The organism is Sorangium sp. So ce131 (assembly GCF_051519095.1).
In the GTDB taxonomy this organism is placed as follows: Bacteria; Myxococcota_A; Polyangia; order Polyangiales; family Polyangiaceae; genus Sorangium.
On sequence record NZ_CP150455.1, the window covers coordinates 2,879,236 to 2,935,772 of the forward strand.

The 56,537-nt window shown below is 73.2% G+C and carries 47 protein-coding genes (2 of these 47 only partly in view); 30 read left to right on the top strand and 17 right to left on the bottom strand.

Translation table 11 applies throughout. The annotated features are described in order from the left end of the window. On the top strand, nt 1-52 hold the end of the coding sequence (hemH, locus tag WMF43_RS10655) for a ferrochelatase (RefSeq protein WP_437679458.1). 851 nt of this gene lie to the left of the window's left edge; 52 of the gene's 903 nt are visible here — the last part of the coding sequence; its start codon lies off the left edge, out of view; its stop codon occupies nt 50-52. 15 nt (nt 53-67) lie between these two features. Here hemH and WMF43_RS10660 read toward each other — a convergent pair whose 3' ends face one another. Next, nucleotides 68-883 carry an SDR family NAD(P)-dependent oxidoreductase gene (locus WMF43_RS10660; protein WP_437679460.1) on the bottom strand — a complete coding sequence of 272 codons (816 nt, stop codon included), beginning with the start codon at nt 881-883 and terminating at the stop codon, nt 68-70. Nucleotides 884-1,048: 165 nt separating this feature from the next. Here WMF43_RS10660 and WMF43_RS10665 point away from each other — a divergent pair, with 165 nt between their 5' ends. After that, nucleotides 1,049-3,862, top strand: a complete 2,814-nt coding sequence (locus tag WMF43_RS10665) for a tetratricopeptide repeat protein (protein ID WP_437679462.1) — start codon at nt 1,049-1,051, stop codon at nt 3,860-3,862. A 957-nt stretch (nt 3,863-4,819) separates the two neighbouring features. Here WMF43_RS10665 and WMF43_RS10670 read toward each other — a convergent pair. Beyond that, nucleotides 4,820-6,202, bottom strand: coding sequence for a sigma-54-dependent transcriptional regulator (locus tag WMF43_RS10670; protein WP_437679464.1), 1,383 nt, complete (start codon nt 6,200-6,202; stop codon nt 4,820-4,822). 361 nt (nt 6,203-6,563) lie between these two features. On the opposite strand from WMF43_RS10670, the gene WMF43_RS10675 reads away from it, so the two are divergent. The 4 genes from WMF43_RS10675 to WMF43_RS10690 all read left to right on the top strand — a co-directional run bounded on the left by WMF43_RS10675 (nt 6,564) and on the right by WMF43_RS10690 (nt 10,928). Then, nucleotides 6,564-7,694 (top strand): hypothetical protein, encoded by a 1,131-nt coding sequence (locus WMF43_RS10675; protein WP_437679466.1) that lies wholly within the window; start codon nt 6,564-6,566, stop codon nt 7,692-7,694. A gap of 88 nt (nt 7,695-7,782) precedes the next feature. After that, nucleotides 7,783-9,147 carry a metallopeptidase family protein gene (locus WMF43_RS10680; RefSeq protein WP_437679468.1) on the top strand — a complete coding sequence of 455 codons (1,365 nt, stop codon included), beginning with the start codon at nt 7,783-7,785 and terminating at the stop codon, nt 9,145-9,147. 146 nt (nt 9,148-9,293) lie between these two features. Further along, a complete protein-coding gene (locus tag WMF43_RS10685) occupies nt 9,294-9,827 on the top strand; it encodes a hypothetical protein (protein WP_437679470.1) in 534 nt (177 codons plus the stop codon). A 66-nt stretch (nt 9,828-9,893) separates the two neighbouring features. After that, on the top strand, nt 9,894-10,928 hold the full coding sequence (locus WMF43_RS10690; protein WP_437679472.1) for a peptidyl-prolyl cis-trans isomerase: 1,035 nt from the start codon (nt 9,894-9,896) through the stop codon (nt 10,926-10,928). A 52-nt stretch (nt 10,929-10,980) separates the two neighbouring features. Here the strand turns inward: WMF43_RS10690 and WMF43_RS10695 are convergent, their stop codons facing one another. Then, complete coding sequence (locus tag WMF43_RS10695) at nt 10,981-11,787, bottom strand: hypothetical protein (RefSeq protein ID WP_437679474.1); 807 nt, start codon at nt 11,785-11,787, stop codon at nt 10,981-10,983. A 305-nt stretch (nt 11,788-12,092) separates the two neighbouring features. Then, nucleotides 12,093-12,722, bottom strand: a complete 630-nt coding sequence (locus WMF43_RS10700; RefSeq protein WP_437679476.1) for a hypothetical protein — start codon at nt 12,720-12,722, stop codon at nt 12,093-12,095. Nucleotides 12,723-12,825: 103 nt separating this feature from the next. Between WMF43_RS10700 and WMF43_RS10705 the strand changes: the two genes are divergently transcribed. The 3 genes from WMF43_RS10705 to WMF43_RS10715 are packed head-to-tail and all read left to right on the top strand — an operon-like array spanning nt 12,826 to nt 14,389. Beyond that, nucleotides 12,826-13,119 carry a 4a-hydroxytetrahydrobiopterin dehydratase gene (locus WMF43_RS10705; protein WP_437679478.1) on the top strand — a complete coding sequence of 98 codons (294 nt, stop codon included), beginning with the start codon at nt 12,826-12,828 and terminating at the stop codon, nt 13,117-13,119. Nucleotides 13,120-13,145: 26 nt separating this feature from the next. Next, nucleotides 13,146-13,973 (top strand): ribonuclease III, encoded by an 828-nt coding sequence (gene rnc / locus WMF43_RS10710; protein WP_437679480.1) that lies wholly within the window; start codon nt 13,146-13,148, stop codon nt 13,971-13,973. Next, the gene (locus WMF43_RS10715; RefSeq protein WP_437679482.1) at nt 13,970-14,389 is read left to right on the top strand and encodes a hypothetical protein; all 420 of its coding nucleotides are present in this window, start codon (nt 13,970-13,972) and stop codon (nt 14,387-14,389) included. Before rnc ends, WMF43_RS10715 begins: the two co-directional genes overlap by 4 nt. A gap of 162 nt (nt 14,390-14,551) precedes the next feature. On the opposite strand, the gene WMF43_RS10720 is transcribed toward WMF43_RS10715, so the two are convergent. Then, the gene (locus tag WMF43_RS10720) at nt 14,552-15,607 is read right to left on the bottom strand and encodes a hypothetical protein (RefSeq protein ID WP_437679483.1); all 1,056 of its coding nucleotides are present in this window, start codon (nt 15,605-15,607) and stop codon (nt 14,552-14,554) included. 286 nt (nt 15,608-15,893) lie between these two features. On the opposite strand from WMF43_RS10720, the gene WMF43_RS10725 reads away from it, so the two are divergent. Together WMF43_RS10725 and WMF43_RS10730 are read left to right on the top strand one after the other, a co-directional pair. Further along, entirely contained in the window at nt 15,894-16,412 is a 519-nt protein-coding gene (locus tag WMF43_RS10725) for a tRNA (cytidine(34)-2'-O)-methyltransferase (RefSeq protein ID WP_437679485.1), read from the top strand. A 190-nt stretch (nt 16,413-16,602) separates the two neighbouring features. Then, nucleotides 16,603-17,148 carry a hypothetical protein gene (locus WMF43_RS10730; protein ID WP_437679487.1) on the top strand — a complete coding sequence of 182 codons (546 nt, stop codon included), beginning with the start codon at nt 16,603-16,605 and terminating at the stop codon, nt 17,146-17,148. A 123-nt stretch (nt 17,149-17,271) separates the two neighbouring features. Here the strand turns inward: WMF43_RS10730 and WMF43_RS10735 are convergent, their stop codons facing one another. The 3 genes from WMF43_RS10735 to WMF43_RS10745 form a co-directional block, all read right to left on the bottom strand. Continuing rightward, entirely contained in the window at nt 17,272-17,778 is a 507-nt protein-coding gene (locus WMF43_RS10735) for a CarD family transcriptional regulator (RefSeq protein WP_104978556.1), read from the bottom strand. A gap of 643 nt (nt 17,779-18,421) precedes the next feature. Further along, nucleotides 18,422-19,357 (bottom strand): Ppx/GppA phosphatase family protein, encoded by a 936-nt coding sequence (locus WMF43_RS10740; RefSeq protein ID WP_437679488.1) that lies wholly within the window; start codon nt 19,355-19,357, stop codon nt 18,422-18,424. A 20-nt stretch (nt 19,358-19,377) separates the two neighbouring features. Continuing rightward, nucleotides 19,378-20,202, bottom strand: coding sequence for an OmpA family protein (locus tag WMF43_RS10745; protein ID WP_437679489.1), 825 nt, complete (start codon nt 20,200-20,202; stop codon nt 19,378-19,380). A gap of 483 nt (nt 20,203-20,685) precedes the next feature. Between WMF43_RS10745 and WMF43_RS10750 the strand changes: the two genes are divergently transcribed. Beyond that, nucleotides 20,686-21,069, top strand: a complete 384-nt coding sequence (locus WMF43_RS10750; protein ID WP_437679490.1) for a histone H1 — start codon at nt 20,686-20,688, stop codon at nt 21,067-21,069. Nucleotides 21,070-21,368: 299 nt separating this feature from the next. On the opposite strand, the gene WMF43_RS10755 is transcribed toward WMF43_RS10750, so the two are convergent. After that, nucleotides 21,369-22,985, bottom strand: coding sequence for a hypothetical protein (locus WMF43_RS10755; RefSeq protein ID WP_437679491.1), 1,617 nt, complete (start codon nt 22,983-22,985; stop codon nt 21,369-21,371). A gap of 28 nt (nt 22,986-23,013) precedes the next feature. Next, nucleotides 23,014-23,670 carry an AgmX/PglI C-terminal domain-containing protein gene (locus WMF43_RS10760; protein ID WP_437679493.1) on the bottom strand — a complete coding sequence of 219 codons (657 nt, stop codon included), beginning with the start codon at nt 23,668-23,670 and terminating at the stop codon, nt 23,014-23,016. Nucleotides 23,671-23,766: 96 nt separating this feature from the next. On the opposite strand from WMF43_RS10760, the gene WMF43_RS10765 reads away from it, so the two are divergent. Then, complete coding sequence (locus tag WMF43_RS10765) at nt 23,767-24,234, top strand: hypothetical protein (RefSeq protein WP_437679495.1); 468 nt, start codon at nt 23,767-23,769, stop codon at nt 24,232-24,234. Nucleotides 24,235-24,306: 72 nt separating this feature from the next. On the opposite strand, the gene WMF43_RS10770 is transcribed toward WMF43_RS10765, so the two are convergent. Next, nucleotides 24,307-24,972: an HNH endonuclease gene (locus tag WMF43_RS10770; protein WP_437679497.1), complete on the bottom strand. Its 666-nt coding sequence runs from the start codon at nt 24,970-24,972 to the stop codon at nt 24,307-24,309. Between the two features lie 192 nt (nt 24,973-25,164). On the opposite strand from WMF43_RS10770, the gene WMF43_RS10775 reads away from it, so the two are divergent. From WMF43_RS10775 to coaD, 3 genes are all read left to right on the top strand, one after another. After that, the gene (locus WMF43_RS10775; RefSeq protein ID WP_437679498.1) at nt 25,165-26,061 is read left to right on the top strand and encodes a 3'-5' exonuclease; all 897 of its coding nucleotides are present in this window, start codon (nt 25,165-25,167) and stop codon (nt 26,059-26,061) included. Between the two features lie 70 nt (nt 26,062-26,131). Continuing rightward, entirely contained in the window at nt 26,132-27,568 is a 1,437-nt protein-coding gene (locus tag WMF43_RS10780; RefSeq protein ID WP_437679500.1) for a tetratricopeptide repeat protein, read from the top strand. Nucleotides 27,569-27,573: 5 nt separating this feature from the next. Then, a complete protein-coding gene (gene coaD / locus WMF43_RS10785) occupies nt 27,574-28,071 on the top strand; it encodes a pantetheine-phosphate adenylyltransferase (RefSeq protein ID WP_437679502.1) in 498 nt (165 codons plus the stop codon). A gap of 10 nt (nt 28,072-28,081) precedes the next feature. Here coaD and WMF43_RS10790 read toward each other — a convergent pair whose 3' ends face one another. Beyond that, nucleotides 28,082-29,116 carry a site-2 protease family protein gene (locus WMF43_RS10790; RefSeq protein WP_437679504.1) on the bottom strand — a complete coding sequence of 345 codons (1,035 nt, stop codon included), beginning with the start codon at nt 29,114-29,116 and terminating at the stop codon, nt 28,082-28,084. A 400-nt stretch (nt 29,117-29,516) separates the two neighbouring features. Between WMF43_RS10790 and WMF43_RS10795 the strand changes: the two genes are divergently transcribed. The 5 genes from WMF43_RS10795 (at nt 29,517) to WMF43_RS10815 (ending at nt 35,487) form a co-directional block, all read left to right on the top strand. Beyond that, nucleotides 29,517-30,470: a serine/threonine-protein kinase gene (locus WMF43_RS10795; protein ID WP_437679506.1), complete on the top strand. Its 954-nt coding sequence runs from the start codon at nt 29,517-29,519 to the stop codon at nt 30,468-30,470. 285 nt (nt 30,471-30,755) lie between these two features. Further along, nucleotides 30,756-32,123, top strand: coding sequence for a polynucleotide adenylyltransferase PcnB (gene pcnB, locus WMF43_RS10800; protein ID WP_437679508.1), 1,368 nt, complete (start codon nt 30,756-30,758; stop codon nt 32,121-32,123). Between the two features lie 74 nt (nt 32,124-32,197). Beyond that, on the top strand, nt 32,198-33,859 hold the full coding sequence (locus WMF43_RS10805; RefSeq protein WP_437679510.1) for a transglutaminase-like domain-containing protein: 1,662 nt from the start codon (nt 32,198-32,200) through the stop codon (nt 33,857-33,859). A gap of 20 nt (nt 33,860-33,879) precedes the next feature. Continuing rightward, nucleotides 33,880-34,293, top strand: a complete 414-nt coding sequence (locus tag WMF43_RS10810) for an NUDIX hydrolase (protein WP_437679512.1) — start codon at nt 33,880-33,882, stop codon at nt 34,291-34,293. Nucleotides 34,294-34,683: 390 nt separating this feature from the next. Then, nucleotides 34,684-35,487, top strand: a complete 804-nt coding sequence (locus WMF43_RS10815) for a TetR/AcrR family transcriptional regulator (RefSeq protein WP_437679514.1) — start codon at nt 34,684-34,686, stop codon at nt 35,485-35,487. Between the two features lie 157 nt (nt 35,488-35,644). Here WMF43_RS10815 and WMF43_RS10820 read toward each other — a convergent pair whose 3' ends face one another. Continuing rightward, nucleotides 35,645-37,354: an oxidoreductase gene (locus WMF43_RS10820; protein ID WP_437679515.1), complete on the bottom strand. Its 1,710-nt coding sequence runs from the start codon at nt 37,352-37,354 to the stop codon at nt 35,645-35,647. Nucleotides 37,355-37,839: 485 nt separating this feature from the next. Between WMF43_RS10820 and WMF43_RS10825 the strand changes: the two genes are divergently transcribed. The 3 genes from WMF43_RS10825 to WMF43_RS10835 all read left to right on the top strand — a co-directional run bounded on the left by WMF43_RS10825 (nt 37,840) and on the right by WMF43_RS10835 (nt 39,456). Next, nucleotides 37,840-38,235 (top strand): response regulator, encoded by a 396-nt coding sequence (locus WMF43_RS10825; protein WP_437679517.1) that lies wholly within the window; start codon nt 37,840-37,842, stop codon nt 38,233-38,235. A 503-nt stretch (nt 38,236-38,738) separates the two neighbouring features. Beyond that, nucleotides 38,739-39,095, top strand: coding sequence for a response regulator (locus WMF43_RS10830; RefSeq protein WP_437679518.1), 357 nt, complete (start codon nt 38,739-38,741; stop codon nt 39,093-39,095). Nucleotides 39,096-39,102: 7 nt separating this feature from the next. Further along, nucleotides 39,103-39,456 carry a gamma-glutamylcyclotransferase family protein gene (locus WMF43_RS10835; RefSeq protein ID WP_437679520.1) on the top strand — a complete coding sequence of 118 codons (354 nt, stop codon included), beginning with the start codon at nt 39,103-39,105 and terminating at the stop codon, nt 39,454-39,456. Between the two features lie 5 nt (nt 39,457-39,461). On the opposite strand, the gene WMF43_RS10840 is transcribed toward WMF43_RS10835, so the two are convergent. From WMF43_RS10840 to WMF43_RS10850, 3 genes are all read right to left on the bottom strand, one after another. Then, a complete protein-coding gene (locus WMF43_RS10840; RefSeq protein WP_437679522.1) occupies nt 39,462-42,158 on the bottom strand; it encodes a CheR family methyltransferase in 2,697 nt (898 codons plus the stop codon). A gap of 285 nt (nt 42,159-42,443) precedes the next feature. Next, entirely contained in the window at nt 42,444-43,094 is a 651-nt protein-coding gene (locus tag WMF43_RS10845) for a hypothetical protein (protein WP_437679523.1), read from the bottom strand. A gap of 873 nt (nt 43,095-43,967) precedes the next feature. Continuing rightward, nucleotides 43,968-44,702, bottom strand: a complete 735-nt coding sequence (locus WMF43_RS10850; protein ID WP_437679525.1) for a TetR/AcrR family transcriptional regulator — start codon at nt 44,700-44,702, stop codon at nt 43,968-43,970. A gap of 195 nt (nt 44,703-44,897) precedes the next feature. Here WMF43_RS10850 and WMF43_RS10855 point away from each other — a divergent pair, with 195 nt between their 5' ends. Together WMF43_RS10855 and WMF43_RS10860 are read left to right on the top strand one after the other, a co-directional pair. Then, the gene (locus tag WMF43_RS10855; RefSeq protein ID WP_437683985.1) at nt 44,898-45,566 is read left to right on the top strand and encodes a UdgX family uracil-DNA binding protein; all 669 of its coding nucleotides are present in this window, start codon (nt 44,898-44,900) and stop codon (nt 45,564-45,566) included. A gap of 66 nt (nt 45,567-45,632) precedes the next feature. After that, a complete protein-coding gene (locus WMF43_RS10860) occupies nt 45,633-47,609 on the top strand; it encodes a potassium transporter Kup (protein ID WP_437679527.1) in 1,977 nt (658 codons plus the stop codon). Between the two features lie 22 nt (nt 47,610-47,631). On the opposite strand, the gene WMF43_RS10865 is transcribed toward WMF43_RS10860, so the two are convergent. Beyond that, nucleotides 47,632-48,921, bottom strand: a complete 1,290-nt coding sequence (locus WMF43_RS10865) for a citrate synthase family protein (protein WP_437679528.1) — start codon at nt 48,919-48,921, stop codon at nt 47,632-47,634. Between the two features lie 254 nt (nt 48,922-49,175). Here WMF43_RS10865 and WMF43_RS10870 point away from each other — a divergent pair, with 254 nt between their 5' ends. The 4 genes from WMF43_RS10870 to dnaE form a co-directional block, all read left to right on the top strand. Further along, the gene (locus WMF43_RS10870; RefSeq protein WP_437679530.1) at nt 49,176-50,402 is read left to right on the top strand and encodes a citrate/2-methylcitrate synthase; all 1,227 of its coding nucleotides are present in this window, start codon (nt 49,176-49,178) and stop codon (nt 50,400-50,402) included. A gap of 301 nt (nt 50,403-50,703) precedes the next feature. After that, nucleotides 50,704-51,510 carry a recombinase A gene (locus WMF43_RS10875; protein ID WP_437679532.1) on the top strand — a complete coding sequence of 269 codons (807 nt, stop codon included), beginning with the start codon at nt 50,704-50,706 and terminating at the stop codon, nt 51,508-51,510. 11 nt (nt 51,511-51,521) lie between these two features. After that, nucleotides 51,522-53,438 (top strand): DinB/UmuC family translesion DNA polymerase, encoded by a 1,917-nt coding sequence (locus tag WMF43_RS10880; protein ID WP_437679533.1) that lies wholly within the window; start codon nt 51,522-51,524, stop codon nt 53,436-53,438. Then, on the top strand, nt 53,435-56,537 hold the 5' portion of the coding sequence (gene dnaE, locus WMF43_RS10885; RefSeq protein WP_437679535.1) for a DNA polymerase III subunit alpha. Its footprint extends 197 nt past the window's final position; only the first 3,103 of its 3,300 coding nucleotides appear in the window; it begins with the start codon at nt 53,435-53,437; its stop codon lies beyond the right edge, outside the window. Before WMF43_RS10880 ends, dnaE begins: the two co-directional genes overlap by 4 nt.

The following is a 56,537-nucleotide window of genomic DNA, read 5'->3' on the forward strand; positions in this document are numbered from 1 at the left end:
CGACGCGCTAGAAGCGATAGTCCGGCGCGAGCTCGACGCGGTCGCGCCGTAGCCCGCCCTCGCCGGGTCAGCCGTCCCGACGCTTGGCCTTGCGCGAGAGCCTCGGGGCGGCCGCGCTGATGAGGCCGGGCGCGAGCCTCGTGAGCGACACCAGGAGCTTCGCGTGGCCGGTGATGATCGCCTCGGCCCGGCGCGCGACGATGGCGTCCATGATCTGCCGCGCCGCCTTCGGCGTCGGCATGACGAGCCAGCTCGGCACCGGATCCGCGGCGCCTTCGCGCAGCGTGCCTGCGTTGTCGATCTGACGGATCTCGCTCGTCACGAATCCGGGGGCGACGTGCGTGACCGCGACGCCCTCGCCGTGGAGCTCGGTGCGCAGCGTCTCGGCCAGCGCGCGCACCGCGAACTTGCTCATGGAGTAGGCGCCCATCGCCGGGGCCGCGACGTAGCCGCTCGCGCTGCCGATGAGCGCGAGGCCGCCGCGCGCGCGCTTGACCTCCGGCAGCGCCGCCTGGACGGTGCGCAGCGCGCCGAAGACGTTGGTCTCGAACTGCCGGCGGATGTCGTCGAGCGAGAGCTCCTCGATGCGCCCCACCACGCCGAACCCGGCGTTCGCGATGGCGATGTCGAGGCGCCCGAACGCCCCGCGCGCCTCCTCGACGGCGCGCTCCACGTCGCCGTCGCGCGTGACGTCGCACCGGGCCGTGATCGCCTCGCCGCCGGCCTCGCGGATCTCCCGCGCGAGCGTCTCCAGCCGCTCGGTCCGCCGCGCCGCGAGGACGGGCCGGCCGCCGCGCCGGGCGACCTCTCGGGCGAGCGCCTCGCCGATGCCCGACGACGCGCCGGTGATGAGGACGACCTGCCCTGCGAGCCTGCTTGCCATGGCCCCCCGCATACCACGATCGCGCGGGGACAGGCCCTGGCGCGCCCTCGGGCGCTCGCTCATGCTCGGTCCTTCTCCTCTCGGCTAGGATGGTCCTGCCCGGGTCGACCGGGCGCCGGTCGTTCTTGCGCTCGTTCTTGCGCACGTCCTTGCGCACAGGGTGTCATGCGAAGCCACTCGATCCGCCGCACGCTCTCCGCTCTCCTCGTGGCCGCCGCGTGCGCGGCCCAGGCCCCTGCCTCCGCCGAGCCGCCCTCCTCGCTCGCGCGCGCGGAGGCGCTCGTCGCGCAGGGCGACTACGCGGGCGCCGAGAAGGCGCTCGCCGCGATCCAGGGCGGGACCGAGCGCGCGGCGGCGCTGCTCGCGAAGGCGCGGATCGAGCTGCTCACGGGCCGCTACGACGACGCCGCGAAGACCGCGAAGGCGGCGGCGGCGCTCGGCAAGGAGGCGCGGATCGCCGCCGCGCCGCTCCGGGCCGAGGCGCTCGCGCGCCGCGGGAAGATGGCCGAGGCGATCGCGGCGGCGCGCGAGGTCGAGCAGGAGGACGAGGCCCGGCGCGCGCGGCTCCTCCTCGGCGAGCTCCTGATCCAGTCCGGCAAGCGGGGCGAGGCGCGCGCGCCGTTGATGACGCTCATCGAGGACTACAACGACGACAAGATCACCGCGAGCGACGCGGAGGGGCTGTCCCTGGTCGGGCGGGCGGCGCACCTGCTCCGGAGCGCGCGCGACGCGAACGACGCGTTCAACGCGGCCGAGAAGGTGGGCGGCAAGCAGCGGGTCGAGACGCTGCTCTGGCGGGCCGAGCTGTTCCTCGACAAGTACGACCCCGGCCACGCGGGGCAGGTGGTGAGCGAGGCGCTGAAGCTCGCCCCGAAGGATCCGCGCGTCCGCGTCGCGATGGCGAGCGTCAAGCTCGACAGCGCGATGGATTTCGGCGCCGCTGACAGCGAGGTCGAGCAGGCGCTCTCCGTGAACCCGAGCCTCGCCGAGGCGTTCTTCGTGCGCGCCGGGCTCGCCCTCCGCGACATGGATATCGACGCCGCGGACGCCGCGGCCGATCGTGGGCTCAAGGTCAACCCGAACGATCTGGAGCTGCTCTCGATCAAGGCGGCGGCTCGCTTCCTCGCGGACGACGCGGCCGGCTTCGAGGCCCTCAAGGCGAAGGTGCTCGGCCTGAACCCGGAGTTCTCGCGCTTCTTCCAGATCGTCGGCGAGTTCGCGGAGTGGGAGCATCGCTACGACGACATCGTGAAGATGATGGGCGAGGCGACGAAGGTCGATCCCCACGACGCGAAGGCGCACGCCACGCTCGGGCTCAACCTCATCCGCGCCGGCGACGAGAAGAGCGGCCTCGCCTCGCTGCAGAAGGCCTGGGACAAGGACCGCTTCAACGTCCGGGTCTTCAACACGCTGAACCTCTTCGAGAAGGACATCGCCAGCCAGTACGTGACCGTGGAGGGGCAGACGTTCCGCGTCCGTTACCACAAGCAGGAGCGGCCGATCCTCGAGCGTTACGTGCCGCGCATGCTCGAGGAGGCGTGGGGCTCGATGGTGAAGCGCTACGGCTTCACGCCGAAGATGCCGGTCTCGATCGAGCTGTACGCCTCGACGGAGAACTTCAGCGTCCGGACGAGCGGCCTGCCCAACGTCGGCATCCAGGGCGTCTGCTTCGGCCAGACGCTCGCGGCGCTCAGCCCGGCGGCCGCGGAGTTCAACTGGGGCAACGTGCTGTGGCACGAGCTCGGTCATGTGTTCGCGATCCAGCTCTCGAAGAACCACGTCCCGCGCTGGTTCACCGAGGGGCTCAGCGAGTACGAGACGATCATCCGGCGGCCGGAGTGGCACCGCGAGGAGGACCCGGCGCTGTTCGCCGCGCTGAAGGGCGGGAGGATCCCGGCCGTCGACGGGTTCAACCGGGCCTTCACGCACGTCGACGACATCGCGGACGTGACGATGGCCTACTTCGCGGCGAGCCAGATCGTGGTGTTCATGGTCGAGGAGTTCGGCTTCCCGAAGGTGGTCTCGATGCTGCCCCGGTGGGCCGCGGGCAAGCGGACCCAGGACGTCGTGAAGGAGTCCCTCGGCATCGGCACCGAGGAGCTGGATCGGCGCTTCCGCGCGTGGCTGAAGCCGCGCCTCGACCGCTACGAGAAGCAGTACGTCCCCGATCTGCACGCGCCGCCGCTCGAGGAGGCGCGCAAGGCGGCGGCGCGCGCTCCGAAGGACGCGAAGCGGCTCGTCGAGCTCGCGCTCGCGCTGTTCGAGGACGGTCAACGCCAGGAGGGCGAGGCGGTGCTGGCCGAGGCGCTCCGCGCGGATCCGAAGCAGCCCGACGCGACCTACCTGAAGGTGCGGGCGGCGTTCGCCGAGAAGAACGCTGACGAGGCGGCGAGGCTGCTGAACAAGATGATCGCCGACGGCCACGACGGTTACGTCGTGCGGATGAAGCTGGCCGATCTGGCCGAGGTGAAGAAGGACGCGGCGCGGATGAAGGCGAACCTCGAGGCGGCGTCGCGCCTGGATCCCACGCAGGCCGAGCCGCTCCAGGGGCTGTACGACCTCGCGCACCGGCAGAAGGACGCGGCGGGCGAGCTCTCGGCGCTGCGCCGGCTGGCGCTGCTCGACCAGCACGATCGCCGGGTGTGGCGGCGGCTCTTGCGGCTGCTCGTGGAGCGCGGCGCGTGGGAGGAGGCGCGCAAGGTCGGCGAGAGCGCCATCTACGTGGACGTGGCGAACCCGGAGATCCACCGGCTGTACGCGCGCGCGCTGGCGCGCACGGGGCGGCACGTGTCGGCGATCTACGAGCTGAACAGCGCGCTCCTGAGCGGGCCTAAGGCGGCGGACGCGGCGGAGATCTACGGGGAGCTCGCGAAGGCGTACGCGAAGATGAAGCGGGACGATTACGCGAAGCAGGCGCTGGAGTACGAGAAGGCGATGCGGGGGGCGTCGCCGGGGGCGCCGCGGGTGATGCCGGATTGACGGGAGGGCATGCCGGGCGGCACGCGCCGGAGGGGGTCTGCGCGCGGCAGGGCGCGGGTGGGCGCTGGCCATCCGCCGAGGCGGGGGGCGAGGAGCTTGCGCATGCACCACCGCCCGGCATGTCTCCCTTCGGGCCATGCCACCTGGGAGGTTTCGTCGCGCGCCACACAAGGCGCGCCTGAGACGTGGAGCCCACCGGGACCTTATGGCACCTCGGTCGGTGCTCCAGCGCGCCCACCCGCGCCCTGCCGCGCGCAGACCCCCTCCGGCGCTCGCGTTATACGAGGCTGACCCAGGCCGCACTCGACGGACAGCCGGAGCTCACCGGGCGCCCGTCGAGGCATCCGCGGATGCTGATCCGGTCGACCGGGCGCCCGTCGAGGCATCCGCGGATGCTGATCCGGTCGACCGGGCGCCCGTCGAGGCATCCGCAGATGCTGCTCAGGTCCACCGACCTCCGGTCGGGGCATCCGCGGATGCTGATGCGGTCCACCGGCCGCCGGTCGAGACATCCGCAGATGCTGCTCAGGTCCACCGGTCGCCCTTCGAGGCATCCGCGGATGCTGCTCAGGTCCATCGGCCGCCGGTCAGAGCATCCTCGCTCGCCATCGGCTCGGCAGCCGCTTGCTCCCGCTGCTTCCGGTCCAGGCCATGCGCGCGGCCGCCATCTCCGCCCCCTCTTCCTACCCGTAGCGCCGGGGGGAGGGTCTGCGCGGCGGCCGCGGGGGGGCGCGATCAAGCACCGACCGAGGTGCCATAAGCTCCCAGCTGGCTCCACGTCCCAGGCGCGCCTTGTGTGGCGCGCACCATAACGTCCCAGCTGGCAAGGCCCGAAGGGAGACATGCCGGGCGGTGTCCCATGCGCAAGCTCCCTCGCCCCAGTCTTGGCGGATGGCGAGCGCCCCCCCGCGGCCGCCGCGCAGACCCTCCCCCCGGCGCGGGCCCCCGGGAAGGGGGCTATTCCTCGTCCGGCTCCCCCTTGTCCCCCCGCAACCCGAGCGCCTTGCACTTCTTGTAGAGGTGGCTCCGCTCGAGCCCGAGCCCCCGCGCCGTCGCCGCCATCTGCCCCCCGTGGTGGCCGAGCGCCTCCTCCAAGATGGTCCGCTCCGCCTCCTCCGCGAGCACCCGGAACGGCACCCCCGGCCGGAAGAGCCCGCCTTTCATCGCGGCCTGCTGCCCTCCGAGGCACACCTTCACGTCGCCCTCGTCGATCGTCTCGTCCGGCGTCAAAATCACCAGCCGCTCGATGATGTTGCGCAGCTCCCGGACGTTCCCCGGAAAGCTGTAGGCGACGAGCATCGCCATCCCGCCGCTCGTGAACTCCATGCCGGGACGGTCGTTCGCCTGCGTCGCGATCGCCAGGAAATGCCGCGCGAGCAGGGGCACATCGTCGCGCCGCGCCCGCAGCGGCGGCAACGACAGCGGCAGCACGTTCAGCCGATCGTAGAGATCCGGCCGGAACTGACCCTCGCGGCACGCCGCCTCGATGTCGCGGTTCGTCGCCGCCACCACGCGCACGTCGACCTTGATCGTCTCGTGCCCGCCCACGCGCTCGATCTCCCGCTCCTGCAGCACCCGCAGCAGCTTCGCCTGCATGGCGAGCGGCATGTCGCCGACCTCGTCGAGGAACAACGTCCCGCCGCTCGCGCGCTCGAACTTCCCGCGCCGCTGCTTCGTCGCGCCCGTGAACGCTCCCGCCTCGTGCCCGAACATCTCGCTCTCGATGAGCTCGCTCGGGACCGCGGCGCAGTTCATCTTCTCCAGCGGGCCGCGCGACCGCTTCGACGCGCCGTGGATCGCCCGCGCGACCAGCTCCTTCCCGGTGCCGCGCTCGCCCGTCACGAACACCGTCGCGGTCGCCTTCGCGGCGCGCGCGATCTGCTCGCGCAGCTCGATCATCGCCCGGCTCTCGCCGATGAGCTCGCCGACCTGGCCGGTCTGCGTCCGCAGCGCCTTCGCCTCGGCCTCCGCCCGGACGAGGCGCAGGGTGTTCTCGAGCACGAGCAACAGCCGGTCGGTCGAGAGCGGCTTCTCGAGGAAATCGATCGCGCCGAGCCGCGTCGCGCGGACCGCGGCGTCGACGGTCGCGTGGCCGCTCATCATCACGACCGGCAGATCGGAACCTGCGCCGCGCAGGCGCTGGAGCAGCGCGACGCCGTCGCCGTCCGGCAGCGAGACGTCGAAGAGCGCGATGTCGTAGCTCCGCTTCGCGAGCTTCTCCTCGGCCACCCCGACGCCCCCGGCGACGTCGACCGTGTAGCCCTCCAGCGAGAGGGCCTTCTGGAGGGTCGTCAAGATCGCTCGCTCGTCATCGAGCACCAGCACATGTCCGCGCGGCATACACGCCACGGTAGCGCGGAACGGCGCGGAGGATGGCCGCCGGATGCGCGCCGCCCGGCAGCGCCGGCGCGCCCCGGAGACGCACCTCGCGGCGCAGGCGTAGGCGCGCAATGCGACGGGCGCGCGACGAGCGTGCAAGGCGTGCGCAACGTGCGCAACGTGCGCAACGTGCGCAACGTGCGTAGAAGGAGCGCGTCGACGCGACGACACGCCCGGCGGGCGTCGACGCGATGGCGCCGCCGACGAGGGGGGGGGACGTGCTCGGACGTCGCCGTCCCGCGAACGCGCGGCGCTCATCCTCCGCCCAGCACACAGGAGAAAGGGGCGCCGGCTCGCGGGCGCTATGGTAGGTTGGCGCAGAATGTCTGCCGACGATCTCGCGACGGCGGAGGGGGATCTGGAGCGAACGCCGTTCGCTCACCTCTTCGTCTATGCCATCGATCAGCGGCTGACCGGCGCGCTCATCCTGGTCGATCCCACGGGCGGCGAGCACACGTTGAGGATCGTCCGGGGAATCCCGGTCAAGGTGCGCCCCAGCGACGGCTACGCCCGGCTCGGGGAGATCCTGCTCGAGGAGGGGGTGATCACCGCCGAGATCCTCGCGGAGGCCCTCGCGACCAGGGGCCTCCTCGGCGACGTGCTCATGCTGTCGGGGTGCCTCGACACCGCGACGATCGACTGGCTCGCCCAAGTCCAGTTCGTGCGGCGCATGGTGCGCCTGTTCGACCTGCCTCCCCAGACGAGGTACCGCTACTTCGACGGCCTCGACGTGCTGGCCGAATGGGGGGGCGATCCCGCGAAGGTCGATCCCCTCGCGCTGCTCTGGGCAGGGCTGCGCGACCACGGCGAACGCTCGACGCGGCTGGAGCGGACCCTGGAGCGGCTCGCAGGGGTGCCCCTCCGCCTGCACCTCGCGTTCGAGTCCGGCCGCTTCGGGTTCGGCGAGGCCGAGCTCGCCGTCATCGACGCCCTCCAGGGCGCGACGCCCACGCTCGCGGCGCTCCTCCGGTCCGGGATCGCGCCCGAACCGACCGTGCGCAAGCTCATCTACACCCTGGCCATCACCCGTTGCCTCGATTTTGGCAAGGGCCCGCCGGTCGGCGCGGAGAGCTCGTCGAGCGTGCCGCCCGCCAGCGCGGCGAGCCTGTCGCTCGGGCGCATGCAGCTCCGCGCGACCGTGCATCGCGTCGGCGCCGCCGCGCCGGATCCCGCCGGCGACGGCGAGCGCGCGCCGGTGCTCGGCCGATCCCGGCGCCGCGACCGCCCGTCCTCGGAGCCGCTGCCGTCGCCGACATCGATCACCGCGGGAGCATCCCCCCTCCTCGGGGGCTCCCTCGCGGCCGCGGTGGCGGCCGAGCTCGCCAGCGCTGCCGGGCTCGACAGCGATCGCGCGACGCGCGAGCCCTCCGACAGGGATCGCGAGGCCTGGGGCTCGCCGGGGCCGGCCGAGGGCGCCGCCCCCGGCGGCTCGCCGGCCGGCGAGGACCCCTGAGGAGAGCGGCCCGGATCGGCGCAGGGAGCCGGCCAGGACGCCGCGTCGCCCGGGAACACGCGCACGCTTCTTTCTAGGACGCCGAGCGATGCCGAACCCCGCGCAACGCCAGCTCCCCGCCCGGGTTCACCTGCCCTCGGGCCTCGTGGTGCGCCTGTCGGACGCCGCCGCGCGCGCTCATGCCGCGTCCCTCCTCGGCGCAGCCGCGGATCGCGGCGCCGGGCGCGCCTTGCCCGGCAGGTGCGCCCGCGACGTGCAGATCCTCGCCGGCCCGTCGGTGCTGGCCGACGCCCGCGGCGCGCCGCTGGATCCGCTCGGCCTCTCGCTCCCGGACGCCCACGTGCTGCGGGCCCTCCTCGCCTTCGCCGGCGTCGTTCCCGAGGAGCCGGGCGCGTACACGTGCGAGAACTGCGGCGCCCCCTTCGAGGTCGCCCCGTCCAGCCTGCTCGAGATCGGCCCGTTCACCGACGGGGAGCTCGATGACCCCGAGCTCGATCGCCCGTTCGACTTCGGCGTGCCGCACCCGATCCCGGCGCTGCGCGTGGGCCGCGCCGTGTGCCGCCGCGCCCGGCTCGCCGAGCGGACCGTCGAGGAGGCGATGCCGCTGCTGCGCCTGCCCGGCGACGGCGTGCTGCGCATCACGCCGGCCGTGGTCGTCGCGATGGGGATCGTCGCGCTCGGCAACGAGCGGCGCGCCCCGGTGATCGCCGACGCGCTCGCCGCGGCGCCGGACGAGGCGTGGGCCGCGATCGTCGACCTCTGCCACGAGGCGCGTTACCCGGCGCGGCTCTTCGCGGTCCACCGCTGCCGAGGGTGCGGCGCGCGCAACGATCTCGACGTGCCCCTCGAGCGAGAGCTCGCGCGCGCGGATCTCCGCGCTTCCGGAGAGGACGAGGGCGATCGCGCGGCGCCGGGCGCCGCGGGGAGCGGAGCGGCCGCCTTCCCGGATCTCGACGCGTTCGAGGCGCGCGTCCGCGCGGCGGCCGAGCGCATCTACGAGGAGCGCGGCGTGCGCAACATCGACCTCTTCATCGACGCAGGGGTGCCGGCCTGCGACGACGGCGGCGAGCCGCTGCTCGGCTGCTACACGCCCGGGACGCCCGCGGACGAGCTCGGGATCGCCAGGGCGCCGGAGATCCGGATCTTCTACCGGACGTTTCGGTCGGAGGCCCGGGAGGATCCCGGCTTCGATGTCGACGCGGAGATCGCCGAGACGATCGACCACGAGGTGATCCATCACCTGCACCACCTCGCCGGCAGCGATCCGGTCGACGACGAGGAGCACGCGCAGATCGAGCGCGAGCAGCTGCGCCGGGTAGGCCAGGCCGAGGCGGCGCGGCGCGCGCGCCGCGGGGCGCTCTCGGACCTCGCCGGCTTCCTCCGCGTGACGTGGCCGGCCTGGCTGATCGCTGCCGTCGGGACGGCCCTCGCGTGGTGTGAGGGCGGGCGTTGACCTCGGCGCCCCGGCGCGCTCCCCGCGCGAGCGCGCCCGCCTCTTTCTTCGATGCCCGGGGAGAGCTGTTTATACTGCTGGGACAGCCCGAAGATGTGCCGGGGGATCCCGGCTCCTCGAGCGCCGCTGTGCTCCTGCCGAGGATCGTGAAGACGAAGAGCTCGCCGGCCGCCACGGCCGGATCCACCAAGGCGCCACGTCCCGCCAAGCGGGACGGCGATGCGCAGAACCGCCGGGGAAGCCCGGACGCGGTAGAGAAGCGCCGGGCTGCGCGCCGGTTCAACGAGCTGCTCCTCGGCGGCGGCGGCCGCGCCAGCGACGGCCGCACGGAGCGCCGGCGCCGGCGGCTGCTCACGGAGCTGGCCGAGGGGGTCGCGCGGCGCGGCAAGCGGGCGCTCAAGCCGATCGACGTGCTGTCGCGCGTGGAGGAGCTCCTCGAGCTCGGCGAGCCGCTCGCGTCGATCCGCAAGGTGTACCCGCCGCCGCCGCCGGTCGAGGTGACCGCCGAGCTCGTCGAAGGTCTGAAGCACCTCCACCGCGCCTACGGCTTCTCCGCGGACGTCTACCGGTTCGTGGGGCTCGACGCGCACGCTCTCCGGAAGGCGGGCGTGCTCCGGGGCGGCGAGCGCGAGGGCCAGGGCGGCGCAGCCGCGGAGACGGCGCGCCGCGGCGCGGCTTGACCCTGCCCGCCGGCGCGCCGCGGCGCGGCTTGACCTTGCCCGCCGGCGCAGGGATAACCCGCTGCGATGCGCGCGAGAACGGTGAAGCTCCCCCTCGCCGCGGCCGCGCTCGCGGCCGTGTGCGCGGCGTCGACCGGCCTGTCCCTCCGCGCTGAGGCCCAGCCGGCAGCCGCGCCCGCGGCGGATCCGGTGGTCGCGCGCGTGGGCGACCGGGTGATCACGGCGCGGGAGGTCGAGCGCAGGATCGCGCAGATCCCGCCGTTCCAGCTCCAGAGCTTCGGGCGCACCGCCGACGAGATCCGGAAGAACTTCGTGAGCCAGGTCCTCGCGCGCGAGCTCCTCCTGGCGCAGGGGGCCGCAGCGCAGAAGCTGATCGAGCGCCCCGACGTGCAGGATCGCGTGCGCAGCGTCCTGCGCGCGGCGCTGCTGCAGCAGGTCCAGGCGGAGGCGGCGGCGAGCTCCCCCGTGACGGACGAGGAGGTGCGCGCCTACTACGAGGCCCACCGGGACAAGTTCAGCTCCCCGGCGATGGTGGCGCTGTGGCGCATCCTCGTCGGCACGCGCGAGGAGGCGGAGGGGATCCTCGCCGAGCTCAAGAAGGACCCGTCGCCGCAGCGCTTCAAGGATCTCGCGCGCGACAAATCGCTCGACAAGGCCACCAGCATGCGCGGCGGCGATCTCGGCTTCGTGGCGCCCGACGGCGCCACGAGCGAGCCGGGGCTGAAGGTCTCCCCGGCGCTCCTGGAAGCCGCCGCGCGGGTGAAGGACGCCGAGCTCGTGCCCGAGCCGGTGCCGGAGGGCGACCGCTTCGCCGTGGTGTGGCGGCGGCAGAGCAGGAGGCCGGTGAGCCGTACGCTGGAGCAGGAGGCGCCGTCGATCCGGCAGATCCTCGCGCACGGCAAGGCCGAGGCGCGCGTGAAGCAGCTCCTCGAGCGGCTGCGCGCGCAGGACCTCTCGGGTTACGCGCCCGAGCTCGTCGATCTCGTCGACGTCACCTCGACGGGCGACCTCCAGCCGCTGCGGCGCCCGGGCTCGCTCCCGAGCAGCCGCCGGCCGGGCGCCCCGCCGCCGTCGCCCGTTCCGCGCCACGACATGCGCTGAGGCGCGGCGGCGCAGCACGCGCGGCGGCGCATCATGCGCGGCGCGGCGGGCGTCAGCTGAGGGCGACGATGAGCGCGATGGCGGCGAAGCCGGAGGTGATGGTGAGCGCGAGCGCGGCGACGCTCCCGGCGCGGCGCGCGCGGTCCGCTGCTTCGGGGCGCAGCGCATAGACGCCCTGGAGCAGCGCGGTGGAGGCCTTGCCCGGCACGCGGAGCGACACCGACAGCAGCTGATCGACGCCCTTCCTGCCGCTCGCGAGGATCATGGCCAGCGCGCCGAGCGGGCCGGCCATGAGGTCCCAGCCGCACGCGTAGAGCCCGAAGCGGAGGGCTCGCCGCCGCTCGGGCCGCGCGCCCTGGCGGCGCGCGCCGAGATCGAGGGCGGCCCCGTGCACGGCGTGCGCGAGCACCATCCACACCGTGAGCGCAGGGACGCCGAGCGCGAGCCACTGGAGGGCGCTCGCGCGCGCGGCCGGGTTGCGCGCGAGCTCCAGCGTCAGGGTCGGCAGCGCCAGCGCGACGAGGGGCAGGAGCGCGGCGATCATCGAGAGGATCGCGAGCGTCTCCGCCAGCAGGGCGAACCGCATGGCCGCCGGGAGCGCGCCGTCCGGCATCGCCGCGAAGAAGGTCTCGGCCCCCAGCGTCGTGGCCTTCGAGGTCGCCCAGAGCCGCGACCACACCCCGCCGATCGGGCGCTCCCAGGGGACGATCGCGACGACCCCCGAGCCCTCGTCGCACGCCGCGGAGCACCCCGGGCAGTCCGGCTGACCGCAGCACGCGCACAGGACCGCCGCCGGGACGTCGAACGCCTCGTCGTCTCTCGCAAGCTCACGGCGTACGCTGGCAGATCGCTTGGCCATTGCGCACCTCCGAGCAGCGGACAAAGGCCACTCGGAACAAGGTTACGCCGCACGAGCGGGCCTGTCGACCCGAGATGCCGTCGAGGGCGTTCATCCTCACGACGGCGCGCGTCCGTCGCGAGGAGGTTACGGGAGGCGACGCGAAGGATGGGCCCGCCGCTCTTTCTCCGAGCTCCGAGTTCCGAGCTCCGAGCACGTCGCGCTCCGTCCTTCGACAGCCGCGTTCGACAAAGTCTTTGGAGCAGAAAAATTCACGGCGCCCGGCCGCGGGCCGCGGTGCGCAGGGACGCGCGCGGCGCAATCGATCAGTGGAGCACCTCGCCCCGCCGCCGCGGCTGCTCCGTGGGGAGGTCGTCGCGTTTTCCCCCGAAGACGGCGGCGGTGATCAGCGCGATCAGCGCGATCGCCCCCGTCGCGTAGAGCCCGTAGCCCCACGTGAAGCGGACTGGGCGGAGCAGCGTGCTGGCCGGCGCGAACAGGAGCCGCATCGCGACGGCGGTCAAGGCGACCGCCGCGAGGAACGCGACCGCCACGCGGGCGCCGCGCATCCTGTGGATCGACCTCCGCGTCAGCACGAGCGGGATCATCACGAAGAAGGCGACCGCGGGCGCCCACATCCACCCGAGCCTGCGCGCGAGCCCGAAGCCGCTGAGATCGCGGAGCTCCGGCGCGGTCTCGTGGACCCACGGCGCGAAGAAGGCCGCGAGGCCGAGCGCGGCGAGCGCGAGCAGGAGACCCCTGCCGCGCCCGGCGTACGCCCACGGGAGCGGCTGCATGTCCGGCGGGATCGGCTCGTCCGGATCCTCGTGGAGCGCCTCGTACGAGGGGGGGAGCTTCGTGAGCGCCTCCAGCCGCAGCCCGCAGGCGGGGCACGTCTGCGCTTCGTTCGCCTCGAACATTTCCCGGCAGAAGGGGCAGGCGCGGAGCCCGGTCATTCCGGCGGGAGGATAGCGCGGGGTGGGCGGCCCGGCAGCGCGCGCCCGGGCTCTCGCATTCCGGGGTTCCACCGGGGCGGAGCTTGGCCCATAGTTCGCCCCCATGGGCAAGCGCGATCGGCTCTCGGACGATGAGATCGCCGGGTTCGTCGCCGCTCACCCGGGCTGGACGCGGACGGGCGAGCGGATCGAGCGGAGCTACTCGTTTCCGGACTACAGGACCGGCGTGGGCTTCGCGATGCGCGTCGCCCTCCTAGCGGAGCGGCGCGATCATCACCCGGACATGATCCTGTCGTGGGGCAGGGTGCAGGTCGCGTGGTCCACCCATGACGCCGGCGGTCTGACGGCGCTGGATCTCGAGCTGGCCGAGCTGACCGACGGCCTCAACGCGACCTGACCCTGCGCGTGGGCAAGGTGCTGGGGATGCTCCCGAGCGAGCTTGTGCGGCGTCTGGATCTCGGGCTGGAGGGGGATCTGCCGCACCTCGAGGAGGCGCTTACGCACCCGAGCTTCTCGAACGAGCAGCGAGGCGGGCGGCGCGTGGACAACCAGCGGCTCGAGTTCCTCGGGGACGCGGTGCTCGGCCTGTGCGTGACGGAGCTCCTGATGGAGCGCTTCCCGGGGGCGCGGGAGGGGGAGCTCTCGATGATGCGCTCGGCGCTGGTCAACACGGACGCGCTCGCGGCGTGGGCGCGCGGGGTCGAGCTGGGGGCGGCGCTGCGGGTCGGGCGCGGCGCGGAGGTCGCCGGAGAGCGCGACCAGACGAACGTGCTCGCCGACGCGACCGAGGCGCTCGTCGCGGCGCTCTACCTCGATCGCGGCTTCGAGAGCGCGCGCGCGCTGAGCCGGAAGATCGTCGCGAGCCCGCTCGCGCAGCTCGCGAGCGGCAGCCTGCTCGGGCGCGACGCGAAGAGCGAGCTGCAGGAGCGCGTGCAGGCCCGCGGCGCGGCGTCGCCGCGCTACCGGCTGATCGGCACCGAGGGCCCGGACCATGACCGCGCGTTCCTCGTCGCGGTCGAGGTCGACGGGAAGGTCATCGGCAGCGGCCGCGGCCGATCGAAGAAGCTCGCGGAGCAGGCGGCCGCGCGCGCGGCGCTCCTGGCCTGCGCCGCGCCGCCGGAGCCCGCGGCCGCGTCCGAGGAGCGGGCGCGCGCCGAGCCCCAGGAAGGCGCGCTCGAGAGCGCGGGGGCCTCGCCGGCCGGCGGGGCACCCCCTGAACGACCCGTGAACGACCGAGGACCCCACCGATGATCCGCCACCTGTTTCTTGCCGTCGCCTTCGCGCTCTGCGCGCTCTTCATCGCGCCGCCTGCCTGGGCCGGGAGCTACCTGGACAGGGCGAGCCTGCTCCTCGACGAGGCCCGCAGGGAGGGCGACATGCTCCACCCGCGGACGCACGACAAGGAGCTCGTCATGGTGATCCACGCGCTCGCCGAGGCGCGCGCCCGGGTGGCGAGCAAGATGGAGTGCCCGGCCTCCGTCTCCAGGGCGCACCCTCACCTCCTGCTCGTGCTCGAGAACAGCGAGCGCGCGGCCGACGCGGCCGCGCAGGGCAACTTCAAGAAGTTCATGGAGCACCTCACCGTGGCGCGGAACGAGGAGCGCGCGTTCCGAGCGATCCTCGCCGAGCTCGGCTACGCGCTCCCCGATCTGAACGCGCGGCGCTAGAGCGGCGGTCACCCGCTTCGGATACGGGCCCACCTCGACGTTTTCGGTGCTCAGCGCACAGGAGTGCGCTTGCGCGCCGAAAACGCCGAGCTGGACCCGTCTCCTGTGCGGGGGACCACCGCTCTGCGATGCTCGGACAGGGACGGGGGGAGGCGCTCTACGTCAGAAGACGGCGCCGAGGTCGAGCGCGATCGTCCACTGCTGCCCGAGCCCGGCGAACTTGTTCTCGCCGGCGATCTCGTAGTCCTCGCCCTGGTTCGCGTCCTCGGGGGTCACGACGTCGGTCACGAAGTGAGCGCCGAACTTGACCATCTGGAACCGCAGCTGCGCGCCGAAGTGGAGCCGGTGGCGCGACATGCGCACGGCGTCGAAGACGACGGTGTTGTTGAAGTCGGCCTGCGAGCCGCCCGCGCAGACCGGCTGGCCGTCGAAGGGCGGCGTCTCTCCGCCTTGCCCGTCTGCCGGGGTCGCCGGGGAGTTCAGCCCGCGGAAGTTGCAGTAGTTCACCGCGTCCGTGTTCGGGGTCAGATCGATGAGCCCCGAGTCGCCGAAGATCCGGAGCCACTGGTAACCGGCGTAGGGCGTGAGGACGACGGTGCCGGCGATCGGCAGCGGCTTCGAGATCTGCGCGTCGACCCCGGCGACCGTCAGCTGGAACTCCTCGGTCCCGGTGACCGTCCGGACGCTGCCGCCGACGGCGAGCTCCGGCAGGATCGCCGGGAGGCCCCTGCGGAAGCCCTCGAACAGCGCCCAGCGCATGTCGGCGCCCGCGCTGATGAGGCTCGTGTTCGCGAGGAACCCGACCGTGCCGGTGAGCTCGAACCCGAACGGAAAGCCCTTGCGGACCTTGAGCGCGTAGTGCTGCAGGAAGTCGTCCGGGCTCCTGTTCTCGATGGAGAAGTCCTTCGTCGCAGGGTCCTGCGGCCCTTGCGTGCCGAGCTTCCAGTAGTCGGCGTCGCTGTCAATCTTCGTGAAGTCGGCCTCGAGGCCGATCTCGAAGCCGCCGTAGCCCGTGGTCCGCGCCGAGTGCATCGCCGACGGCGCGACCGCGAAGCCGTACTGCGCGATGAGCTTCGCGAACGCCGCGTCGTCGGTCTGGCAGCGCTGATAGCGCGACGCGGGGTTGTAGTAGAGGCCCTTGTCCGGCCCCACCAGGCGGCAGCCCGCGTCGCGTACGAGCCGCGCGAGCGCCGGATCCATGGTGTCTGCGGCCGCCACCGAGGACGACGCCATCCCTACGAGGGCGATTGCCGAGGCGATCCAGCACGATACGCGCATTCCAAGTCTCCGAGGCGGGAGGCTACGTGTGCGCTCGTCCACCCGTCAAGCGGCCAGAGGAGCTTCCGGCGGTTCGATCGCGTTTTGCGCGGCGCGCGGACCGCCTGCCTCTTCCCGGAGGAGCTGCGCCGGCCGGCCGACGCCGCGCCGGCCGGGCCACGGCGCCGGACGCGCGATCCCCCGCTGGGGGGTTGCGGCGCGCGGGCGCGTCGCGGCAAAGAGGGGCGTGCTCAAAGATGGTCGCCCCCGGCTCCGCGCGGCGCCGCTCGATCCGCCGTTCCGGATCGTGCTCGTCGAGCCCGAGATCCCGCAGAACACCGGCAACATCGCGCGGCTCGCGGCTGCGACGCAGAGCCCGCTCCACCTGCTCGGCAGGCTCGGGTTCCGCATCGACGAGCGGAGCGTCCGCCGCGCGGGGCTCGACTACTGGCACCTGGTCACGCTCGAGCAGCACCTCGACCTCGCCCACTTCCGACACCGTCACCCGACCGCGCGGCTGCGCCTGTTCAGCGCGGTGGCGTCGCGGAGCTATCTCGACGCCGACTTCCGGCCAGGCGACGCCCTCGTCTTCGGCAAGGAGAGCGTGGGCCTCGACCCCGACCTGCTCGCCCGCATGCCGGACGACGTGTTCGGCATCCCCACGCTGGGCGCCGTGCGCTCCCTCAACCTGGCCAACGCCGTGTCGATCGTCCTCTACGAGGCGCTCCGCCAGGTGGGCGCGCTCGCGGGCGCAGCGCCAGGGTGAGCGGGTGGCGCGGCGCGGCTTGCGCCGTGAGCAGGCGGCGCGGCTTGCGCCGTGAGCGGGCGGCGCGGCTTGCGCCGTGAGCGGGCGGCGCGGCTTGCGCCGTGAGCGGGCGACGCGGCGCGAGCGCGGGCGCAGGAGACGACCGGCCGCGGTGGACGCCGGCGAGGGCTCGTTCTAAGGGAGGTGCGGCATGGCGATGCTCCCGCAGCGCGCGAGAGGCCGCGATCGGCGCGATGGACGCGAGCGACCGGCGACCCGGCCGGCAGCGTCGCGCCTGCGTCGCGCCGCCGCGCTCCTCGCGCTGTCGGTCGCGGCGCTCGTTTCGGCCGGATGCAGCAGGCGCCCGCCGGACGGCACGCCCGACGGCGCCGTGCGGGAGCTGGTCGCGCGCCTGCGCCAGCTGCACGGCGATCCCGCCGACGCCAAGGCCGTCTTCGATCTCCTGTCCCGGCGCGGCCGGGACAACCTGGCGTCGCGCGCGCAGCGCTACAGCGCCGCGACCGGCAAGGCGATCTCTCCCGAGGCGATGATCACGCCCTCGCGCTTCCTGCTGCGCTTCGAGCCGCAGCGGTACGCGGCCCAGATCTCCGGCGCGCACGCGCTGGTCGAGGTCGCCGGCCTGCTCCCGGGAGAACGCGTCCAGGTGCCCTGTGTGTACGAGGACACGGGGTGGCGCGTCGATCTGGCGCTGCCGGCGCTGCCTCCCGTCCAGAAGCGGCCCGGCAGCGATCTCTGACAGGCCACGCCGCCGGCGATCTCCACGAGCCCGGCGGCGGTGTTGACCCACAAAAGCCCGGAGGCCGGCAGTGCCGGCCTCCATCGGCAGCGGCCGCAGGGCCGCTAGCCATGAGGGTACGCCTCAGTTGGCGAGAAAGATCGCCTCGATCTCGGTCTTCACCTGCTCTTCCGTCTGGCTCCGGGCGATCGCGATCTCCTTGACGATCAGCGTCCGGGCGGTGTCGAGCATGCGGCGCTCACCGAACGAGAGTTGCTTGTCCGTCTTCAGGCGGTACAGGTCGCGGAGCACCTCCGCGACATCGTAAATCGAGCCCGTCTTGATCTTGTCCATGAAACCGCGGTAGCGACGGTTCCAGGTCTGGTTGTCGAACGCGATGGTGCGCTCGCGGAGGATGTCAAAGATTTCTCGGATTTCCTGTTCAGAGATGACCTGGCGAAGGCCGACCGCGCTCGCGTTGCTCACTGGAACCATGATCTTCCGATCCGTATCCAAGATGCGGAGAACGTAGAATCTCTGGCGGTTGCCAGCGATGTCCTTCTCCTCGATGTTGACCACCTCAGCCACGCCCTGGGCCGGGTAGACGGCTTTGTCGCCCACCTTGAACTGGATCTCCGAACGAGCCTGCATATCGTCTCCTTTGCCTTCCACCCCGCCGTCTCTTTATTTTTTCGTCGGCCTCCCGGTATCCTCACCGGGAAGCGTACGTTGAACATGCGGTTGAACCTGGACCCGCAAAACCGACACACACCGTCGCGCATTCCGAGAAAACCACCAGGAGCCGCCTCTCGAAGCTGCCGTGCGAGCAGCAAAAGCACGAACGCTGCCGTCACGACCCTCGAGGGCTCGATGCTCCGGCGCGCAAGGAAAAATGTGGATCAGCGGCGGTAGAAGCGGACGGTTACGGGCGGAAGGGACTGAGGTTGGGGGAACGGCCCTCTCGAAAGAGGGCCAGTTTGCGCCAGGCGCGCGCACTCTAGTGAGCCGGCTCAGTACCGTCAACAAAATTCCCCGTGGTTGACCCATGGCCGCGTGATCGTTCTGGTTTTTTTGTCGAATTCCGGCGAGGTCACGGTGTGTGCCAGTGGAGGTGTCCACGCGGGTGCGCGCTGGCCCGCCCCTAGTTTAGGGCAGAGCGGGCCTCTCCGGGAGAGGTGGCAGACCTGACCTGGGTGAGATGACTCAAAAATGTGACAGCCATCGCTGTGCCCGCGGCGCAGCCCGTACGCCCGGTGAGCGCTGAGTCCGTCCGGTGTTCAGCGAATCGGGAAACTCAGGAAGGGCAGAGCCGCTCGGCGAGCCCCCAGCGCACGCCGCGATCGGACACGAGGAGGTCGACCGGCGCGCCGGCGAGCTTCGCGGCCCAGGCGAGGATCTCCTCGACGAGCGCGCTGCCGGCCACGATCACGTCGGCGCGCGCGGGATCCAGGGCGGGCAGCTGCCGCCGCGCGGCGAGCGGCAGGGAGGCGAGCCGCGACGTGAGGGCCGCGATCTCGGCGCCGGACAGCCGGGCGCCGTGCACGCGGGCGCCGTCGTAAGGGACGACGTCGCGCGCGAGCGCGGCGAGGGTCGTCACCGTCCCCGCGACGCCGACCAGGGGGGGCGCGGCGCGGAGCGGCTCCGCCCGGACGGCCGCCAGGGCGGCCCGGGAAGCCGCGCGGACGGCCTCGAGGTCCGCCTCGGCCGGCGGGTCCGCGCGCACGTGACGCTCGGTCAGGCGGACGGCGCCGACGTCGAGGCTCACCGCGTGCTCGACGGCCCCGGCGGCGGTGCCGACGATGATCTCCGTGCTGCCGCCGCCCACGTCGAACACGATCCGGGGCGCTCCGGTCGGCAGGTCGAGCCCCGTCAGCGCGCCGGCGAACGTGAGCTCCGCCTCCTCCGGCCCGGAGATCACGCGCGGCGCGACGCCGATCAGCTCGCGGGCGCGGGCGATGAACGCCTCGCCGCCGGCGGCGTCGCGCATCGCGCTGGTCCCGACGGCGTCCACGCGCTCGACCCCGAGGGCCCTGAGCTCCTCGCCGTAGCGGGCGAGGCAGGCGAGCGTGCGCTCCACGGCCTCCGGCGCGAGCGCGCGCGCCGCGTCCACCCCCTGGCCGAGCCGGGTGATCGTCGCGCGATCGACGAGCGCGACGAGCTCGCCCCCGCGGCGCTCCGCGACGAGCAGGAGGACCGAGTTCGTCCCGATGTCGATGGCCGCGACGCTCATCTTCTTCTTCCTTCCAGCGCCTATTTCACGAGCGTGTTGAGGTCGAGCATCTCCTCGACGTTCGGCAGCACCACGAGCTCGCACCGCCGGTTCGCCTGCTTGTTCTCCGGGGTGTCGTTGGCCTTCACGGGGTCGGTGTCGCCGTAGCCCGAGGCGCTCCACTTGTCCGGCTGGAGGCCGCCGCCGCCCTTGTCCTGGGGCTGGAGCAGGAACGCGAGCACCTCGCGGGCGCGCATCACGCTGAGGCCCCAGTTGTCCTTGAAGCGGCCGCCCGCGAGCGGCGCGTTGTCGGTGTGCCCGGCGACCTGGAACGACCGGGCCGAGAGCCCGGGGTCGTTCCGGATGACCTCGGCCACCTTGACGAGGATGTCCTGGCCCTCCTTCTTGAGCGTCTCGCGGCCCGAGTCGAAGAGCACGTCGCCCGGCAGCTGGATGACCATGCGGTTCTTGCGGACGGTCACGTTGAGGCCGAGCTTCGTGAGCGCCTGGAGCTTCTCCCGCAGGACCTCGAAGCGCTTCTTGATCTCCTCGAGCTGCTGGGCGCGGCGCCGGAAGTCGTCGAGGGCGCGGGCCTGCTGCTCCAGGTTCGCGTTCAGGTTCGAGATGTCGACGCCGGCGGCCTTGAGCTGGGACTTGAGCTGCTCGATCCGGGCGGCCGCCTCGTCGAGCTCGCTCTTCGCTTTCTTGTTCTGCGCCTGCTCGGCGCTCAGCTGGGTCTTCAGGCCCTCGATCTCGCGGACCTTCGCCTGCATCTCCTCCTCCGAGTAGCCGCACCCGGCCGCCCCCGGGCCGGCAAGGAGCGCTGCGCCCAGCAACAACCACGACGTCGAGCGACGAACCAACATACCTTTCCTCCTAGAGCAGCGCGGGGATCTGCCCATCGAGCGGCGCGCCCCGCGCGGGCGGCGCGACGGTAGCGAGGCGCCCCTCACCGCACAAGGCTCTCTAGAGCCTGCGCACCGCGCGTGCTCCGTGCGAGCATGAGCTCTCCGGGGCCGCTCGCCGCGCCGCGCAGCCGCGCAGCCGCCGGAGGAACGCGGAGGACGCCAAGACAGAACGCCTACCTGCTGTCAACGAGAATCGTTCTTCCGGTGTGGTCTGGTGGATTTCACTACGGCCTGATCCGGCGTTTACCCTCGCAACGCTTGCGGACCAGTTTGCCTGGAACACACGGGATACATCAGTTTAGGGCCTGCAAGATTTTCCTTGACCATCACCATGCGTGGCAATATACGTCGTGCAACATCTGTTGCTTCGGTCGGGAAATTGTATCGACGAGAACGTTCGGCGATGCCGGTCGGGCCGGGGCAAATGCAGGAGGATTTCCAATGGCTGCTAAGAAGACCGCGAAGAAGCCTGCGAAGAAGGTGACGAAGTCGGCCAAGAAGCCGGCCGCCGCGAAGGCCGGGAAGGTCGCGAAGAAGCCGGCGCGGAAGGCAGCGAAGAAGGCCGCCCCGAAGCGCGCCGCCGCCAAGAAGACGCCGAAGCGCGCCGCCGCCAAGAAGCCCGCCAAGAAGGCCGCTCCGAAGCGCAAGGCGAAGGCCGCCGGCAAGCGGACGGCTGCGCCGAAGAAGGCGGCCGCGCCGCGCGGCGGCCGCGCTGGCGGCGCCGCGAAGCGCGCGCCGGCCAAGGGCGCGAGCACCCGCGGCGCCCGCAAGAGCACGCCGGCCCCGGCGCCCGCGAGCTCCGCCCCGTCCGACGAGTCGGAATAAGGCGCCGCGACACGCGGACGCGCCTCGCGAACCTCAGCAGGTCGAGGCGCAACGCGCGGACCAGCCGGCCGCGACGAGAGACAAGGTTCCCTAGGACGCCGGGGGTGAGGCCGCGGGCGGCATCGGTCGCTCGGCCAGGGCCCGAGGCGCGCGCGGCGCAGGCGATGACGCCGCTCTGGCGGCGGCCCCGCCGCGAGAGGCGCGCGCTCCGAGAGGCGGGCGCTGTCGAGCAGGCGCAGCGCCGCGCGGCGCCCTGCAGCGCGAGCGGCCGCGGGCGGCGCTGAGGACGCCGGGCGCCCTCAGGTGCGTTCGCCTAGGTAGAGCCGGAGGGCGCGCGCTGCGCCCTTGCGATCGAACGGGACGCCGGCGAGGTCCTCGCGCTTCGAGATCTGCTCGAACAGCTTCATCAGGAACTCGTAGAACGCCTCGCACTCATGGATCGCGGCGTCGAGCCGCTGGGGATCGAGCAGGTCGCTCTCCTCGAGCGCCGTCATGGCCGCGATGAACACGTCGACGCGCGGGTAGTCGCCCACCCGGAGCAGCGGGTAACCCATCGCCCGGAAGTACGAGAGGAACTCGCGGACGAACGCGAAGCTCGCGATGCCCGTCCACCGATCGGGCGCGGGGCCGGTGCTCCGCGCCTTGCTCGCGAACGCGCGCGCGATCTGGGCGAACATCCACACGTCGCGCCGGAGGCGGTCGCTCGTCGCGCGCCGCGCCGCATGATCGTCGAAGACGCGGCCCTCCTCGAGCTTCGCGCCGAGCGATCGGCCGAGGAAGAGGATCGCGTTCTGCAGCGCGGGGCGCAGGCCGTGCGCGACGGCGCGGAGGCGCATGCGGAGCTCGGGTTCGCCGACCAGCGCGTCGGCGGTCGGGAGGTCGTGCTCGAAGGCGCGGCGCATCTCGAGCCTGAGGTTCGCGGCGAGCCCGGTCAGCGCGGCCTTCGTCGAGAGGAGGCGGTGGCCCTCGGCGGCGAGCTCGTCGTGGCGCGCCACGACGTCGCTCGCGGGCACGCGCAGGAGGTCGCGCTCGAAGCTGTCGGCGAGCAGCGCGCCCGCGCGGCGCCGGAGGTAGTTCGAGAGCGCGCGGGCGTCGCTGCGCAGGACCGCGAGCACGAGGTACGCGCGCCCGGCGACGTGGCGATCCGCGTGGTCGAGCGCGATGACGTCGAGCAGCCGGAGGTACCGGAGCATCCTGAACAGCGCGAGGAAGGTGAGCGCGACGAGGCGGTGCGCCTGCTCGCCGGGCACGCGGTGGATCAGCTCGAGCACCTGCGTCGACGCGATCCGGTCGAACTCGGGGCGGAACTCGAGCGCGTGGAGCGGGTTGAAGAACGCGCTCTGGGCGATCTCCCGCATCGCCGTCGCGAGGTGGGCGTAGAAGAGCCTGAAATTGACCCGAGGCAGCCGGAGCAGGCCGCCGGCGACCTCGATGAGGTTCGTGAACCCGTGCCGCAGCACGAAGAGGCTCGACTCCGGCGACTCCTGCGCCATGGTCGCGTGGAGCAGCCGCGTGCGCGCGGTGTCCTCCGGGAGCACCGTCTCCAGGTAGCGCTGGAAGACGAAGGCGCGGTCGCGATCGCCGAGCATGGACCGCGTCAGCTGGACGACGCGCGCCATGCCGTCGCGCGCGTGCTGCAGGTGCTCGTGGAAGTCGTGGCTGACGATCGTCTGACGCCGCCCGGCGCCCGGGTGGTTCCTCGGGTTGGCGAAGCAGGCGACGCCCTTCAGGAGGATCTCGAGCTCGAAGAGCGTCTCCTCCTTCTTGTCGGCCGCGAGCCGCGCGAACCACGCCTCGCGAGCCTGCTGCTGCTCGCGCCGCAGTCCGCGGGTGTCGCGGAGCAGCTCGGCGTAGGCGTTGCGGCCGGGGTAGCTCGAGCTCGATCCGCGCAGGATCCCCGAAGCGTCGCTCGACACAGGCGTGCTCCTCGAAGGCGGCGCGCGGCTAGTTGCGTCGCTTGAAGTCGAAGGGGTAGGTCAGGACGGTCTCCTTGCCGCTCGGCGAGCGCGCCCAGGGGATCGACTTCGCGAGCTCCGCCATGCAGGACTCCACCTGCGGCGCGGTCACGTCGCTCTTCTCGCGCACGATGGTCGCTTCCTCGAAGGTGCCGTCGGGCTTCAGCTTGAGCTGCCAGGTGATCCTGCCCTGCGCGCCCGGGTTCTTGCGGGCGTAGAGATCGAAGCAGCAGCGGAAGCTGTCGCGCCTCGCCTTGATCGTGTCGACGAGCGGCTGCAGGCGATCGCTCGATCCCGCGTCGGCCGACGTCATCGCGTTGTTCATCACGACCCCGCCGTCCGGCGGCTCGTTCGCGATCTCGGTGCCGAGCGACTTGCAGTCCTCGACCGTCTCGGGGGCCTTCTTGGGGCCCGCGGGCCGGGCCGGCTGCGCCTGCGCCGCCGCAGGCGCCGCGGCGGCGGCCTCGTCGGGCGCGGCCGGGCTGGCGGCGGGCTGCTCGGCGGGCTGCGGCGACGGCGAGGCTGCGCCGACCGGCGCGCTGTCGGGCGGCTGCGAGGGCGTGGTGCCGCCCGAGCAGGCCGCGAACGTGACCGCGGCGAGGAGGACTCCGGTGAATACGGCGCTGGCGGTGGCGCAGGGACGCATGGCGCGCATACTAAACGGTTCGTCCGAGCGGAGGCGAGGCGCCTTGCGTTTTTCTGCTCACCCCGCCGACAATGCGCGCCTCCACGGGGCAGCCTCTTGAAGATCCCGCTGTTTTTCGCGGCCGGCGCCGTCGTCGCCGCCCTCGCGCCGGCAGGGTGCGACCCGATCGCCGAGCCGCGCCTCTGCGGGGAGATCCCGCAGGGAGGGTGCCCGATCGGCCGCGGGGGGAGCTGCGACGACGCGGTCTGCCAGGCCCTCTACGACTGCATCGACGGGACCTGGACGGCGGCCGTGCGCTGCGATCGCGCCGGCGAGGCCGGGCAGGACGCGGGCGCGGGCGGCGGTCCGGGCGGCGACTGCGAGGTCGTGGCGCTCGATCGCGCCGGGGAGGCCTCGGGCTGCGAGCCCGCGCTGCAGGAGCCGGACTGCCCCGCGGACGCAGCCGAGACGTGCGCGGCGACCGCGTGCTGGACCGGCTGCCTCGATTTCTTCCTCTGCACCGGGGACGGGTGGAGGGCCGTCGCGTACTGCGACGACGCGGGGAGGATCACCGTGACCCCGTGACCCTCCACCTCGGCGACGCGGGCCTCCCGCGGCCGATCGCGGCGCCGCGGCCGCGCCGGCGAGGGCGCGCGCTCAGCCGGCCTTGAGGAAGGGGCTCCACTCGTCGAACGGGTGCGGCGAGCCGAGCAGGATTTGCATGGTCGACGACCAGCGCGGCGGGAGCGGCTGGCGGATGAGCCGCATGCTCGCCTCGTCGGGCGTGCGCCAGCCCTTCCGGAGGTTGCACGTGCGGCAGGCGGTCACGAGGTTCTCCCACGAGTCCTCGCCGCCGCGCGACCGGGGGAGCACGTGGTCGATGTTCAGGTCGCGGACGGGCGGGCGGCGCGCGCAGTACTGGCACTGGTGCGCGTCGCGGAGCATCACGTTCTTCCGCGTGAGCCGGATCGTCGGGCGTCGCATGCGATCGTAGCGGCGCAGGTGCAGGACGCGCGGGACGCGGAGCGAGCCGCCGACCACCGGGAGGCCGTCGTCCTTGTCGCGCACCGGCAGGCTCCGCCAGGCCGAGAAGTCGTGCAGCTCGCCGGCCTCGTCGACGGCGAGGGCCGAGCCGCCGAAGAGCAGCAGGAAGGCGCGCCGCGCCGTCGTGATCTGTACAGGCTGGAAGATGCGGTTCACCACGAGGACGGGGAGATCGAGCGGCTCGGTCCTCCGGTCGCGGCGGAACCCAGGAAAGTCGTCGCCGAGGTCGGGCTCCTCGTCAGGAGGGCCCCCCGGGACTGTCGCTACCCCGTTCGGCACGTCAGGCAGTGTAGCAACGAAAGCGCCGGTGAACATCCAGGCCGCGCGGCGGCGCCCGGACAGCACGGACCGGGCGCGAGATCCCCCGCGCGGCGGATGGCTTTCGGTCGGGCGCCGGTTTCGCTAAGACGCGGCCATGCCGAAGGACGGTCGTCTCCGGGGTCGAGCCGCCGTGGGGGGGAAGCAGGTCGGATGACAGAGCAGCGCCAAGGAGCGGAGCCAGAGCGCGCGGCCGGCGCGGAGCCCCCCGCCGGCTCGCCCTGGGACGATCCGATCGAGCGCGCGGCGCTCGTGTTCGTCGATCTCGAGATGACGGGCCTCCGCCCGGAGAGCGACCGCGTGATCGAGGTGTGCGCCGAGCGGACGCGGGGCGACGCGCGCGAGGACGCGATCACGTCGCTCGTGCGGCCCGAGCCCGGCGCGTTCGGCAACGCGCACGTGCACGGCATCGACCCGCGGGAGCTCGCGGGCGCGCCCACGTTCCCCGAGCTCTGCGAGCGCGTCGAGCAGGTGATGGAGGGCGCGGTGCTCGTCGCGCACGCGGCGGCGTGGGACGTCGCGTTCCTCGAGGCGGAGCTCGCGAGGGCGGGCCGGGCGAGGCGGGTGCCGTTCTACCTCGACACGCTCGTGCTCTCGCGCCGGGCCTTCGCCCTGCCGAGCCACAGCCTCGAGTCCCTGTGCCGGGAGCTCGGGGTGCACCGCGAGCGCGCTCACCGCGCCGAGGACGACGTCCACGCCCTGCGCGCCGTGTTCCGCAAGATCGTGGAGGTGCTCGCCCCGCGCACGCCGCGCGATCTGTGGCACGTCCGGATCGGCGAGCGCCACGCCCGGCCGGCGCTCGTGGCCGCGGCGGTCCTGGCGGCCGAGCACGCGGCGACGGTGCGCGTGCGGTACCGGCCGGCGCGCCGCGGGCCGGAGGAGCTGCTCGTGCGGGTGACGGGGGTGCGAACGGACCTCGACCCACCCCGGGTTCTCGGCTATCTGCTGCCGTCGCGCAGCCGTCGCGAGCTCCGGGCCGATCGCATCCTGGCGATCGAGCCGATCTCGCCGGGGGAGCCCGGACCGGACGGCGCGGCGCGAAGGGCCTGAGATCCACGTGCGAATCCATCCGAACCGAACCGCGCCGACGAGGCGCTCCCTTGCCGTTCGCCTCGGCGGCTTGCTGGCCGCGACCCTCCTCGCCTCGTGCTCGACGATGCTCGGTCCGGAGTCCGCCCGCCCGCCGACCGCGGAGAAGTGGCTCGCCCGCGCCCGGCAGGAGTTCCTGTCCGCCGACGTCGACAACGCGCGCGACGCGGTCGCGAAGGCGCTGGCGATCGTCCCCGCCGATCCCGAGGCCCGCCTGCTCGCCGGGCGCATCGCGCTCGCGCGGCTCGACTACGCCGAGGCGCTGCGCCTGCTCAGGGGCGTGCCCGGCTCCGAGGCCGCCGGCCTCCGCGGCCGCGCCCTCTGGTACAAGGGCGACCTCGACGCCGCCGCCGACGAGCTCGAGGCGATGCTCGACGACCCGGACGTGGTCGACGACTGGGCGAAATCGATCGCCAGGCTCGCGCGGCGCGGGGCGGGTCGCGCGCCGTTCACCCTCTCGGGCGCGCTCCTCGCGGCGATCGAGATGCCCCACGTCAACCCGGGCGCCCCGTTCTTCGTGGTCCCGGTCGAGATCGACGGCGAGTCGGCGCTCGCGATGGTGTCCACCGGGACGGGCGAGGTGGTCATCGACAGCAGCACGCGCAAGGAGCCGAGCTGGGTCTCCCTGCGCTTCGGCAAGAAGCTCGAGGTCAACGACGTCCCCGCGCTCACGCAGGACCTGTCGGGCATCTCGAAGCAGATGGGCGCGCCGATCAAGGCGCTGCTCGGGGTGAACCTGCTCCGGCACCTCAACGCGACGATCGACTACAGCGGCCGCCAGTTCGTGGCGCGCAGCTTCTCCCCGCCGGCGCCGCCGGACGCGACGCGCGTCGACGTCGTCTTCATCAAGGGCGGCGGCATGGTGCTGCGGAGCAGCGTCGGCCCCGACAAGGCGGTGCAGGGGCCGATGCTCGTCGACACCGCGATGACGTTCCCGGTCGCGCTCGACAAGGAGGGCTGGAAGAAGGCCGGCTTCGAGGCCGACGGGCTGAAGGCGGTCGAGCAGGATCCGGAGCAGAAGCTGAAGCAGGGCGTCGTGCCGATGCTGCGGCTCGGCGCGCTCGAGATCCCCAAGGTCCCGGCGGTGTACGGGGCGCCGATCCAGCAGGTCGAGAAGCAGCTCCAGCTCGACCTGGACGGCGTCCTCGGCGCCGGCCTGCTCGCCTACTTCCGCATCACCTTCGGCGATGGCGGCCGGCTCATGTGGATCGAGGACGACACCGCCGTGAACAAGGTGCTCCAGGGCGGCGAGCCGGCGCCCGCGCCCGTCAACGAGGGGCAGGCGCCCGCCGCGCCTGCCGGCCCCGCAGCCGAGCCCGGCGCGCGCGGGACCCAGGCGCCGCCTGCGCCGCCCGCAGCCGCGCCCGCGCCGCCCGCCGCCGCGCCCGCGCCGCCCACCGCCGCGCCGGCCCGGCCCGCCGCGCCTGCGCCGCCTGCGGGGGCTCCCCGGCGGACGCCCGATCGGTGAGCGCGATGTCCAAGGAGATTCTGGCGGTCTACGCAGGGAGCTTCGATCCGATCACCTTCGGCCACCTCGACCTGATCCAGCGGGCGTCGAAGCTGTTCGATCAGGTGATCATCGCCGTCGGCCGGCATCCGACGAAGAGCCCGCTGTTCACCTACTCGGAGCGGCTGGAGCTCCTGCGCCAGACGACGAGCGAGGTGGCGAACGCGCGGATCGACTCGTTCGAGGGGCTGCTCATCCAGTACTGCCAGCGCGTCGGCGCGCGCGTCATCGTGCGCGGGCTGCGCGCGGCGACCGACTTCGAGTACGAGCTGCAGATCGCCCACGCGAACGCGGACATGCTCCCCGGCGTCGACACGGTCTTCCTGCCGACCCGCACCCACTACGGGTTCGTCTCGGCGTCGCTCGTGCGCGAGATCGCGAGCCACGGGGGCGACGTCAGCCACTACGCGCCCGCCGTCGTCTGCGACGCCCTCCGGGCGAAGTTCAGCGCGCCGAAGGCCTGAGCGGGCGCGCTCAGTAGGTGCCGAACGGGGTCGGCATCAGCAGCAGCACGAAGAAGATCAGCGTGACCACAGCGATCGCCCTGCGCCCCGGCGACAGCTCGCCGGGCTCCGTGGGCGGGTGCTCCCGGCCGCCCACGCGCAGCATCAGGTAGACCACGCCGAACCAGGTGAGCCACGGCATCCCGTTCGCGACCGCCGCAGAGAGCGCGCCCGGCAGCCCCTCCGCGCGGAAGTGGCGCGTGAAGTAGGCGACGTTGCCGAGGAAGAGCGCGAGCATCAGGAAGTGCGCGGCGCGGCTGTAGCGGTCCTGCCGCTTGCCGAAGAGCGCGTAGGCGACGTGACCGCCGTCGAGCTGACCGACAGGGAACAGGTTGAACGCCGTGATCAGCAGCCCGGCCCACCCCGCCATCGCGGCGGGGCCGAGGAAGACGTCGTGGCCCTCCGGGATCGGGCCGACCGCGACCCGCCGCAGCAGGAGGTAGAGCAGGCTCCTGCCCTCCTGCAGCGCCGGTCCCGACGTCGCGTGCACCTCCGACTGCATCAGGCCCACGAAGAGGACCGGGATCGCCACCGCGAGGCCCGCCAGCGGACCGGACGCGCCGATGTCGAGCAGCGCGTTGCGCGACTTGATCGTGCCCTTCATCGAGATCACCGCGCCCATGGTGCCGAGCGGGCTCACGACGGGGAGCGGGATGAAGTAGGGCAGGGACGCCTCCACCCCGTGCGCGCGCGCCGCGAAGTAGTGTCCGAACTCGTGCGCCAGCAGGATCGAGAGGAACGGCACCGCGAACGGCCACGCCTGCGGCAGCGCCTTCACGAACGAGAGCAGGCTGTCGTCTTGCGTCGCGATCGGCGCCCAGAGGGTGCCGGCGATGAACACCGAGACGACCGTCAAGCAGAAGAGCGCGAGGTTCTTCTTCCAGCGGAGCGGCGCGTGCCGCGCGGCGGCCGGGGCGCTCGGGCCTGTGGAGGTCCTGGCCACGGCAGCGCCCTCCGCGTCCAGGTCGAGCGCGCCCGTGGAGGAGAATCGGCGATCGTCGGTCATGCGCCGCTAAGCGTGGCCGCCTCCGCGTCGCACCTCAAGCGCTCCGCGTCGTCCTTCGAGCGCTCCGCGTCGCCCCTGCGCTCGGGCAGGCCACGCCGCCGGAGCGCGCGCCGCGCGGGGCCGCGCGCCTCCCGACCCGCGGCGCGCGACGGTGCGTCGCGGGGACCTCCGCGGCCGATCGCCGGCAGCCCATGACCGCGCGCGTCATCGCCCGGCGCACAGGCCCGCCGTGGAGCCAGCCCGGCCGGCATCGCGGCGGCGGCCGGGGCTCCGCCCGTGGCGCCCGCTCGCCGACGCCGAGAGGTGCGGGCGCGCACGTTCCGCTGGCGCCGGGGCAGGTCCGCGCGCTCCGCTGCGCGCCTTTGCCCTCTGCAAGGCCGAGTGCGCTACGCTCGATCCCATGCCTCCTGCTCGCGCCGCCGCTGAAGCGCTCGTGGGCAAGCTCCTCTGCAACAAGTACCGCGTCGTGCAGCTGCTCGGCAGCGGCGGGGTCGGCCACGTCTACCTCGCGGATCGCGCCGCGAGGCCCCACGACGGCGCGGCGTCGCGCGTCGCGGTCAAGGTGCTCCGCGCGGAGCTGCGGGACGACCCGCTGCTCGTCGCCCGGTTCGAGCGAGAGGCCGACGCCGCGTCGCGCGTCCGCCACCCCAACGTGCTGCGCGTCGAGGCGCTCGAGCGCGACGGCGACGCGCCGTGCTTCGCGATGGAGCTGCTCGTCGGCCTCGACCTCGCCGACACGCTGACCTTCGCCCGCTCCCTCGTGCCCTCGCGCGCGGTCCGCATCGCGGCCGACGTCGCCGCGGGGCTCGAGGCCGCGCACCGCGCCGGCGTGATCCACCGCGACGTGAAGCCGGAGAACGTGTTCCTCGTGCACGCTGCCGACGGGCGCGAGATCGTCAAGCTGCTCGACTTCGGGTTCGCGTTCATCGAGGGGCAGGGCGCGCTGCTCCCGCGCGTCGTCGGGACGCCCGAGTACATGGCGCCCGAGCAGGCGCAGGGCGCTCCGGCGGCGCCCGCCGCGGACGTCTACGCGCTCGGCATCGTGCTCTACGAGATGCTCGCGGGCCGCGTCCCCTTCCAGGGCCCGTACCCCGCCATCGCGGAGCAGCACGGGCGCGAGCCGGCGCCGCCGATGCACCGGCTGCATCCGGGGCTCCTGATCTCGCGCGAGCTCGACGCCGTCGTGCGCAGGGCGCTCGTGAAGGACCCCCGCGGCCGGTTCCCCTCCATGGCGGAGCTGCGGCTCTCGCTGCTCGCGACGCCGGAGGCCAGCGCCGGGGCGCCGCTCGCCGCCCAGGGAGACGCCGCCGCGGCGCCGGCTTCCGGGATCGGACACTGGGGCACCAAGCCGTGACGCCCGCTCGCCCGGGAGCTTCCGTCATCCTCCTTGCGCCTCGGCTTTGCTCCCACGGCGAAGCCCTGCTAGACGGCCGTTACCATCTCTTGTTCCGGGCGACAGCCGGACCAGCTCGCCAGGTCGATGCAGGCCAAGCGAGCGCTCCGGCGCGGTGTCGGGGTCCGCGGGCGCGGACCTCCTCTGCGCGGGTCGGTTCTCCAGGGGGGTCCTGGATCCTGAATCGCGCGCCAGTCGCCCTCCACTCCTCCAGGCTCTGCCTGGCCGCTTTCTCGGTTGCTGATTATGGGTCGCACGACCCCATCTCCTGACAACGGCACATCGGCGCTCCACGACGCCGAACCTCCGACCTACGACCGCCGCAGCGCCGCCGGCCTGCGCGCCGCGCCCGACAGCGAGCCCATGCCAACGGAAGCAGGCGCCCTCGACGCCGATCCGTTCCGCGTCGAGCTCGTCGACGAGGACATCCCCACCCCGCGCCGCTACCAGGTCGTCTTCGACGAAGCGAGGATCGACCCGGATGTCCAGAAGGTCGTGCGGCGCCTCGTCCGCCACGGCTACCAGGCTTACCTGGTAGGCGGCTGTGTGCGGGACTTGCTGCTGGATCGGCGCCCGAAGGACTTCGACGTCGCCACGAGCGCCCGGCCTGAGGAGGTGCGCGAGCTGTTCCGCAACTCGCGCATCATCGGCCGGCGGTTCCGCCTGGTCCACGTCCTCTTCCAGGGTGGGAAGGTCATCGAGGTGGCGACCTTCCGCCGTAACCCCAAGGAGGACACGGAGGACGGCAGCGAGCTGCTCATCCGGAGCGACAACGCGTTCGGCGTCGCGCACGAGGACGCCCTCCGCCGCGACTTCCGGATCAACGCGCTCTTCTACGACGTGGAGGCGCGGCAGATCCTCGACTGGGTCGGCGGCATGGAGGACGTGCGCCGCCAGGTGGTCCACACGATCGGCGATCCGGAGACGCGCTTCCGCGAGGATCCGATCCGCATCCTGCGCGCGCTCAAGTTCGCCGGCCGGCTCGGCTTCGCGATCACCCCCGACGTCTACGACGCCGTCGTCTACTGCCGCGACGCGCTCGCGCTCGCGGCGCGCCCGCGCCTCTCCGAGGAGATCCTGCGCCTCATGCGCGGTGGTCAGGCGCGCCGCACCATCTACCTCGCGTGGGAGACCGGGGTCCTCGACGTCCTCCTGCCGGAGGTCTCGGCGCTGCTCTACGACGACCGCGGCGACGACGGTCCGGGCCAGCGCCTCTGGCGCGTGCTCGACTACGTCGACCGGCGCACCGCCGAGGACCGGCCGCTCGACGACACGGTGCTCTGGACCCTCCTGCTCCTCGAGCCGATGAAGGAGGCGTGCGACGGCGTCCGCGACCGCGCGGCGGCGGTCGCCGATTTCCTCGAGCCGCTCATCGATCGGCTCGCCATCTCCCGCCGCTACGCCGACGGCATGCGGCGCATCGTCGCGATCCTGCCGCGCCTGGCCGGCGGCCGCGCCGGCCGCTTCGCGCGGACCGACATCTTCCAGCCCGCCCTCGACGTCCTGGCCGCCGAGCTGACGGCCCGCGGGGAGCCCACCGAGGCGATCGATCGGCTCCGCTCCGCCCCGCAGCCGCGGCGCCACCACGCCGACGGCGCGATGTACCGGCGCTGAGCCGCGGGCGGCGCGGCCGGCGATCGGACGGCCGGCGTGGACATCGACGGGGTTTCTGGTTCCATAAGCTCCCGATGCCCCTCCCGGCCGCGCGCCCGCGCCTCGCCCCTCCGCCCGCTCCCGCCGCGACCCGGCGCCGGCTCGCCGGCCGGGCGCGCGGCCTGCTCGCGTTCGCGCTCGCCTGCGCGGTGTCGCCGCTCGCCGACGCGCAGGGGTCGCTCCTGCACGAGTTCATCCCGCCGGATCCGACGGAGGACGTCTCGCTCGCCACGACGACGCTCGACGGGGGCCTCCCGGCGGCGATCCGGACGCCGAGCGGCCTCGCCACGGCGCCGGACCCGCAGCGCCCGCCGGGCGAGCAGCAGCAGGTCTACAGCAACGTCGGCGCCGACGCCTCGCCGGACGCGTCCTACGAGCCGGATCGAGACACCCGCCGGCCGAACGTCGAGCGCTACGACGATCCGTTCTCCCCCGCGACCGCGCCCTTCAAGCGGCTGCAAGCCTACGACGCCGTGCGGGCGGACTACTCGCTCGTCGTGCGCGACCGGAGCATGAAGCCCATCAAGGACGACAGCGCGGTCTCGCCGGGCGACGAGGCGTTCTACGGTGACATCGCGGTCGACCTCGTCCCGAACGAGCCGGTCCGGATCCCGACGGTCGGGCCGGACACGCGGCTCGTGCGCATGCACGTGAACCCGCCCACGCCGGTCGTCCTCCTGCGCGACGGCGCCGACAACTGGTTCGTGCGCGGCGCGACGAGCGCGCGCGTGCGGCTCGTCGTGCAGCTCGCGATCGCGCGCGCGACGTTCGGCAGCGACTTCGCCGACGTGGCGTGGAGCGATCTCGAGCGGTACCGGACGCCGCAAGAGGCCTCCCACGAGGCGGCGTTCAAGCGGGTGGCGCAGGCGATCGGCGTCTCGACCGCGATGCGGCCCCGCGCCGCCGTGCAGAAGATGGTCGAGTATTTCCGGTCGTTCGCGCCCTCGGACGAGCCGCCCAAGGAGCACGGCGACATCTACCTCGACCTCGCCCTCTCGCGGAAAGGCGTCTGCCGCCACCGCGCCTTCGCGTTCCTCGTCACGGCGCTGCACCTCGGGATCCCGTCGCGCATGGTCGTGAACGAGGCGCACGCCTGGGTCGAGGTCTTCGACGGATCGCTCTGGCACCGCATCGATCTCGGGGGAGCCGCCCTCAACATGGACCAGGAGATCGATCCCAGCCGTCCGCCCTACATCCCGCCGCCGGACCCGTACAGCTGGCCGGAGCAGCGCGACTCAGGCCAGGATCTCGCGGACCGCACCCGCGCCGAGCAGGCCGCGCAGGGGCCCTCGGGTCCCGCCGGCAGCGGCAGCAGCAGCGGCTCGGCAGCGCCGCCGCCCTCGGCGTCGCCGGCGCCGACCCCCACGAACGAGCCGGCGGAGCGCGCGGCGGAGCGCACGGAGGTGAGCGTGACCGCGGTGGACAAGGACGTCCGCCGCGGGTTCCCGTTGCACCTGCAAGGGCAGGTCACCAGCGACGGGGCGCCGTGCGGGCATGTCCGCGTCGACGTGATCCTGACCGGGAGCGCCGCGCCGCAGGGCGTGACGATCGGCTCGCTGTCGACCGATGAGCGCGGCCGCTACGACGGGGCCGTCAGCATCCGGGGGGACTTCGCGCTGGGCGACTACGATCTCACGGTCGCGACCCCGGGCGACGTCCGCTGCAAGGCCGGCCGCAGCACGGACGCGGCCCCTTGAGCGGCGCGTCGGGCCCTCCCGTGGATCCCCCGCGCGTCGCCGTCGGCGCGGTCGTGATCGAGCGCGCGTCCGGCGCGCCGCGCGTGCTCCTGATCCGGCGCGCTCGCCCCCCGCTGGAGGGCTCCTGGTCGCTGCCCGGCGGCCGCCTCGAGCCCGGCGAGCGGCTCGCCGACGCCGTGGCGCGCGAGATCCGCGAGGAGACGGGCCTCGAAATCCGCGTCGGCCCGCTCGTGGAGGTCGTGGAGATCGTCGCGAGTCCTTATCACTACGTGATCCTCGATTACGTGGGCGAGCCGATCGGGGGTGCCCTGTCTCCGGGAGACGACGCTTCCGAGGTGGCCCTCGTGCCCGTCCCCGAGTTGCACGCTTATGGCCTCACCGACGTCGCGCTCCGCGTGATCCACCGGGCCCTGGCGATGACGGCCGAGGGCTGAGGCGCGCGGTCCGGGGAGCGCCCGAACTGGCGCGGCCCGCGCGCGGCGGCGGGGGTCGCAAGAAGAGGAGTCCGCCGTTCAAGACCCCTCCGTGCCGGACAGCAGCGCTGTTTTTTTACTGTCCTGCCGCTCCCTGCGTCCGCCGTCCACCGCGCCAGGTTTCAACCCGATGTCGCGTTCTGCGCTGCACCGGCGCCCCGGACCACGTCGGCGCGCGTGGTGTGTCCGTGTCCGATGAAATGCGATGTGCGCAGCCACGGCACGAGAAAAATAGACCGCTTGAACGATCGCGCTCGTCGACATGTCGAGACGCGTCGCTCGATATGCGCGGTGAGGCGCCGCGGGGGTCTCGATTGCGGCGCTTCTGGAGACAGCGTAAACCGGTAGTCCATGAGCTCGACGCGAAGAGCGCGGAAGGAGGAACAGAAGGAAGAGCGGCGGCAGATCATCATCGACGCAGCCTGGCAGCTGTTCCAGGAGACCCCGTATCCCGAGGTCACGATGGCCCAGGTCGCCGAGCGGACCAAGCTCGCGAAGGGCACGCTCTACCTCTATTTCACCACGAAAGAAGAGCTCTTCCTCGCGGTCGTGGAACAAGAGCTCACGAAATGGTTCGAGGACGTGAATCTCCACCTGCTGGCGCTCGACGCCTCCCGCGGCAACGCGCCCGCGGCGCGCCCGCGGCCCTCCCGGGCCCGTCGCGGGCCCGCCGCCGCCCCGGCGCCGGCGAAGGACGCCGCCGCCGACGTCGCCGTGCTCCTGGCGACGAGCCTCGCTGCGCGCAGCGCGATGACGCGCCTGCTCACCATCCTGCACAGCGTGCTCGAGCAGAACGTCGGCTACGAGGCCGCCCTCCGCTTCAAGCTCTCCCTCCTCACGAACGTCGAGCGCACCGGGGCGCTGCTCGAGCGGTGCCTGCCGTCGCTCGCTCCCGGGCAGGGCGGTCCGCTCCTCATCCGCATGTACGCCCTGGTCATCGGGATGCGGCAGGTCTGCGATCCCAGCGACGTGATCCGCGATATCCGCAGCCGGCCCGACATGGCGCTCTTCCGGATCGATTTCGGCGAGGAGCTCCGGACGTCCTTCGCCGTCCTCCTCGGCGCCGCGAGCGCCCTGCCGCTCGGCCCCGAGCGGCTGGGCGCCCCGGCCCTCCGCGGGATGAGCCCCGTGGAGCGGCGACGCCCGGAGACCTGAGCGCGCGCCGGCCCGGCGAGGGCGTGCGCCGCCGGACGGAGCACGGATCGCGAAGAAACACAATCCCCTCGCGCAAGGGAGCCCGTCGCGCAGAGACGGCGTCAGCGCCGAGCGCGGCGCCTGGCGGCCGTGGGTGCTCGCCGGATGGGCGCGGGCGTCACGAGGGCGTCGCGCGGAAGCGCCGCACCCGGGCGGAGCCGGGGCCGCCGTCCTGGGTCGCCAGGCCGAGCGCCGTCCGCGCCGGCGCGTGGAGGCGCTGGAGGACCCGATCGAGCAGGCGGAGCGCGCCGTCGCTCATCTTCACGCCGCGCGGCGAGCGGTAACCGAACGCGACGCCGTCGACCACCTTGTAGGCGTTCTCGGTGGGCGACGCCGGGCGCATCTCGACGACCAGCGCGCCGTCCCGCGTCTTCATGATGACGACGATCTCGCCCGGGCGCGCCGAGGCCTCGACGAACGTCCACCCGCCGGACGTCGCCTCCTTGATCCCGAGCTCGAGCACGCGCTGCAGATCCTGACCCGCGGGGGCGAGCGTCGTCGCCCCCTCCACCCGGATCTCCCCGCCCGGCGGGACCACGCCGCTGCCGAGCGGCATGGCCGGCCGCCGCATCTCGCGCGGCCCGGGGAACGACCACATGTCCGGCGTGATCTCCCCGCCCTCGCGGTACGCCATCTCGATGAGGCGGCTGCGCTCGCGCGAGAGCGCGTCCTCCGACCAGCCGAGGCAGGAGCGCATCATCAGCGTGAAGGGGTCGAAGCGGAGCTCGAACGACGCGGGCGCGCGCGTCATGAGGTCGTCCGGCAGCACGAGGCAGTGGAAGATGCGGACCTTGCAGGGGAGCTCGCGCGCGCGCTCGAGCGTGCGCCGGAACGTGATGGGGCCGTCGCCCGGCAGGCCGAGCAGGATGTCCACCTCGATGTCCGTGAACGTCGAGAGCTCCTCGATCACCTTCGCGAACCTCGACTCGCGGAAGGGGCGCTGCGTGCCGTCGCCGGTGTCCTTGGTGAGCGGCGGCAGCCGCGCTTCGAGGTGCACGCGCGCGACGCCGCGGAGGAAGTCGAGGTGCTCGTCGTGCACGTGCTCCGGATCGATCGAGGCCATCAGCGCCGCCTGCTTGAAGAAGCCGACCTGCTTCTCCGCGGCCACGAGGTTCCGGAACGCCTCCGCGTTCAGGTTGAGCGGCGCGTCCACGATCTGCGCGCCCGGGGCGCCCGCGGCGGCGAGCGCGCGCAGCTCCTCGACGAGGTAGGCCTCCGAGAAGGCGCCCGCGCCGGCGTCGCCCGCGGACACGCCGCAGCTCGGGCAGCTCATCGCGCCGCCGCGGCAGATCGCGAGCGGGACGGCGCGATCGGTCGGGAACAGCTTCATCCGGATCGGCGAGGGCAACGCGTCGGGCGGCACGTGCGGCGCCTCGCCCGTCGAGACCCAGCCGTCGGCCGTGGGCAGGTGCAGCCCCGGCACCGCGCGCAGCGCCTCGGGAGAGCGATCGCTCAGGAGGACGATGTCCCGGAACGTGAGCTCGTTGCCGTGCACGAGGGCGTCGATGCAGGTCGTCGCGTCCCGCCAGGGCGCGAGCGCGAACATCGCGGGGCGCGCGAGCGGGCCCCAGAGGACGATCGTGCGCCCTGGCCGGTTGCGCTGCAGGTGCCGGGCGATCTCGATGAAGGTCGGAAAGGACCAGACGTGCGCGGCGAGGCCGACCACGTCCGCGTCCACGGTCTCGACCTCGGCGATCCACGCGTCGGGGTCCCTCGTCTGCGGGTCGATCACGTGGATCGGCACGCCGGCGAGCTCTGGGGCGGCGAGCAGAGAAGCTTCGACACGACGGATTCCATGGCTGGACGGGGCCCCCCCACCGTCCGGCATGGTTGGCTCCATCGCGAGTAGAGCGACGCGGCGTTCGCCAGGCATCCATGGGAGTCTACCAGGGTGCCTCGCCTGGTGGGGAGTCCGTTCGTGCTCCCTGCGCGCGCCGCTCGCTCGCGGCCGCGCGCGCTCCGGGTCCGCCCTGGTCCGCCCTTCTTGCATTTGGAGCGCAGTCGAGCTTTCATAGTGCCCGGGGCGGGAGAGGGGGCAAAAGCACGTACCAGACCGGCGGGGAGCGGCGGTTTGTCTGGCTGCGCGCATCGCGCCGTCGCCGGCCTGCGCGTGGCGCGCCGCGGCGACGGCGCCGGGGGCTCGCGGCGCGTTTCACCTGAGGGGCTGTTCTCGCCGGGCGTTCCGTCGCGCGCGCTGCGCCGCGCTGCTCGCCGGAGGGCGCTCGCGCGCCATCGCGCGTCGCCAGGGACGGAGAACGGCGGCGCGCCGCGCGGGGCAGCGGCCCCCGCCGCGAGAGAGGCCGAGGGGGAGGTATGCGCGGCAAGCACGTGATCTTGATCGCAGAGGACGACGTCGACACGGCGGCGATGCTGGAGGAGCTCCTGACGCTGGAAGGATACGAGGTCGAGCTGACCGCGACCGCGCGCGGCGCGCTCGACGCGCTCGCGGCGCGGCGCTTCCACGCTGTCCTCCTCGATCTGACGATGCCCGGCATGACGACGGATCGGTTCGTCTCCGAGCTTGTGGTGCTCGGTACGCGCTCTCCCCTCATGATCTTCTCGGCCCGCCTGCCTCATGAGATCCAGGCCATCGCCGCGCGGCTCAAGGCGGCCGTGTTCATCCCGAAGCCGGTGGACATCGATGTGCTGCTGGGCACCCTCTCGAGGGTGGTGCTCGGCCGCTCGAGCGAAGGCCGCGACGGCGGTTGACGCCGCCGGATCGCGCGGCGCCGCGGCGCCCGAGATCGCCGCGCGCCTCCGGCGCTGTCGTGCGCGGCGGTGCGAGCGCGCTTCATGAAGCGGCGGCGCGTGCTCCCACCCCACGTCGCTCACGCTGCCTGGGCGCTCCCCAGCAGATACCGGCTTCGCCGGAGCGCTCCGCTGCGGTACCATCGGGCTCGACGCTGACGCCCGACGCGACACGTATGCCCGAACGCCCCCTGCCAGCGCTGCCTCGCCCGAGCTCCTCCGGGCTCGCGCAGCGCCAGGGCCGGAGCGGCGTCGCCCTCGGGCCCGCTGGCCGTCGGCCCCTCGACGCACGGCACCTACGACACCTACGAGACCGACCAGAGCGACCAGCCACCTTCATGCGCCCCCCTCCTCGTAGATCAGGCCGAGTCAAGCGGACCCCGAGCAGGGATTCAGGGCTTTCCCTGTTTCGCCGCGACGTCAGCCTTTCGCATAGTGATTGATGCACCGTGCCTGCTACTCCCTTGAAGAGGATTCTCGTTGTTGACGATGATCCGGATATTCGAGAGACCCTCGCCGAGCTCCTGCAGGAGGAGGGGTACGCGGTCGCCTCTGCGGCGCATGGCGGCGAGGCCCTGAGCGCGCTCCGAAGCGACCCGAAGCCGGGCCTCATCCTGCTCGACCTCATGATGCCCATCATGGATGGGTGGCAGTTCAGGGCGGAGCAGAAGAAGGACCCGGAGATCGCCGCGATCCCGGTGGTGATCATCTCGGCGACCGGCCGCGACGAGTTTGTGTCCTCGCTCGGCGCGGCGCAGTTCCTCAAGAAGCCTATCAACCTCGAACAGCTGCTCGCCGCGGTCGAGCAGCACTGCCAGTGATCGCGCCGTGCCGCTGTTCGTCTACGGCACGCTGATGCGCGGCGAGCGCTCGCACGCGCTGCTCGGGCGCGCGCGTTGCCTCGGCGCCGCCCGCACGGCTGCGTCCTTCGAGCTCGCCGATCTCGGCGCCTACCCGGCGCTCGTGCGCGGGGGCTCGGTCGGGGTCCTCGGCGAGCTCTACGAGCCCGACGGGGAGACGCTCGCCGCGCTCGACCTCTACGAGGGCTGCCCCGAGCTCTTCCGGCGGGAGCCGATCGAGCTCGACGAGGGCGGGCGCTGCGAGGCGTACCTGATGCTGCCGCGCCAGGTGCGAACGTGTCCCCGGATCGCCTCGGGGGACTGGCGATCGCGGGGGCGGTGAGCGCGTCAGGCCGGGCCGGTGCGGTGCGCGCGCTGTAGCCCCGGCGGCGCGCTCTCGTCCTTGTCGGCTCCGGTCCGGTCGTCGAACACGAGCAGCAGCGCCGGGAGCTCGCCCGCGCCGGTCTCCAGCCGGAACGCGGACAGCGATAACGTGTTGCGCCCGGCGTGCGCGGTCAGGGCCTCGAAGCGAAAGTCGACCAGCGCGGCGCTCCGGTGGAGCACGTCCCGGAGCCGCTGCTCCAGGGGACGGGTGTTCCAGCTGGCCTCGATGGCCGAGAGCGGTCGTCCTTCGATGTCCCGGAGCGAGACCATGAACAGATCGCAGTAGTGCCGGGTGGCCGCTCGGACCCTGAGCTCGCCGTCGAGCAGGAGGATCGGGTGGCGCAGGACCTCGAAGACGGCGGGCATGGTGTCGGACGCGACCGCGAGCTCGCGCCCTGCGCCGCCCGGCGCGTCGAGGCCGCGCAGGGCCCCGTCCGTGAGCCTGCGCGCCGCGTCGCCGCGCGGGAGCACCCTGTCGGCGGCCGTCAGCTCCCCGAGGGGCGACCCGTGTCCCTCCCGCTCGGCGTCGAGGGCGTCGTTCGCCCTGCGCAGCTCGTCGTTGCTCGCGAGGAGCTCCTCGTTCACGCACTGCAGCTCCTCGTTCGTCGCCTCGAGCTCGTCGATGATCGACTGGAGGTACTCCCGCGTGGTCTCGAGCTCCCTGCGGAGCTGGACGAGCTCCAGCTGCCGGGCGGAGTCGCTCGGGGCCGCGTCGAGGACCCCCCGCTCCGGCGGTGTCGCGCCCGGCTCGCTGAAGAGGACGAGGAAGCAGCGCCCCCGGGCGAGCTGCGCCTTGAGCGGCCACACCTCGACGTCGACGCTCCGGAGCCTGTCGCCGTGCTCGATCCTGAGCTGCCGCCTTCGGGCCATCGCGCCCAGCTTCCTCGCCGCGTCGACGGCCTCGCGGAGGCCGAGCAGGAGCCCTGGCCGGGCCATCCTGAAGAGGTGCAGGCTGGCGTCGCCCGGCGCCGGCTCGAGGTAGGGCCCCGTCTTGCCCCGGAACTGGAGGATCTGCATGTCCTCGTCGACCACCACGCCCGCGGGGGCGTACCGCGCGATGACGAGGGCGTCGGCCTCCCTGCGCACCGTCTCCATGCCGAGCCCCACGGCCGCGCTCAGCCTCTCCGGGGCCGGCGCGGGCTCGCTCGAGAGATCGGGCGCGCCGGCGCCGAGCGGGTAGGTCGCCTCGGGCGCGGCGCGCTTGCAGAAGATCCGGTGGGTCCTGTCCACGATCCCGAACCGATCGGGCATCGTGCCGATGCTCTCGGACGAGCCGAGGAGCAGGAACGCCGTGGGCTTGAGCGACTGGTGGAAGGTGTGCAGGAGCCGGCGTTGCAAGCTCGGCTCGAGGTAGATCATGAGGTTGCGGCAGCTGATGAGGTCGAGCTTCGAGAGGGGCGGGTCGGCCGCGGCGTTGTGGCGCGAGAAGATGCACAGGTCGCGGACCGATTTGCTCACCTGGAAGCCGCCTTGCACCCTGACGAAGAAGCGGCGCAGCCGGCTGGGGGAGACGTCGATCGAGATGCTCTCGATATAAATCCCGTCCCGCGCCCAGTGGATGGCGGCCTCGCTCAGATCGGTGCCGAAGATCTGGAGTATGCGATCCTCCGCGTCGGCCTCGAGGAACTCGAGCAGGGAGATCGCGAGCGAGTAGACCTCTTCGCCCGTCGAGCAGCCCGGCACCCAGATGCGAACCGGCGAGTCGAGCGGCCTCTTGTGCATGAGCACCGGGAACACGTGCGTCTTCAGCGCGGCGAAGGCGCCTGGATCCCGGAAGAACGCGGTGACCCGGATGAGGAGGTCCTGGTAGAGCTCCTGGAGCTCGGCCGGGTCCGCCTGCAGGTGGTCCACGTAGTCTTGCAGTGTGGCCAGCCGGTGGAGCGTCATTCTCCGCTGGATGCGGCGCTTCAGCGTGCTCTTCTTGTAGTGGCTGAAGTCGACGCCCGTCGAGGCGCGGAGCAGCCCGAAGAGCTTGCCGAGATCGGGATCCGCCCCGAGGGACGGCCCCTGCGCGAGCGACGGAGCGAGCGTGTACCCGGGTCGACCCATCCTCACGAGCTCCGCCGCGATCTCCTGGACGCTGAGGATGAAGTCGACGCCTCCTGCTGCGACGGCGTTCCGCGGCAGCGACGGGCGCTCGGCGGTGCGCGGATCCTCGGCGAAGGTGACCCCGCCCTCCGCCTTCACGTCCTTCAGCCCGAGCGCGCCGTCGCTCCCGGCGCCGGAGAGCGCGACGCCGACCGCGCGCTCGCCCAGCTCGCTCGCGAGCGAGCGCAGGAAGACGTCCGCGGGGCTGCTCGGGCCTCCCTCGCCGCGCGGCGCGACGTTGACGATCCCGCCGGCGAGCGTCGCCTGCACGTCCCGGGGGAGGACCTGGACACAACCCGGGATGAGCCTGGCCCCGGATCGAAGCTCGGTCACGGGGAGCGGGCTGCACTGCGCCGCGAGCTCGAAGAGCGGGCCCTCCTCGGGGCCGGCGTCGTAGATGAGCACGAGGGAGAGCTCGGTATCCCTGCTCGGGAGGTGCCGGAGCAGCTCCGCGAGCGCGCCGCGCCCGCCAGCGGAAGCGACGGCGCACACGACGGGAAAACGCAGCTCGCTCCCGGAATGCGGCGCGGTCGCCGCGGCGAGCTCGCCCGCGTCGAGCTGGCGCCCTGGCACAACGGCGCTGCCGGATCGAGGCGCGGTCCTGCTTTGGCCCGGTGCCTTGAGTTGCGTCCGGCGTGACTTCTTCTGTTCGGGCATTGGCATTCACGCGGTCGGGTGCGCTCTCGGGCACCTCGCCGCCGTGGAAGATCTAACGAGGACGATGCCACGTTTGCGGTATGCGGTCAGGCGATGCGCCTGCGATTGTCCGTGGACGTTCAGACCGAACGTCGGGCGCGACGCCTGGAGGCCCCCACCATCCTTCCTCATCAAAAGGTTACACTTGCGTCCGGCGGCGCCTTATTCACGCCTCCATCGCCCGGAGTCCAATTGTTTGAGGAGCTGATCGAGCTGCTCCAGGGTGCACGCAGAGTGCTCCGACGCGGCGCGGGCGGAACGCTCGAGCGTGAACAGCGCCCTCTCGTCGAGCAAATGGTTGGCTTGGAGTCTGATCAAGGACTTCAGCGCGGCGTCGTGGCGCGCTCGGGCGGCCTGGGCCGCCGCCATCGCGCGGTGCAGGCGCGCCCGGGGGGGCTCCAGGCGGTCCACGCTGGACCACCTCTTCTCCGGGGAGTCCCCCAGCGCCGCGCCCCGGGTGGGCGCCTCGGGCGCGGCGAGCCGCGCGGGCGCCCGCTCCACGTGCGCCGGCGGCGCTGCCCCGCCGTCTGCGCGGCGCGGGGGCGCCCCACGCTCGTCGCCGTCGTCGTCACGGCTCCTGACCGCGATCGCACGATCTCCGCTCGGCTCCACGGCGGCCTGCAGCTTCGCTTCGTCGACGATCTGCTTCGTGGCGTCGTTGACGAGGAACACCTGATCCGCGTCGTGAAATCGCTCTGCCCGCAAGGTGCGCAGCGCAGAGCACGCCGTCTCGAGCGAGCGGATGTGCTTCATGAGCGCGAGCCGCCTGCCGCGGAAGCGAACGTAGATGCTGTAGCTGGTATGGGATGCCATCTGCATCTCCTCGCGTTGTGCGAACGCGTCCCGCCGTGTTCGGCGCCTCTCCTTGATAGCAGTCTTCAGGGGCAACTCGCCACAGCGCAGCGGCCGGTCCGACACGTCGAGTCCTGTCTGATTACGTTCCCACGAGCTCTTGGCCTGCGGCCCATCCCGCGGGCCGCGGCGCCGCGGCCCGTTGAAGGACTCACGCTCAGACCATCGCGAGCAGAGCAGTCGACCGTAGGCGCGCTCCGCCGCGCTGCGCGCGGTCGACCGTAGGCGCGCTCCGCTGCGCTGCGCGCGGTCGACCGTAGGCGCGCTCCGCTGCGCTGCGCGCGGTCGACCGTAGGCGCGCTCCGCTGCGCTGCGCGCGGTCGCCGTAGGCGCGCTCCGCTGCGCTGCGCGCGGTCGCCGTAGGCGCGCTCCGCTGCGCAGCGCGCGGCGGGCACGAGCGGCCGTGGCGCCCTCATAAGCGTTCCCGGAGCAACCGCCCGTTACGGCCCAGTTGTATGCTCACCACGACCCCCTCGATACACATCCGGCCCCTGACGGGGAAACGCCCGAGAGCACCTGCTGTCGGCCGAACGAATGCCTGTCGAGGGGCACGGAGCACACGCCCGGATGCGCGTCCCCGAAGAGGGGGCGCGTCCACCAGCTTTCCCCCAGGCCGCTCGACCGACCCCTCGCTGTTCCCCCACGCCTGCCCGACCATTACCTCAGCAAGCGCCCGACGAATGGCTAGGGGAAAGCGGAATCCCGTGTCAGGTGTATCCCGGACGCCAGTCCGGATTCCTCGGCACGTTTTCCACACAGGTGGAACGTTCAGGAAAAACCCTAGCGGGAGGGTGTTGCTGGGCGCGCGCAGCTCCGTGACGCGCAGGGCGCGCCTCAGGTCGGCTTGGCCCTGGACCGCCTGCGCTCGCCGCGCGAGCCGCTGGCCGGAGGGTCGACCGCCGCCTGCCGTGCGCTGTGCGGCGCCGCTTCCGTGACTGCCCGGTCAGCGACGGCGCGCGCCTCCGGGGCGAGCAGGCCCTGCGCGAAGAGCTGGAGCACCTGCGCGCACCAGGCGGGGATGTCCGGCCGGGAAGGCGCGTCGATCAGCTTGCGCACCAGGCGGTCGAACGCGCCCGAGATGAGCGCGGCGATGACGCTGGGATCGAGATCGCGCCGGTAGAGGCCGATGTCCGTCGCATAGCGGATGGTGCTCTCCACCTGGCGCTCGACGCGCTGGGCGAACTCGTCGATGAGGTAGGCATACGGGGCTCCGCCGCCGCCCGCCTGCATCATCTTGAGCAGCGCCCGGTTCTGCCAGCAGAACTCGAGCACCTCGATGTCGTGGGCGTGGACCCGCTTGAAGTACTCGTTCAGCGAGCCTTTCTCGCCCTCCTCCATGAGCATGGGCGGCGGCTCCACGCACCCCGCGAGCCGCGCCACGAAGGTCTCCACGATCTGCTTGAAGCAGTCGTCCTTGCTCTGGAAATGCAGGTAGAACGCGCCCTTCGAGACGCCTGCCCGCTCGGTGATGTCCTCGACCCGGGCGGCGGTGAGCCCGCGCTCGGTGAAGATCACCTCCGCGGCGCGGAGCAACTCGATCCTGGCGCGGCGATCGGCGAGGCGGGGCATTCTGACTGGTCGGTCACGTTAGAGGGAGGGAGGCACTATGGGAATGCGGCCTGGGGCAGTCAAGGCGGCTGGGGGCCGCGTCGCGCGCGACGCGCTGCGTCCGCGCTCGCGCGGCGCGCGTCGTCGTCGAGGCGCGCGTCGTCGTTGGGGCGCGCGTCGTTGAATCGAGTGGCACGAGCGGTGCCCGGGGGGAACATGGCGCACGTGGCAAGACGAACTGCAGCAGGACGCGACCCCGGCGCCGGCGCGGAGACGGCGGCGCCGCTTGTCCCCAGCCATCCCACCCTGCCGAGCCTGCGCGAGGCGGCCGCGGGCTGCAGGGCGTGCCCGCTCTGGGAGCGGGGGACGCAGACGGTGTTCGGCGAGGGCGCGGCGCGGTCCGGCGTGCTGCTCCTCGGCGAGCAGCCGGGCGACATGGAGGATCGGGCGGGCAAGCCGTTCGTGGGCCCGGCGGGGCAGCTGCTCGACCGCGCGCTCGAGGCCGCGGGCATCGAGCGGAGCCGCGCGTACGTGACCAACGTGGTGAAGCATTTCAAGTGGGAGCCGCGCGGCAAGCGCCGCATCCACCAGAAGCCCGACGCGCGCGAGATCCGCGCCTGCCTCCCCTGGCTCGCGGCCGAGATCGCGGTCGTGCGGCCGGAGATCGTCGTGTGCCTCGGCGCGACGGCGGCGCAGGCGCTCTTCGGCAGCGCGTTCCGGGTCACGCGCGAGCGCGGCCGCGTCGTCGCCTCGCCGCTCGCGCCGCGAGCGCTCGCGACCGTGCACCCGGCGTCGATCCTCCGCATCCCGGACCAGGCCCAGAGGCAAGCCGAGCTCTCCCGCTTCATCAAGGATCTCTCCGCGGCGGCGCGGCTGCTCGGCTGACGCGCCGCCGCCGGCGCGCTCCGCCTGCTCGCGGGGCGCACGTGCGATGGAGTAGGATTCGCCCCGATGACCACAAGCCCACAGCCTGCTCCGGGCGCAGCGCACCCGGCGCCGTCTCCATCGGCCGAAGGCGCCGCGGGCGCCGAGGGCGCCCGCGGCGCGAAGGACGCTCACGGCGCGAAGAAGATGTGGCCGCTGATGCTCGCGGCGCTCGGGGTCGTCTACGGCGACATCGGGACGAGCCCCCTCTACGCGATGAAGGAGTGCTTCAGCCCCGCCAGCCCGCACCACGTCGCGCCGACGCCCGACAACGTGCTCGGCGTGCTCTCGCTGATGTTCTGGTCGCTGATGATGGTGGTGACCGTCAAGTACGTGACGTTCATCACACGGGCGGACAACGAAGGGGCGGGCGGCATCCTCGCGCTCCTGGCGCTCGTCCCGAGCAGCGATCGCAAGGACGACCGCCGCGGCCTCCTGGTGCTGCTCGTCCTCTTCGGCGCCGCGCTCCTCTACGGCGACGGCGTGATCACGCCCGCGATCTCGGTGCTGTCGGCCGTGGAGGGCCTCGAGGTCGCGACGTCGACCCTGAAGCCCGCCGTCGTGCCGATCACCTGCGCGGTGCTGCTCGCCGTGTTCCTCGTGCAGAAGCGCGGCACGGCCGGCGTCGGGACGATCTTCGGCCCGGTGACGCTCGTGTGGTTCCTCGCGCTCACGCTGCTCGGGGCCAAGGAGATCCTCCACAACCCCGGCGTGCTCCGGGCCGTCTCGCCGACGTACGCGGTGAGCTTCTTCGCCCACAACGAGCTGCACGGCTTCCTGATCCTCGGCGCGGTCGTCCTGTGCATCACCGGCGGCGAGGCGCTCTACGCCGACATGGGGCACTTCGGCCGCGGGCCGATCAAGTACACCTGGTACACGATCGTCTGGCCGGGGCTGCTCATCAACTACTTCGGCCAGGGGGCCAAGCTCCTCGAGGACCCGGCCACCGCCGCGGCGAACCCGTTCTACGCGCTGGTCCCGTCGTGGGCGCTCTACCCGACCGTGGCGATCGCGACCGCGGCGACGGTGGTGGCGTCACAGGCGCTCATCTCCGGGGCCTTCTCGCTGACGCAGCAGGCGGTGCAGCTCGGGTACTTCCCGCGCGTCACGGTGGTCCACACCTCGAAGGACGAGGCGGGGCAGATCTACGTCCCGGAGGTGAACAGCGGGCTCCTGGTCTCGTGCCTCGTGCTGGTGCTCACCTTCCAGAACTCGAGCGCGCTCGCGGCCGCGTACGGCATCGCGGTCACCGGGACGATGGGGATCACGACCATCGTTTACTACGTGGTCACCCGGCGGACGTGGGGGTGGCCGGCCTGGAAGTCGCTCCCCCTGGCCGGGCTCTTCCTCGTGATCGATCTCGCGTTCTTCTCGGCGAACAGCGCCAAGTTCTTCCACGGCGGCTGGGTGCCGATCGTGATGGGCGCGGCGACCTTCACCGTGATGACGACCTGGAAGACCGGGCGCAAGCACCTCGCGGAGGCGATCAAGTCGGCGATCCTGCCGCTCGACATGTTCCTCGAGGACGTGCGGCGCATGAAGCCGCACCGGGTGCGCGGGACGGCGGTCTTCATGGCCTCGAACCCGGAGGGCACGCCGCCGATCCTGCTGCACCACGTGAAGCACAACCAGGTGCTGCACGAGCAGGTGGTGCTGCTCTCGATCCAGGTGCTGAACGTGCCGGAGGTGCCGGCGGACCGGCGCACGACGGTGATCCCGCGGGGCGAGGGGATCTACCAGGTGACGGCGTGTTACGGCTTCATGCAGACGCCGAACGCCCCGTCGGTGCTCGAGGGGTGCAAGCGGCACGGCCTCACCATCGATCTGGCGAGGACCAGCTACTACCTCGGCAGGGAGACGCTGCTGACGACCGGGAGCTCGAAGATGTCGCGGTGGCGCAAGGCGCTGTTCGCGTTCATCTCCCGGAACGCGCGGCCGGCGACGGCGTACTTCGGGCTGCCGCCGAACCGGGTCGTCGAGCTCGGCATGCAGGTCAATTTCTGAGCCGCGCGGCGGGGGCGCGCGATCACGGCCCGGTGTAGCGGGCGCGGGGCCGCAAGAGGTACCCGGCCTCGCGCTGCTCGAACGCGTGGGCGATCCACCCCGCGGCGCGCCCCACCGCGAAGAGCGCCGCCGCCGAGCCGGCCGGCAGCCCGAGCGCGGCCGAGATCGCGACGAGGCCGAGGTCGAGCGACGGCGGATCGAGGCCGGCGTCGCGCAGCGCGTCGACGAGCGCGAGCACCGTGCGCAGCGCCGCGCTCTGCGGCGCGAGCGCGCGCGCCGTCTCGAGCAGCGCCTGCGCGCGCGGATCGCCGTCCGGGTAGAGCCGGTGCCCGCAGCCGACGATCGGCTCGCCGCGGCGCAGGCGCTCGTGGACCGTGGCGGCGGCGCGCTCGGGGCGGCCCGCCTCGGCGACGAGCGCCTCGACGCGCTCGGTGACGCCGCCGTGCCGCGGGCCGGAGAGCGCGGCGATCCCCGCGCTGACGCAGGCGTAGAGGTCGGCCCCGGTGGAGGCGGCCACCCGGACCGCGAACGCCGAGGCGTTCAGCTCGTGATCGGCCGAGATCAGGAGCGCCCGGTTCACGGCGCGCTCGGCCTTCTTCGTGGGGTTCGCGCCGAGGGCGATCAGCACGCGCCGCGGCGTGCCCTCGGCCTCGAGCGCGGCGGCGGCGGCGCGCGCGTCGCGCCCCAGGCCGACGAGCGCCGCCATCGATCGCACGAGCGCCCGCGCCCGCGCGCGCTCCGCGTCGGTCGTGGGGATGCGCCCGTCGCCCGAGGGGGCGCCCACGTGGCGGGCCGCGTCGTGCGCGCCGAGCGCGGGCACCGCGAGCGCGAGCGCGGCGAGCGGCGGCGCGCCGTCGGGCAGGAGGGCCGCGATCTTCGCCGGGCGCAGGCCGAGCCGGGCCGGCCGCGCCGGCGGCGCGTCGCCCTCGGGCAGCTCCCCGGTCCAGAGGAGCTCGGCGACCGCGTCGAAGGGCACGTCGGCGAGCGCCAGCGCGACCGCCTCCTTGCCCCGGTACACGGGCCCGCGCGGCCCGATCGCGGTGAGCGCCGACTCGAGCACCGGCTCGCCCCACCGGAGCGCCTCGGCCGCGACCGGGCCGTGCCCCGCGCGCGCGTCGTGCCGCGCCTTGAGCCGCTCGATGTCCGCACGGAGGTAGAGCCGCGCGCGCCCCCGCCCGCCCGGCACGCCCCGGAGCACGCCCCGGCTCGCGTACGCATAGAGCGTCTCCCGCTTCACGCCGAGCAGCGCCGCCGCCTCGGCGCCGGTCACGTACGCCGAGGGGCGCGGATCCGAGCCAGGTAGATCAACCATGATCGTGCATCGACCTTAGATCAACCACGCCGCTCGATCCATCGCGGCGCGGCCGCGGATCGCCGGGAGAGCCCTGCATTTCTGGGTCGAATCCCGGCGAGGGAGGCGGAGGAGCGCCGAGGGGGCAGGGCGCGGGCCGCCCCCCGCGCGGCGCGCGTCGACCCGCTGTCTATGTCGTTCATAGTTGATTGTACAATCAACGTTGATCAACTTGACGTCAGGCCCAATCCTACGCTCCAGCGGAGGTGGTTCGGATGAGGGATACGGCGGCGCCGCTCGCGAGCGGCCTGGAGGGCGTGGTGGTGGCGGAGACGCGGCTGTCGGAGGTGGACGGGGAGCGGGGGCGGCTCACCCTGGCCGGCCATGACGTCGAGGAGCTCGCTGGCGAGGGCGGGGCGACGTTCGAGGACGTGTGCGGGCTGCTCTGGCGCGGCGCGCTGCCCGCGCCGGCGGAGCGGGAGGCGCTCCGGGCGGCGATCGCCGAGGGGCGGGCGCGGGCGTTCGCGCTCCTCGGGCGGCTCGGGGATGCGCTCGAGGCGCCGGACGGCATGGACGCGCTCCGCGCCGCGGTCGCGCACCTCGGGAGCGACGCCCCGCCGCCGGCGATCGCGGGGGCGGTCGCGACGTTCGCGGCGGCGTGGGCGCGGCGCCGGGCGGGCGAGGCGCCGGTCGCTCCGGATCCGGCGCTCCGGCACGCGGCCGACACCCTGCGGATGGTGCGGGGGGCGGCGGCGAGCGAGGCCGAGGCGCGCGCGCTCGACACGTACCTCGTGACGGTCTCGGATCACGGCATGAACGCGTCGACCTTCGCCGCGCGCGTCGTGACCTCGACCGGCTCGGACGCGATCTCGGCGGTGGTCGCGGCGATCGGCGCGCTCAAGGGGCCGCTGCACGGCGGCGCGCCGGGGCCGGTCCTCGACATGCTGGACGCGGTCGACGTGAAGGCGGGCGACGTGAAGGCGGGCGACGTGAAGGCGGGCGACGTGGAGGCGGGCGACGTGAAGGCGGGCGGCGCGGAGGCGGGCGAGCGCGCAGCGACGGTCGCGGGGCGCGCCGAGCGCTGGATCCAGGCGGAGCTCGCGGCGGGCCGGCGGATCATGGGCATGGGGCACCGGATCTACCGGGTGCGGGATCCGCGGGCGGCGGTGCTCGAGCGGGCGATCGAGCGGCTCGGTCGGACGGCCGGCGGCGCGCAGGGCGCCCGGCTCGCCCTGGCGCGCGCGGTCGAGCGCGCGGCGGAGGCGGCGCTCCGCGCGCGGCACCCGGAGCGCCCGCTGCGCGCGAACGTCGAGTTCTACACGGCGGTGCTGCTCGACGCGCTCGGGCTGCCGCGCGCGCTGTTCTCGCCGACGTTCGCGGCGGGCCGGGTCGCCGGGTGGTGCGCGCACATCGACGAGCAGCGGCGCGTGGGGCGGCTGATCCGGCCTAGCTCCCGCTACATCGGGGGCGTCCCCCAGACGGCGGCAGCGTCGCTGAGCTGAACAGCACGATCAGCTGATCCGCAGGATTTGTAATCAGAATTACGTATCCTGCGGCTGTCCCGGGACCATGGCGCTCCTGGGACCGGCAATGACCTACCCCGAAATGCCGTGCCTACCGGGCACCACCGGCGGTGCTATTCCGGTTAGCTGGTGCCCGTTCTCGCTGTCCTCGCCGCAAATTCGCCGGACAGGGCCGTTCCACTTAAAAGGAAGGGCAAAGGAGAACGCAGCGCGCGCGGGTAGGACGTTCTTCGTCCGGCAAAGTTGGCAGCTTCGCGGGGGTACTGTTACCATGTTCAGTATGTCGCCCGTCGCTCTTGCCGCTCCTCTCGCCCGGGACCTCCTGCGCCACACCCTTCCCGAGTTCGAAGCCCGCGCCAAGACGCTCCCGCTCAGTATCCAGGAAATTAACGACGCGCTGCCGGAAGGGGGGCTGCCGCGGGGTGGGGTGGTGGAGCTCGCCGCGCCGCGGGGGCTGGGGCGTTCCACCTCGATCGCGCTCTCCGCCTGCGCGGCGGCGCAGACCGAGGCCCGGCTGCGCGGGACGAGCGCGACCGCGGGGGCGTGGTGCGCGTGGATCGACCCGAGCGGCTCGCTCTTCGCGCCGGCGGTCGCGCGCGCGGGCGTCGACCTGGGCCGGCTGCTCGTCGTGCGGCCCCCCCTGGAGGCGCTCGCGAAGGTCGCGGTCCGGGTGGCGACGAGTCGGGCGTTCTCGGTGGTCGTGATCGACGTGGCCGGCGTCCCGGGCGCCTTCGGCCAGGGCGCGGGCAAGGGGGAGCGGAGCGCGCCCGCGGCGGGGCGCCGCGAGGAGGATCTGGCGCGCTGGGTCAACGTGGTGCGCAAGCTCGCCCTGGCGATCGAGGGGAGCGACGGGACGATCCTGCTGCTCACCGACCGCCAGGCGGCACGGCCGATGCCTCTGCCGGTGGCGATGCGGCTGGAGCTCGAGCAGGTCGCCGAGGATCGGCTGACGGTGCGCGTCGCCAAGGATCGCCGGGGGCGCGTGACCTCGCCGACCACGGTGGTGCTGGGGGAGCGGTCGAGGGCAGACTCCAAGGCGGAGCGGGCGGCGGGCAGCGAGCCGCGGCCGGCGCTGTCGCGGGTGTGAGGGAGGGAACAATGGCGGTCAGGCGCATTGTGGCGATCGTGCTCCCGCAGCTCGCGTGCGAGCTGGTGAAGCAACGAGGGCCGGTCTCGCCGAGCGGCAAGGCGCCGCTCGCGGTGATCCTCGGCGGCGACGACGAGCGCCGGGCGGCGCTCGCCCCGCGGCCCGAGCGCGAGCTGCAGCCGCAGCCGCAGCCGCAGCCGCCCGCGGCGGTCATCGACCTGGTCGACGACGAGGCGAGGCGGTACGGGGTGAGGCCGGGGCAGAAGGTCGTCGAGGCCGCGGCGCTGGTCGCGCACCTCGCGATCCACCGGGTGACGTTCGCCGAGATCGACGCGGCGCTCGGCCGGGTCGCCGAGGTGGCGCTCGGGCTCGGGGCGACGGCGTCGATCCAGCTCGGCGAGCAGGGCGCCGCCTCGCGCGGCGGCGCGGCGCGCGCGGGGGCGTCGCGATCGGGGCGCGGCGGCGAGCGCGCGCCGGGCGCGGCGCGCAGCCCCTGGGGCGACGGCCCGTACGACACGGTGTGGCTCGACATCACCGGGGCGTCGCACCTCGTCGGCGGTGAGGAGGCGCTGCTCGATGAGCTCGGCGAGCGCGTGGCGGCGCTCGGGCACAGGGCGCGGCTCGCGATCGCGGACGGGCCGCGGCTCGCGCAGGCGATCGCGCGCTTCGGCGCGCACGCGGACGGCGGGCGAGGGGACGAAGCGCGGATCGCGGCGCCGGGCAAGGGGGCGCAGGCGATCGCGCCGCTGCCGGTGCAGGCGCTCCCGGTCGAGCGCGAGGTGGCGAGCTTCCTCGTGCGGCTCGGCGTGCTCCGCGTCGAGGATCTCGCGCGGCTGCCGCGGGCGCAGGTGGCGGCGCGCCTCGGCCCGCGCACGGCCGAGGTGATGGAGCTCATCGCCGGCCGCGATCCCGTGCCGCTCCTGCCGTTCGAGGTGCCCCGGTTGATCGAGGAGGAGGTGCTCTTCGACGACCCGGTCGAGAGCGCCGAGTCGCTCCTGTTCGTGCTGCGCGGCATGACGTCGCGGATCGCGTCGCGGCTCGCCGCGCGCGGCGAGGCCTGCGGGCGGCTCAACGTGGCGATCGCCTACGATCGATCGATCGCGCGGCTCCGCCTCGGCGAGCGCGAGGGCGACGGCGAGGGCGAGGGCGACGGCGCGGCGGCGGAGCTCCCGGAGGACGACGAGCGCGGCCCCTCGCTGCGCTTCCACGTCGACATGCCGGTGCCCCTCTCCGACGCGGGCGACCTGCTCCGCCCGCTCAAGGCGAAGCTCGAGCGGATCGAGCTCGCGGCCCCCGCGGTGGGCGTCCACCTCATCGCCTCGCGCATCGCGCGCGCCCGCCAGGTGCAGCTCGATCTGTCGCGCGACCGCTCGGTCGATCCCGACAGCCTGCCGGCCCTCCTGGCCGAGCTCTCGGCGGAGATCGGCGCGGAGCGGGTGGGCGTCCTGGAGATCGCGGACGCGCACCGCCCCGAGGCGCGCTCGCGGCTCGCGCCGGTCGAGGACGAGGCGCTCGCGCCGCGCCCGCCGAGGGCGGCGCGGGCGGCGCGGCAGGCCGCGGCGGAGCAGGGCGCGGCGGCGCGCGGCGGGGAGGAGGCGCCGGCGCCGGAGCCGTCGCGGCTCCTTCCGCAGCCGATCCCGCTCGGCCGCGTGGGGCGGGGGGCGATCGTGGCGGTGGACCGGCACCTCTACGCGATCGAGCGGCTCTGCTTCGTGATGCGGCTCGACGCGGTGGAGTGGTGGACGCCCGCGCCGGCCTCGCGCGACTACGCGCGCGCCTGGCTGGTCTCGGGGTCGCCCTCCGGCAGGGCGCGGCCGGGCGAGCTGCGCCCCCCGCGCGACGGCGCGAGCGCGAGCTCCTGCGGCGAGGCGTGGATCTACGTCGACCGCGCGACGGGCGAGGCCTTCCTGCAGGGGTGGTGCGAGTGAGCGCGGGCGCCTCGGTCCCGTTCGTGGAGCTCTGCGGCCGCTCCTGCTTCTCGTTCCTCGAGGGCGCCTCGCACCCCGAGGAGCTCGTGCACCGCGCCAAGGAGCTCGGCCTCGAGGGGCTCGCGATCTGCGATCGCGACGGGATCTACGGCAGCGTCCGCGCGCACACGGCGGCGAAGAAGATCGAGCAGCGGGTGATCGTCGGGGCCGAGCTGACGATCGGCGCGATGCGCGCGGGCGCGGGCGCGCGCGTCGAGCGCGCGCCCGGCGTGTCGCCGTCGGTGGTCCTCCTGGTCGAGGACAGCGAGGGCTACGCGAACCTCTGCCGCTTGCTCACGATCGCGCACGCGGACTGCGAGAAGGGCGTGGCGAGCATCTCGGCCGAGGCGATCGCGGCGGCGCCGCGGGGCCTCACCGCGATCGTCCCGCTCGATCCCCTGGTGCCGGCGGACGCGCCCCTCGCCCTCATGGGCCCGCTGCGCGAGGCGTTCGGCGAGCGCGCGCTCGCCGCGACGTGGAAGCACCTCGACCGCCGCGACGGCGAGCGCGTCGCGGCGGCCCTCGCGGCGGAGCGGCGCTACGGCCCCTGCGTCGTGGCGACCGCGCGCCCGCTCTACCACCACCCGTCGCGCAAGCCGCTCGCCGACGTGCTCACGTGCATCCGGACCAAGACCACGCTCGATCAAGCCGGGACGCGGATCGCGCCGAACGCGGAGGCGTACGTGCGGTCCGGCGCGCAGATGGCGGCGCTGTTCCGCGATCACCCGGCCTGGGTCGCGCGGACGGTGGAGGCCGCGTCGCGCTGCCGCTTCTCGCTGTCCGAGCTGCGCTACAGCTTCCCGAGCGACGCCCTCTGCATGCCGGGGGAGACCTCGGATCAGGCGCTGCGCCGCCTCACCGACGAGGGCTGCCGCGACCGCTACCCGGAGGGGACGCCGCCCCAGGTGCGCGCGCAGATCGACAAGGAGCTCGCGCTGATCGCGAAGCTCGGCGTCGCCCCGTATTTCCTGAGCGTGCAGCAGGTCGTGAAGATCGCCCGCGCGCGGCAGATCCTCTGCCAGGGCCGCGGGAGCGCGGCGAACAGCGCGGTGTGCTTCGTGCTCGGCGTCACGGCGGTGGACCCGGCCCGGTCCAACCTGCTGTTCGAGCGCTTCCTGTCGGAGGAGCGCAACGAGCCGCCGGACATCGACGTCGATTTCGAGCACGAGCGCCGCGAGGAGGTGATCCAGGCGATCTACGAGATGTACGGGCGCGACCGGGCGGCGATGGTCTCGGAGATCATCGCCTACCGCGGGAAGAGCGCGCTGCGCGAGGTGGGCAAGGCGTTCGGCTTCTCGTCGGATCAGGTCGATCGGCTGAGCGGCCTCGTGCTGCACCACGAGGCGGACATCACCGAGAAGCGCGTGAGCGAGGCGGGCCTGGATCCGGACGACGTGCGCGTGCGGCAGGCCATCCTGATGGCGAGCGCGCTGGAGGGCTTCCCGCGCCACCTCTCGATCCACGTCGGCGGCTTCGTGCTGTCCTCGGAGCCGCTCCACAAGGTGGCGCCGGTCGAGCCTGCGCGGATGGATGGCCGCACGGTGATCCCGTGGGACAAGGACGACCTCGACGACCTCGGCTTCTTCAAGATCGACGTCCTCGCCCTCGGCATGTTGACCGCGATCCGCAAGGCGCTCGCGCTGATCCACGCGGGGCGGGGCGCTCTCGGCGCGAGCCCTTCGGCCGAGGCGGCCCGGGACGCCGCGCTCGCGGGTCCTTCGGCCGAGGCGGCTGGGAGCGCCGCGCTCGCGGGTCCCTCGGCTGACGCGGCTCGGGGCGCCGTGTTCGATCCGATCGCGGCGCTCGCGCAGATCCCGCCCGAAGATCCTGCGGTCTACGAGGCGATCGGCCGGGCCGACACGGTGGGGGTGTTCCAGATCGAGAGCCGCGCGCAGATGGCGATGCTCCCGCGGCTCAAGCCGAGCAGGTTCTACGACCTCGTGATCGAGGTGGCGATCGTGCGCCCCGGCCCGATCCAGGGCGGGATGGTGCACCCGTACCTGCGCCGGCGGACGGGGCAGGAGGCGCCCGTGTCCCCGCACCCGTGCCTGGATCCGATCCTGGAGCGCACGCTCGGCGTGCCGCTCTTCCAGGAGCAGGTGATGCAGATCGCGATGGTCGGCGCGGGCTACACGCCGGGCGAGGCCGACCAGCTGCGCCGCGACATGGCGGCGTGGAAGAAGCACGGGCGCCTGGAGCGGCACCGCGCGCGGCTGATCCAGGGCTTCGCCGAGCGGGGGATCCCGGCGAGGTTCGGGGAGATGCTCTACCAGCAGATCCAGGGCTTCGGGGAGTACGGCTTCCCGGAGTCGCACGCGGCGAGCTTCGCGCTGCTCGTGTACGCGTCGGCCTGGCTCAAGGTCCATCACCAGACGGCGTTCACCTGCGCGCTGCTCAACGCGCAGCCGATGGGGTTCTACAGCCCGTCGGCGCTGGTGCAGGACGCGCAGCGGCACGGCGTGGAGGTGCGGCCGGTGTGCGCGGTGCGCAGCGCGTGGGACTCGACCCTCGAGCCCGCCGCCGATCCCTCGGCGGGCCCGGCGCTAAGGCTCGGCATGCGCCTCGTGAAGGGGCTCGGCGAGGCGGCCGTGGCGGCGGTCGTGGCCGCGCGGGAAGAGGCGCCGTTCACGAGCCTCCCGGACCTCGTGCGCCGCGCGGAGCTGAAGAAGAACGAGGTGGAAGCGCTGGCCGAAGCGGGCGCGCTCGCCGCGCTGGTGCCCGCCCGGAGAGAGGCGCTCTGGCGGGCGCGCGCGCCCCGCGTGGACGGGCTGTTCGAGGGCGTGCCGATCGAGAAGGACAGGGACGTGGGGCTCCCCCCGCTGCGGCCGCTGGAGCAGCTCGCGCTGGATTACGGGCGGGTGGGCCTGTCGCTGCACGACCACCCGATGCGGCACCTGCGGCCGGCGCTCAAGCGGCGGCGCGGGGCCGGGCGCGTGCGGACCGCCGAGGAGATCAAGGCGTCGCGCAACGGGGAGAACGTGCGGGTCGCCGGGATGGTCGTCGGGCGCCAGCGGCCGGCGACGGCGAGCGGCGTGACGTTCGTGACGCTGGAGGACGAGA

Coding starts and splice junctions, on each gene's coding strand:
- WMF43_RS10855 (WP_437683985.1), top strand. CDS start 44,898: ATGGCGCACGTGGCAAGACGAACTGCAGCAGGACGCGACCCCGGCGCC.
- WMF43_RS10660 (WP_437679460.1), bottom strand. CDS start 883: ATGGCAAGCAGGCTCGCAGGGCAGGTCGTCCTCATCACCGGCGCGTCG.
- WMF43_RS10670 (WP_437679464.1), bottom strand. CDS start 6,202: ATGCCGCGCGGACATGTGCTGGTGCTCGATGACGAGCGAGCGATCTTG.
- WMF43_RS10740 (WP_437679488.1), bottom strand. CDS start 19,357: ATGAGCGTCGCGGCCATCGACATCGGGACGAACTCGGTCCTCCTGCTC.
- coaD (WP_437679502.1), top strand. CDS start 27,574: ATGTCCAAGGAGATTCTGGCGGTCTACGCAGGGAGCTTCGATCCGATC.
- WMF43_RS10665 (WP_437679462.1), top strand. CDS start 1,049: ATGCGAAGCCACTCGATCCGCCGCACGCTCTCCGCTCTCCTCGTGGCC.
- WMF43_RS10875 (WP_437679532.1), top strand. CDS start 50,704: ATGTCGCCCGTCGCTCTTGCCGCTCCTCTCGCCCGGGACCTCCTGCGC.
- WMF43_RS10870 (WP_437679530.1), top strand. CDS start 49,176: ATGAGGGATACGGCGGCGCCGCTCGCGAGCGGCCTGGAGGGCGTGGTG.
- WMF43_RS10715 (WP_437679482.1), top strand. CDS start 13,970: ATGATCCGCCACCTGTTTCTTGCCGTCGCCTTCGCGCTCTGCGCGCTC.
- WMF43_RS10700 (WP_437679476.1), bottom strand. CDS start 12,722: ATGACCGGGCTCCGCGCCTGCCCCTTCTGCCGGGAAATGTTCGAGGCG.
- WMF43_RS10680 (WP_437679468.1), top strand. CDS start 7,783: ATGCCGAACCCCGCGCAACGCCAGCTCCCCGCCCGGGTTCACCTGCCC.
- WMF43_RS10825 (WP_437679517.1), top strand. CDS start 37,840: ATGCGCGGCAAGCACGTGATCTTGATCGCAGAGGACGACGTCGACACG.
- WMF43_RS10860 (WP_437679527.1), top strand. CDS start 45,633: ATGACCACAAGCCCACAGCCTGCTCCGGGCGCAGCGCACCCGGCGCCG.
- WMF43_RS10730 (WP_437679487.1), top strand. CDS start 16,603: ATGGCGATGCTCCCGCAGCGCGCGAGAGGCCGCGATCGGCGCGATGGA.
- rnc (WP_437679480.1), top strand. CDS start 13,146: ATGCTCCCGAGCGAGCTTGTGCGGCGTCTGGATCTCGGGCTGGAGGGG.
- WMF43_RS10820 (WP_437679515.1), bottom strand. CDS start 37,354: ATGCCGGACGGTGGGGGGGCCCCGTCCAGCCATGGAATCCGTCGTGTC.
- WMF43_RS10695 (WP_437679474.1), bottom strand. CDS start 11,787: ATGGCCAAGCGATCTGCCAGCGTACGCCGTGAGCTTGCGAGAGACGAC.
- WMF43_RS10845 (WP_437679523.1), bottom strand. CDS start 43,094: ATGGCATCCCATACCAGCTACAGCATCTACGTTCGCTTCCGCGGCAGG.
- WMF43_RS10815 (WP_437679514.1), top strand. CDS start 34,684: ATGAGCTCGACGCGAAGAGCGCGGAAGGAGGAACAGAAGGAAGAGCGG.
- WMF43_RS10850 (WP_437679525.1), bottom strand. CDS start 44,702: ATGCCCCGCCTCGCCGATCGCCGCGCCAGGATCGAGTTGCTCCGCGCC.
- pcnB (WP_437679508.1), top strand. CDS start 30,756: ATGGGTCGCACGACCCCATCTCCTGACAACGGCACATCGGCGCTCCAC.
- WMF43_RS10690 (WP_437679472.1), top strand. CDS start 9,894: ATGCGCGCGAGAACGGTGAAGCTCCCCCTCGCCGCGGCCGCGCTCGCG.
- WMF43_RS10805 (WP_437679510.1), top strand. CDS start 32,198: ATGCCCCTCCCGGCCGCGCGCCCGCGCCTCGCCCCTCCGCCCGCTCCC.
- WMF43_RS10795 (WP_437679506.1), top strand. CDS start 29,517: ATGCCTCCTGCTCGCGCCGCCGCTGAAGCGCTCGTGGGCAAGCTCCTC.
- WMF43_RS10775 (WP_437679498.1), top strand. CDS start 25,165: ATGACAGAGCAGCGCCAAGGAGCGGAGCCAGAGCGCGCGGCCGGCGCG.
- WMF43_RS10750 (WP_437679490.1), top strand. CDS start 20,686: ATGGCTGCTAAGAAGACCGCGAAGAAGCCTGCGAAGAAGGTGACGAAG.
- WMF43_RS10705 (WP_437679478.1), top strand. CDS start 12,826: ATGGGCAAGCGCGATCGGCTCTCGGACGATGAGATCGCCGGGTTCGTC.
- WMF43_RS10880 (WP_437679533.1), top strand. CDS start 51,522: ATGGCGGTCAGGCGCATTGTGGCGATCGTGCTCCCGCAGCTCGCGTGC.
- WMF43_RS10745 (WP_437679489.1), bottom strand. CDS start 20,202: ATGTTGGTTCGTCGCTCGACGTCGTGGTTGTTGCTGGGCGCAGCGCTC.
- WMF43_RS10735 (WP_104978556.1), bottom strand. CDS start 17,778: ATGCAGGCTCGTTCGGAGATCCAGTTCAAGGTGGGCGACAAAGCCGTC.
- WMF43_RS10675 (WP_437679466.1), top strand. CDS start 6,564: ATGTCTGCCGACGATCTCGCGACGGCGGAGGGGGATCTGGAGCGAACG.
- WMF43_RS10865 (WP_437679528.1), bottom strand. CDS start 48,921: ATGGTTGATCTACCTGGCTCGGATCCGCGCCCCTCGGCGTACGTGACC.
- WMF43_RS10760 (WP_437679493.1), bottom strand. CDS start 23,670: ATGCGTCCCTGCGCCACCGCCAGCGCCGTATTCACCGGAGTCCTCCTC.
- WMF43_RS10790 (WP_437679504.1), bottom strand. CDS start 29,116: ATGACCGACGATCGCCGATTCTCCTCCACGGGCGCGCTCGACCTGGAC.